Below are 56,248 nucleotides of genomic sequence, written 5' to 3' on the forward strand. Positions count from 1 at the left end.
CCTTCGTCACAGTCCGGCGCGGCTTGGTCTCGATCGAACTGCAACACCGAGGTGACCAGATCCGCGCCGGTATGCGTCAACGCGCCGGATACCGACGCCGCAGACGCAGAGCGAACCTTCGCTACCGGGCACCACGGTCGGACAACCGTGCTCGCCGGTCGGGCTGGCTGCCACCCTCCCTACGCCATCGCGTGGATACGACCTTCTCGCTGGCCGACCGGCTGTGCCGCTGGGCGCCCGTGACAGAGATCCATGTGGAACGCGTCGCTTTCGACACCCACTCGCTGAGCGCGGGCAGGCTCCTTCATGGAACCGAACACCAGCGCGGCCCCCTGGCTGGAACCACCGTCCGCGAACATCTGCGAGCCACGTGGAACGCTGCATGTGCTTACTGCGGTGTCTCTGGTGTGCCCTTGAACGTCGACCATCTCAGGCCCCGCAGCCGAGGGGGCTCACACCGCATCTCCAACCTCGTACTGGCCTGCGCTCCGTGCAACAAGGCCAAAGGCAGCAAGCCGGTCGGGACCTTCCTGGCTCACCGTCCCGGCCGTCTTGCGACGGTCCTTCCCCAGGTCAGGGCGCCCCTCGATGACGCCGCCGCCATGAACGCCACCAGCTGGCAACTCACGGCTGTGCCGGCCACCCTCGGCAGACCGGTGCAGGCCTGGCCTGGCCGACTCACCAAGGCAAACCGCCTAGCCGTGGGCCTGATCAAGACACACACCCTGGATGCCCTGTGCATCGGACCTCTTGATCATGAGACTGGCGACCAGATCGTGAGGTTCCCCCACTATGTGCTGACGGCCAAGGCCACCGGACGTGGCTCCTACGCCCGTACCACCCCAGACCGGTACGGGTTCCGGCGCCTTCTGCGCCCGCGTGCCAAACAGCACCACGGATACGTGACCGGAGACCTCGTACGCGCCGTCGTGACCGCAGGTAAGTGGGCAGGAACTTGGACTGGGCGCGTTTCTGTCCGCAGCAGCGGGCAGCACAGATTGGCCACGGCTTCATGCCGATTCGACTGCTCCCACCGAAACCTGCGGCTCCTCCAACGAGGCGACGGATACGCCTACAGCAGTCGGCGGGAGTCGGCGGTATCAACCTCTCGGAAAAACAGTTGAGCGGCCGAGAGCGGCTGCCTAGGGTAGCTACCACTTCAGAAGGGAGGTGGTTCGGCAGATGTATGCATACCGGACGGAAGAGGTGGCTGCGGGCTAGCAGCCCGTCACCACACACAGTGCGGTGCCGGACCAGCACGTGAGCGAAGCGTGCAGCCGGCCCAATCTCCAGCAGTCACCCGACCCGCGAGCCGCCGGTACGTCCGGCCGGCCCTCCTCTGGAGGACCAGGCTCGCGGGTCGTCTGCGTTTCGGGAGGGGGCGACGGTGGTGGGCGAGTGGCGCGACGATCGGATCGGCAGCGCTCTGCGGGGCGAGAATCCGGCCGTGATGCGGAGGCTGGACGCCGGGTTCGCGGTGATCGGCGACGTGCAGTTTCTGCCCGGCTACTCGGTGCTGCTGAGCGATGATCCCTCGGTGGAGCGGCTGTCTGAGCTGCCGCGGAGCAGGCGGCTGGCGTTCCTGGGGGACATGGAGCGGCTGGGGGAAGCCGTCGAGCGGGCCTGTCGGCGCGTGGAGTCGGGGTTTCGGCGGGTCAATCTGGAGATTCTCGGGAACGCCGACGGGTTCCTGCACGCGCATGTGTGGCCGCGGTACGACTGGGAGCCCGAGGATCTCGTGCGGCGGCCCGTGTGGCTGTATCCGCGGGAGCTGTGGGGCGAGGAGCGGTATGCGCTCGGGGCGCGGCACGCACCGATGCGGGAGGCGATCGGCGAGGAGCTGGACCGGCTCGGGGGGTGAGACGTGCGGACGGCCTCACCCGGAGCCGGGTGAGGCCGTGCGGGAGAGGGGTCAGCGGGCGATGCCCTCGTAGCCCTCGATCTCGCGCGGGTCGCGGGAGCCGGGGCCGGTGTAGCGGGCCGAGGGGCGGACCAGGCGGCCCGTGCGCTTCTGTTCGAGGATGTGGGCGGACCAGCCGGCCGTGCGGGCGCAGGTGAACATGGACGTGAACATGTGGGCCGGGACCTCGGCGAAGTCCAGGACGATGGCTGCCCAGAACTCGACGTTGGTGGCCAGGACCCGGTCGGGGCGGCGGGCGTGGAGTTCCGCCAGGGCCGCCTTCTCCAGGGCCTCGGCGACCTCGAAGCGGGGGGCGCCCAGTTCGCGGGCCGTGCGGCGCAGCACCCTCGCCCTGGGGTCCTCGGCGCGGTAGACGCGGTGGCCGAAGCCCATGAGGCGTTCGCCCTTGTCGAGCGCGTTCTTGACGTAGGCCTCGGCGTCTCCCGTGCGTTCGATCTCCTCGATCATGCCGAGGACCCGGGAGGGGGCGCCGCCGTGGAGGGGGCCCGACATCGCGCCGACCGCTCCTGACAGGGCCGCCGCGACGTCCGCGCCGGTCGACGCGATGACCCTCGCCGTGAACGTGGACGCGTTCATGCCGTGTTCCGCGGCGCTCGTCCAGTACGCGTCCACCGCTGCCACGTGCTTGGGGTCCGGCTCGCCGCGCCAGCGGATCATGAAGCGTTCGACGACGGAGTGGGCCTTGTCGATCTCGCGCTGCGGGACCATCGGCAGGCCCTGGCCGCGGGCCGACTGGGCGACGTAGGACAGGGCCATGACGGCCGCCCGGGCCAGGTCCTCGCGGGCCTCTTCGGCGTCGATGTCCAGGAGGGGTTTCAGGCCCCAGACGGGCGCGAGCATGGCCAGGGCCGACTGGACGTCGACGCGGATGTCGCCGGAGTGGACGGGGATGGGGAACGGCTCGGCGGGCGGCAGGCCCGGGTTGAAGGCGCCGTCGACGAGCAGGCCCCAGACGTTGCCGAAGGAGACGTGCCCGACGAGATCCTCGATGTCGACGCCCCGATAACGCAGGGCGCCGCCCTCCTTGTCCGGTTCGGCGATCTCCGTCTCGAACGCGACGACTCCCTCGAGCCCGGGTACGAAGTCGGACATCAGGCGGCTCCTCGTGATGTAAGCGACAGATGGTGTGATGTGGGGTGGGTCGAACGAACCATGTGTCAGTCAGCTTGCGAAGCGGGCGGCCGCCCGGTGGATCCACGGTCGTGTGCGGCGACTCGCGGTCCCGGACGGTCTCCCCTGTGATGCCCCGTGCGGCTGGCGGTCACCCAACCGGAACGGCACGGAAACGATATCCCCGAGTGCCACCGTTGGGGAGGGCTCACGGCACTCAGTGCCAGTCAGTGACGAAGGACACCGTCCGTACGGCAAGATGACCGGGTGACCGACCGCGACGACGTCCCCTTCGATCTGGCCTCGATGCGCAAGCAGTACCGGGCGGAGGGGCTCTCCGAGAACGAGCTGGCCGCCACGCCCGTCGAGCAGTTCGCGCGCTGGTTCATGCAGGCCGCGACGGACGGCGGGCTGTTCGAGCCGAACGCCATGGTCGTCTCGACGGCCGACGCCGAGGGGCGGCCCAGCGCCCGCACGGTGCTGCTGAAGCACTTCGACGAGCAGGGCTTCGTCTTCTACACGAACTACGACTCCCGCAAGGCACGTGACCTGGCGGAGAACCCGTACGTCTCGCTGCTGTTCCCCTGGCATCCGATGGCCCGGCAGGTCATCGTGACCGGGGTCGCGCGGCGTACCGGGCGGGACGAGACGGCGGCGTACTTCCGCACCCGTCCGCACGGCTCGCAGCTGGGTGCCTGGGCCAGTGCGCAGTCCTCGGTGATCGCCACCCGCGCGGACGTCGACGGGGCGTACGCCGAACTGGCCGCCCGCTATCCCGAGGGCGAGCAGGTGCCGGTGCCGCCGAACTGGGGCGGTTTCCGGGTGGCCCCGCAGACGGTGGAGTTCTGGCAGGGCCGCGAGAACCGGCTGCACGACCGGTTGCGGTACGTGGAGCGGGCCGACGGGAGCTGGCGCGTGGAGCGGCTCAGTCCCTGACGCCGCCCAGCGCCTGGTCCAGCAGCCCCGCCCACTGCTCGACCACCCGTTCCCGGCGTGCCGCGTCGTCGGTGAGGAGGTTGGCCAGGCCCAGGCCCCGGGCCATGTCGAGGAGGCCCTGGACGGTTTCGCGGGCGCCGGGGACGGATTCGTCGGCGGCCAGGAGGTCGACGGCTATGCGGTGGGTCTCGCGGCCCACGCGGGATTCGAGTTCGGTGACGCGGGGCCGGAGCTGGTCCTCGTTGGAGGCGGCCACCCAGAGGTGGAGGGCCGCGCGGAACAGCGGTCCGGTGTAGAGGTCGACCAAGGCCGCGACGACCGCGTGGCGGTCGCCGGCCGCGCCCTCCGGGAAGAGGGCGCGCAGGGCCGTGGAGCGTTCCTCGGCGACGTACTCGACGGCCGCGGTGAAGAGGTCCTCGCGGGTCGGGAAGTGGTGCTGGGCGGCGCCGCGGGAGACGCCGGCGCGTTCGGCGACGACGGAGACCGTGGAACCGGCCCAGCCGTGTTCGGCGAGGCAGGCCACGGCGGCTTCCAGGAGCCGCTGCCGGGTGGCCCGGCTGCGGTCCTGTTTGGGGACTCGCTCCGCGCGGTCTCTCTCCGCGCGGTCGACCGTGCTCACACCGCCCATGTCCTCACACCACCCATGCCGGATCCCGTCGTTCGAGGAAGGCCGTCATCCCCTCGCGGGCCTGCGGGGAGGAGAACAGCCGGGCCGAGAGCGCGGTCAGGCCGTCCGCGTCCCGGTCGAAGGCTTCCAGCACCCTAGTCGTGAGCAGCCGTTTCGTCTCGGTCAGGGCGTCGGGGGCTGATTTGCGCAGGCCGTCCAGGATGGGGGCCAGTGCGGTGTCGACGTCGTCGGCGTGGGTGGTGAGCAGGCCCGTGCGGGCTGCCTCCGCCGCGTCGAACCGCTCTCCCGTGAGGTAGTAGCGGGCCAGCGCGCGCGGGTCCGTGCGCGGGAGGAGGGGCAGGGAGATGACCGCGGGGGCGACGCCGATGCGGACCTCGGTGAAGGCGAAGGTGGCCTCGGTGGAGGCGGCCGCGATGTCGCAGGCGGCCAGCAGGCCGAGGCCGCCCGCGCGGACGTGGCCGGTGACCCGTGCGACGACCGGCTTGGGCAGTTCGACGATCTGCCGCAGCAGGCCGACCAGGGCTTCCGGGGGCGGGGGGTCGCGGAGGTCGGCGCCCGCGCTGAAGGTGGTGCCGGTGTGGGTGAGGACGACCGCGCGGACCTCTGCGTCCTGGTCGGCGTCCGCGAGCGCCTCGGCCAGTTCGCCCACGAGGGCGGCCGACAGGGCGTTGCGGTTGTGGGGTGAGTCGAGGGTGAGGGTCTCGACGGCACGCGCGCGTGCCCGGAGGACCAGGGTCATGCGCGCTCCCTGAGCTGTCGGCGGAGGATCTTGCCGGAGGCCGCCCGGGGGACGCCGTCGATGAAGGTGACGTGCCGGATCCGCTTGTAGGGGGCCACGCGCTCGGCGACGTACATCATGATCTCCGCCTCGGAGAGGTCGGTGCGGGCCGGCTGGCGGACCACGTACGCGTGCGGGATCTCGTTGCCGTCGTCGTCGTACGTGCCGATGACGGCGGCGTCGGCGATGCCCGGGTGGGTGAGCAGCAGCGCCTCCAGCTCGGCGGGGGCCACCTGGAAGCCCTTGTACTTGATGAGTTCCTTGACGCGGTCGACGACGAACAGCCAGCCTCCCCCACTCTCGGCTTCGCTCGAGCGGGAGGTGCCCCCACCGTCCACGTGCCCGACATCGCCGGTGTGCAGCCAGCCGTCGGCGTCGATCATGGCGGTGGTGGCGTCGGGGCGGCCGAGGTAGCCCTTCATGACCTGGGGGCCGCGAATGAGGATCTCGCCGGACTCGCCGGCGGGGAGGTCCTTGCCGGGGTCGTCGAGGGAGACGATGCGCATCTCGGTGCCGGCGATGAGCTTGCCGACGGTTCCGGGCGGCGCGTCGTTCATCGCGTCCAGCGGGACGACGTGCGTGCCGGGCGACAGTTCCGTCATGCCGTAGGCCTGGCCGACGGGCGGCAGTCCGAGCCGCTGGGAGCAGGCGACGGCCAGGCGCGCGTCCAGGGGTGCGGCGGCGCTGACGATGTACTTCAGGGACGACAGGTCGTACTGCGCGACGGCCGGGTGTTTGGCGAGGGCGAGCACGATCGGCGGGGCCACGTACAGGCCGGTGATGCGGTGGTTCTGGATGGCGGCGAGGAACTGTTCCAGGTCGAAGCGGGGCAGGACGACGACGGTGGCGCCCTGCCTGAGGGGCGCGTTCATCAGGGCCGTGAGGCCGTATATGTGGAAGAAGGGAAGTACCGCCAGAATGCGGTCTCCGGGGCCGGCGGGTATCGCCGGGTGGAGCTGGGCGAGGTTGGTGGCGATCTGCCGGTGGGTGAGCATGACGCCCTTGGGCGTGCCGGTGGTTCCGGAGGAGTACGGCAGGGCCGCCACGTCCTCCACGGGGTCGATGGCGACCTGCGGCTCGGGGGCGGCGGAGGCCAGCATGTCGATCAGGGAGCGGTGTCCGGTCGCGCTGTCGCACACGAAGATCTCGCTTACGCCGCCCGCGAGTTCGGCGGCCCGGCGCGCGATGTCCAGCAGGGGTGAGACGGTGATGATCCAGCGGGCCGCGCAGTCCGTCAGCTGCTTGGCGAACTCCTGGGCGGTGGCGAGCGGGTGCACGGTGGTGACGGTGGCGCCCGCGCGCGTGGCGGCGTAGAAGGCGGTCGGGAAGGCGATGGTGTTGGGGCTGTGCAGGGCGAGGACGTCGCCCTTGCGCACCCCGGCCTCGGCGAGGGCGGCGGCGACGCGCCGGTGGAACCGGTCCACCTGCTCGTACGAGAGGGTGGTGCCGTCGGTGCCGTCGATCAGCGCCGGGATGTCGCCGAACTCCGCGGCCCGGGCCAGGACGGCGTCGTGGATGGGCAGTTCGACGGGCGGGACGTCTGCGTACTCGCTGCGGAACATGGTTCCTCCTCGCGCGCGGGTCGTCTCAGTACGACTTGGGCAGGCCCAGGGTCTGGTGGGAGACGTAGTTGAGAATCATCTCCCGGCTCACCGGGGCGATACGAGCCACGCGCGCGGCCGTTATCAGCGAGGCGAGACCGAACTCGCGGGTGAGTCCGTTGCCGCCGAGGGTGTGCACGGCCTGGTCCACGGCCTTCACGCAGGCCTCCCCCGCCGCGTACTTCGCCATGTTGGCGGCCTCGCCCGCGCCCATGTCGTCGCCGGCGTCGTACAGCCGGGCCGCCTTCTGCATCATCAGGCGCGCGAGTTCGAGGTCGATGTGCGCCTGGGCCAGGGGGTGGGCGATGGCCTGGTGGGCGCCGATGGGGGTGTCCCAGACCTGCCGGTCGCGGGCGTACTCGACGGCTTTCGCGAGGGCGTAGCGGCCCATGCCGATCGCGAAGGCGGCCGTCATGATGCGTTCGGGGTTGAGACCGGCGAAGAGCTGGAGGAGCCCTGCGTCCTCGTCGCCGACGAGGGCGTCGGCGGGCAGCCGTACGTCGTCCAGTGTCAGCTCGAACTGCTTCTCGGCGGCGTTGAGTTCCATGTCGATGGGCTGCCGGGTGAAGCCGGGTGCGTCGCGCGGGACGATGAAGAGGCAGGGCTTGAGGCGGCCGGTGCGGGCGTCCTCCGTGCGGCCGACGATGAGGGTCGCGTCCGCGAGGTCGACGCCGGAGATGAAGACCTTGCGGCCCTTGAGGATCCAGTCTCCGGTGTCCTCGTCGCGGCGGGCGGTGGTCGTGATGCGGTGGCTGTTGGAGCCGGCGTCCGGTTCCGTGATGCCGAAGGCCATCAGGCGGGAGCCGTCGGCCAGGGCGGGGAGCCAGTGTTGTTTCTGGGCGTTAGTGCCGAAGCGGGCTATCACCGTGCCGCAGATGGCTGGTGAGACGACCAGCATGAGGAGGGGGCAGCCGGCCGCGCCGAGTTCTTCGAGGACGATGGAGAGCTCGGAGATGCCTCCGCCGCCGCCTCCGTACTCCTCGGGGAGGTTGACGCCGAGGTAGCCGAGTTTGCCCGCCTCGGACCAGAGTTGGGTGGGGTCGCATCCGCGGCCGTGGCGTTTGCCCAGGGCTGAGACGGCTTCTCGGAGGGCCTTGTGGTCTTCGGTGTCCATGGGGAGTCCTTTCGGGTGCGAGCCGTATGTGGCTGGTCGCGCTCACGCGGCGGAGCCGCATATCAATGCAGCCCCGCGCCCCTAAGAGGTTTCTGTCACCACCGCCAGTAGTGCGCCCGGCTCTACCTGTTGTCCGGGTGCGACACACAGCTCACTCAGCGTTCCTGTGACGGGTGCCGTGATCTTGTGCTGCATCTTCATCGCCTCCAGCCAGAGGAGGGGGGCCCCGGCCTTGACGGGCGTGCCCGCGGTGACGCCGTCGGCCACTCGGACGACCGTGCCCGGCATGGGGGCCAGGAGGGAGCCGGGGGCGTGCTGGGTCGTCGGGTCGGGGAAGCGGGGCAGGATCGTCAGCGCGGTGGAGTTGACGTAGACCTGGTCGCCGTAGCGCGCCACCTCGAACTTGCGCCGCACTCCGCCCGCTTCGAGGACCACGAGGTGCGCGTCGGCGTGCACCACCCGTACGCCGTCCGCCTCCAGGCCCGTGCGCGTGTGCCGGTAGTGGACCTCGTGTTCCTCCCCTGCCATCGCGTAGCGCTTGGTCTGCGGCTGTGAGGGGACGTTGCGCCAGCCGCCGAAGCGGGAGCGGCCGTGGGCGTCGGCGAGGGCGGCTGCCAGGGGGGCGTGCGGGTCGGGGGACGGCTCGGTCAGGTGCGGCAGGTGGCGGTCGTAGAAGCCCGTGTCCATGCTGGCCGCGGTGAACTCCGGGTGGCGCAGGGAGCGGACCAGGAGATCGCGGTTGGTGACGGGGCCGTGGATCACGGCTCGTTCCAGGGCGGAGGCCAGCTTGCGGACGGCCTCCGTGCGTGTGGGCGCGTGGGCCACCACCTTGGCGAGCATGGGGTCGTAGTGGACGCCGATGTCGTCGCCGTCGGAGTAGCCGGTGTCGAGGCGGACGCCTTCGGGTACGGACAGGCGGTGCAGGCGGCCGGTCTGCGGTGACCAGTCGCGGGACGGGTCCTCGGCGTAGAGGCGGGCCTCCACGGCGTGGCCACGCGCGCGGGGAGGCGTGTTCTCGAGGGGGTGGCCCTCGGCGACGCGGATCTGTCCGGCGACCAGGTCGAGGCCGAACACGGCCTCCGTCACGGGGTGTTCGACCTGGAGGCGGGTGTTCATCTCCAGGAAGTGGGCCCTGCCGTCGGCGACGAGGAACTCGACCGTGCCGGCGCCCACGTAGTCGACGGCTCGGGCGGCCCGTACGGCGAGGGCGCTCACCTCCTCCTGGAGTTCCTCGGAGAGTCCGGGTGCCGGGGCCTCCTCGACGACCTTCTGGTGGCGGCGCTGGAGGGAGCAGTCGCGGGTGCCGAGCGGCCAGACGGTGCCGTGGGTGTCAGCGAGGATCTGCACCTCGACGTGGCGGCCGTTCTCGACGTACGGCTCGACGAAGACCTCGCCGTCGCCGAAGGCACTCGCCGCTTCGGCGCGTGCGGCGGCCAGTTCGGCGTCCAGGTCCGCCAGGTGCCGTACGACGCGCATGCCGCGGCCGCCGCCGCCCGCCGCCGCCTTCACCAGGACGGGCAGGTCGGCCTCGGTGACCTTGGTGAGGGGCTCGATGCCCATGAGCTGCTTGGCGCGCGTCTTGGACGCCATCGCCTCGATGGCGTCCGGGGACGGACCGATCCAGAGCAGGCCCGCGTCCAGCACGGCCCGGGCGAAGCCGGCGTTCTCGGAGAGGAAGCCGTAGCCGGGGTGCACGGCGTCCGCGCCGGACGCGACGGCGGCCTTCACGATCAGGTCGCCGCGCAGGTAGGTGTCGGCGGGCGCGACCCCCGGTAGCCGTACGGCTGTGTCGGCCACGCGCGCGTGGAGGGCGTTCTCGTCGGCGTCCGAGTGCACGGCGACCGTGCGGATGCCCAGCTCGCGGCAGGTGCGGAAGACGCGGCAGGCGATCTCGCCCCGGTTGGCGACCAGCAGGGTGGAAATCATCTGTTCCCTCACATCCGGAAGACGCCGAAGCCGCCGCGCGCGCCCTCGTAAGGGGCGGTGTGGATGGCGGAGAGGCACAGGCCGAGAACGGTGCGGGTGTCGCGCGGGTCGATGACACCGTCGTCGTACAGCCGCCCGGACAGGAACATCGGCAGCGACTCGGACTCGATCTGCTGCTCGACCATGGCGCGCAGAGCGGCATCCGCCTCCTCGTCGTACGGCTGCCCCTTCGCGGCGGCCGACTGGCGGGCGACGATCGACAGCACACCCGCGAGCTGCTGCGGGCCCATGACGGCCGACTTGGCGCTGGGCCAGGCGAAGAGGAAGCGCGGGTCGTAGGCCCGGCCGCACATGCCGTAGTGGCCTGCGCCGTAGGAGGCGCCCATGAGGACGGAGAGGTGCGGGACGCGGCTGTTGCTGACCGCGTTGATCATCATGGCGCCGTGTTTGATGATGCCGCCCTGCTCGTACTCCTTGCCGACCATGTAGCCGGTGGTGTTGTGCAGGAAGAGCAGCGGGATGTCGCGCTGGTTGGCGAGCTGGATGAACTGGGCTGCCTTCTGGGACTCCTCGCTGAAGAGGACGCCCTGGGCATTGGCCAGAATGCCGATCGGATAGCCGTGGAGCGCGGCCCAGCCGGTGGTCAGGCTCGTCCCGTACAGCGGTTTGAACTCGTCGAAGTCGGAGGCGTCGACGACGCGGGCGATGACCTCGCGCGGGTCGAAGGGGCTCTTGAGGTCGCCGGGGACGATGCCGAGGAGTTCCTCGGCGTCGTACTTGGGGGGCTCGGCCGGGCCCGGGTCGCCGTACGCCTTGCGGTGGTTGAGGCGGGCGACCACGCGGCGGGCCTGCCGGAGCGCGTCGTGCTCGTCGACGGCGAAGTGGTCGGCGAGGCCCGACACGCGCGCGTGCATCTCGGCGCCGCCCAGGGACTCGTCGTCGCTCTCCTCACCCGTGGCCATCTTCACCAGCGGCGGACCGCCGAGGAACACCTTCGCCCGCTCCTTGACCATGATCACGTGGTCGGACATGCCGGGGATGTAGGCGCCTCCGGCGGTGGAGTTGCCGAAGACGACCGCGAGGGTGGGGATGCCGGCGGCGGACAACCGGGTCAGATCCCGGAAGATGGCGCCCCCGGGGATGAAGATCTCCTTCTGGGACGGCAGGTCGGCGCCGCCGGACTCCACCAGGCTGATGCAGGGCAGCCGGTTGGCGAGGGCGATGTCGTTGGCGCGCAGGGCCTTCTTCAGCGACCAGGGGTTGCTCGCTCCGCCGCGCACGGTCGGGTCGTTGGCGGTGATCAGGCACTCCACTCCCTCGACGACACCGATGCCGGTGATGAGGGAGGCGCCGACGGTGTGGTCGCTGCCCCAGGCGGCCAGCGGGGACAGCTCCAGGAAGGGCGTGTCGGGGTCGAGGAGCAGCTCGATCCGCTCGCGGGCGAGGAGTTTGCCGCGCCGCCGGTGCCGCTCGACGTACTTCTCGCCGCCGCCCGCGAGGGCCTTGGCGTGCTCGGCGTCGAGTTCGGTGAGCCTGGCGAGCATGGCCTCGCGGTTGGCCCGGTACTCGGGGCCGCTCGGGTCGAGCGCGGAGGTCAGGACGGTCACAGCAGGGCCTCCGGTATGTCCAGGTGGCGGGAGCGCAGCCATTCGCCGAGGGCCTTGGCCTGCGGGTCGAAGCGGTGCCGGTCGGCGACGCCCGCGCCGAGGATGCCCTCGACGACGAAGTTGAGGGCGCGGAGGTCGGGCAGGACGTGCCGGGTGACCTTCAGCGGCCGGCTCTCGGGGATCAACTCCCGGAACCGGTCGGCCGTCAGCTCGTGCGCGAGCCACCGCCAGGCGTCGTCCGTGCGGGCCCACACACCGACGTTGGCGTTGCCGCCCTTGTCGCCGCTGCGGGCGCCCGCGACGAGGCCGAGGGGGGCGTGCCGGGTGGGCCCGGGCGGCAGCGGCTCCGGCAGGGGCGGTTCCGGCACCTCGTCGAGTACGGCGGTGTCGGGGGCCGGCGGCACGGGGATCCGGCGCCCGTCATGGAGGACGGCCACATGGTCGACGGCACCATGGGGGACGTACACATCCTCGAAGACCCCATAAGGCGAGCCTTTTCCGGGTGGCGCCAGCACATGGAAGCCGGGGTAACTGGCGAGCGCCAGCTCCACGGCCGCCCCGCTCAGGGCCCGCCCGACCACCTCCTGGTCGGGGTCCCGTACGACGAGCCGCAGCAGCGCGCTCGCCGTCTCCTCGCTCGGGGCGTCGGGCCGGTCGGTGCGGGCCAGCTCCCAGCGCACGTCGGCGGCCTTGCCGAGGGCCGGTTCCATCTGCTCGCGCACCAGGGCGGCCTTGGCCTCGATGTCGAGGCCGGTGAGGACGAAGACGACCTCGTTGCGGAAGCCGCCGAGCTTGTTGAGCCCGACCTTGAGGGTGGGCGGCGGCGCCTCCCCTCGCACACCTTCGATCCGCACCCGGTCGGGCCCGTCCTGGGCGAGCCGCACGGTGTCGAGCCGGGCGGTGACGTCCGGCCCCGCGTACCGGGCGCCGGCCGTCTCGTACAGCAACTGGGCCGTGACCGTGCCGACGTCGACGAAGCCGCCGGTGCCGGGGTGCTTGGTGATGACCGAGCTGCCGTCGTCGTGGAGCTCGGCGAGCGGGAAGCCGGGCCGTCGGACGTCGCCGTCCCGGAAGAAGGCGTAGTTGCCGCCGGTGGCCTGCGCCCCGCACTCCAGCACGTGCCCGGCGACGACGGCCCCCGCGAGCCGGTCGTACTCCGTTTCCTTCCACCCGAAGTGGGCGGCGGCCGGCCCGGTGACGAGTGCCGCGTCCGTCACCCGTCCGGTGACGACGACGTCGGCGCCCGCCCGCAGACAGGCCGCGATCCCGAAGCCGCCGAGGTAGGCGTGGGCGGCGAGGCTGTGGGGGTGGGCGGCGGTGAGGTCGTCGCCCTCGACATGTGCGACACGCACGGGGATGCCGAGCCGGTCCGCCAACGCCCGTACGGCGTCGGCGAGTCCGGCCGGGTTGAGCCCGCCCGCGTTGGTGACGATCTTCACGCCCCGCTCGTGGGCGAGCCCCAGGCAGTCCTCCAACTGCCGCAGGAAGGTACGGGCGTACCCGGCGGCCGGGTCCTTCAGCCGGTCGCGCCCCAGGATGAGCATCGTCAGCTCGGCGAGGTAGTCGCCGGTGAGGACGTCCAGGTCACCGCCGGTGAGCATGTCGCGCATGGCGTCGAAGCGGTCGCCGTAGAAGCCGGAGGCGTTGCCGATGCGGAGGGTCACCGCGCCTCCCCCTTCGGGGTGCGGCCGGTGCCGGGCGGGCCCGCGAAGGCCTGGGCGATGTCCAGCCAGCGGTCGGCGTCGGGACCGTCGGCGCGCAGGGCGAGGTCGGCGCGGTGGGCGCGCTGGGTGACCAGGAGGCAGAAGTCGAGGGCGGGCCCGGTGACGCGTTGCGGGGCGTCCTCGGGGCCGTACGTCCACGAGTCGCCGGAGGGGGCCTGGAGTTCGACGCGGAAGGGATCGGCCGGCGGAGTCAGTCCGTGCACGCCGTAGGCGAAGTCGCGGGTCCGCACCCCGAGCCAGGCCACATGCCGCAGCCGGTCGGTGGGTGGGCGCACCACACCGAGGGCGTCGGCCACATCCTGCCCATGGGCCCAGGTCTCCATGAGACGGGCCGTCGCCATGGAGGCGGCCGACATGGGCGGGCCGTACCAGGGGAAGCGCGCCCCGGGCGGGGCGGCCCGCAGCGCCTCGTCCAGCGCCGTACGGCCCTCGCGCCACCGCCCGAGCAGGTCGGCGGGCGGACGTCCGGCGTCCTCCTCGGCGCCCTCGTCGACGAAGGAGGCCGGCGCGGCGAGGGCCTTCTCGACCAGGGCGCGGAATCCGTCGGCGTCCGTGACGGCGAGCAGGGCCGAACGGTCCGTCCAGGCGAGGTGGGCGATCTGGTGGGCGACGGTCCAGCCGGGCGCGGGGGTGGCGAGCGCCCAGCTCGGTGCACTCAACCCGGCGACGAGGCGGTCGAGTGCCTCGCTCTCCTCGCGCAGGTCGTCGATCACGGACGTCGTCGGATCGGACACGGGCGCTCCCTCGGGGCACGGCGGCGTGCGGGGTGGTGCGGCGTGCTGAGGAGCATGGCAGTGCCGCCAGAAACAATCAAGCGTGCTTGCATGAAAAACAGAGGATCCCGAACTGCTCGCCCGCTACCTCATGACCGTGGCCGACGGCATCGCCGTCCAAGCCGCCGGCGGCGCCACCCGCGAGGACCTCCCGCGGGTGGCCGGCCTGGCCCTGCGGGGCCGGCCGCCTGCCTGACTACCGCACGCGGGACTGCCGCGGAGTGTGCGCCCGCAGAGCTTCTGTGAGCCACGTGAACACCGGTGCCAGGCTGGGCGGGACGGGCCATCCGTTGATGACGGCCAGCAGGTGCCAGTAGCGCTCCGCGCGGGGGTCGCCGGCGATCTCCAGGCGTGTCAGCAGCCAGTGACGCAAGTCGGCGTCGTCGGGGCGGCTGAAGGTCTGCGCGTAACGGGCGGTGAGGGCGTCGACGACGGGTGCGGCCGCTGCCGAGGCCGGGGCGGTGCCGGCATCGAGTGCGCGGCCGACGCTGTCGCGGACGGTCTCGGTGAGGTCGTGGTGCAGGCCGGTGACGTCGCCCTGGGCGCGCTCGGCTGCCTGGTACTCGGCCATGCGGCGTAGGGCTGAGCGGAAGCCGGGGTCCTCGGTGAGTTCGGCGAGTTCCACCCAGGCGTCGACCTGACGGGGTTCGGGGTCGTCCGGCAGTTCGGGCATGGCCGAGCGGATCATGTCGACGAAGTCGGGGTTGGCGTCGAACCCGCCGAAGGTGTCGTCGATGAAGTCGGTGATGCGGCGTCGGCGCTCGTCGTCGGAGAGCTTGGCAAGCTTGTGCATGAGGTCCATTCATCCTCGGCAGTGGAGCCTCGTTCGGCCACCGCTCGCAGCACCGCGCGCCGCAGTCGGAGGGTGCGGATCTGCACGTCCAGGGCGTCGGCGTGTGCGGCCGCGATCTCGGGCACCGAGACCTCCCGGTCCAGCATCTGCCGGATGACAGCAAGGTCGAGCCCCAGGTCACGCAGGGTGCGCACCAGATCCAGACGCGCCAGTGCGCCGATGTCGTAGAGACGGTAGCCGGCCGGGCTGCGGTCCGTCGGCGGCACGATTCCGGTGTCGGAGTAGAACCGGATGGTCTTGACCGTCAGCCCGGTCCGCCGGGCCAGGGCCCCGATCGTGAAGAGCGTGTCGCCGTCCATGCCTGCACCTTCGCGCCTCCCCCTACGGGAGACTCAAGCCCGCTCTTCCCGCAGACCTCAGCCGTCGACGTCGAGCGCCGTCCCGTACAGCCGGTCCACGTGCAACCGGACGACCACCCGCCGTTCGGCCACCAACTGCTCCAGGAACGCGTCTTCGTCCTGCGGCCTGGCCTCCTCCGGGATGATCCCGAGCAGCTCCCGCCCGACCTCGTCGCCGGGAACCGTCGTGACGTCGGAAACCTCCGCCTCGCCCTCCGCGACGGCGAACGACCACACGTCACCGCCCTGCACATGCAGCGCGGCGCGCGGATTGTGCCGCAGCTGCCTGACCTTGACGCGGTCGGCCGTCGTCGAGAACCGCACGATCCGGGCCTGCGGGTCCCAGCCGTAGACCATGGTGGTCAGATGAGGCCGGCCGTTGCGCTTGACGGTGGCGAGCGTGCCGAACTGCTGCTTGCCGAGCAGGTCGGAGAGGGCTTCGTCGGACAGCGGGCGGGGTGCGGGGCCTTGAGTCATGACCAGGTCAACTCCGGTACCCGCGCGGAAATTTCACGACGGCGAGCGCACCGGCGTTAGTATGGCTCGGCATGGGGGCGCGGCGTGAACATGGATAACGGGATGGTGGCCGTCCCGCCAGGGCGGGTGACGCTGTCCGACCGGCGGACGCAGCGGAGTTGGGCCGTCGAGGTCGCTCCCTTCCGCATGTCGGCGTTCCCGGTCACCCAGGCCTGGTACGCCCAGGTCACCGGTGAGCGGCCGAGTGCCGTTCGCGGTGAGCGGCTGCCCGTCGAGGGCGTGTCGTGGTGGGACGCCGTCCGGTTCTGCAACGCGCTGTCCAGGGCGGAAGGGCTGACGCCCGTGTATCGCCTGTGCGGTGAGTCCGAGACGGTCGTCGACTGTGACGTCTCCGCCGAGGGGTACCGGCTGCCGAGCGAGGCCGAGTGGGAGCACGCCTGCCGGGCCGGGAGCGGTGGGCCGCGGTACGGGCGGCTCGACGAGATCGCCTGGTACCGCGGCAACTCGGAGGAGCGGATCCGTCCCGTGGGCGGCAGGCAGCCCAACGCGTGGGGGCTCTACGACATGCTGGGCAATGTCTGGGAGTGGTGCTGGGACGTCTATGACGCCCAGGTCTACGGCACCTACCGGGTGCTGCGGGGCGGCGGCTGGGCCGACGAGCACTGGAGTTGCCGCGCCTCCGTACGGCGCCGCAGTCATCCGACGTTCCGGATCGACGACGTGGGGTTTCGCGTGGCGCGGGCACACCGGCCGCAGTGAACGCGTCCCGGTCGCTCTAGCCCTCCAGCCCCGCACCCTCCAGCGCCGCCGTCTTCCGGCGGCCGCGGCCCCGGCCGACCTGGGTGCGTACCGCTCCCATGCTCGCCGCGATGACGAGGGCGATCGCGGCGGCCTGCAGGGCGGTGAGGGCCTGGTCGAGGAGGAGGAAGCCGGCCGCCGCGGCGATGGCCGGTTCCAGGCTCATGAGGATCGCGAAGGCCGAGGCGGGCAGGCGGCGCAGGGCGAGCAGTTCGAGGGTGTAGGGCAGGACCGAGGAGAGCAGGGCCACCGCCGCGCCCAGGCCCAGCGTCACCGGGTCGAGCAGCTTCGTGCCCGACTCGGCGATGCCCAGCGGCAGGAACAGCACCGCCCCCACCGCCATCGCCAGTGCCAGTCCGTCCGCCTGCGGGAAGCGGCGGCCCGTACGCGCGCTGAAGATGATGTAGGACGCCCACATGGCGCCGGCACCCAGGGCGAAGGCCACTCCTGTGGGGTCGAGGCCGCTGAAGCCTCCCCCGCCGAGGAGGAAGACGCCGGCGAGGGCGAGTGCCGCCCAGACGACGTTGATCGCGCGGCGGGACGCCAGGACCGAGAGGGCGAGTGGGCCGAGGACCTCCAGGGTGACCGCGGGGCCCAGTGGGATGCGGGCGACCGCCTGGTAGAAGAGGCCGTTCATGGCGGCCATGGTGATGCCGAAGACGACGACCGTGCCCCAGTCGGTGCGCGAGTGTCCGCGCAGCCGCGGGCGGCAGACCAGCAGCAGGACGACCGCCGCCACGAGCAGCCGCAGCGCCACCACCCCGAGGGCGCCCGCCCTCGGCATCAGCATCACGGCCAGCGCGCCGCCGAACTGCACGGAGATCCCGCCCGCGAGCACCAGGCCCACCGGTCCGAGGGAGCCCAGCCGGCCCGGCCCGGCGGCCGGTGCGGCGGCAGCGGCGGTTGTCGCGGGCTGGGGCGTGGTGACGCTGTCGGGGGTGGTCACGGGCGGTCCTGTGCTCGGCTCGGCTGCGTACTCGGGCTGCGTACGTACACCGTCTTGCACACTCATATGCAACACGCTGTACTTTCCAGTCCAGAGTAATGGACTCCGTCAGGCGCGTAAACCGCTTATGCCACTGTCTCGAAATGCGGGCTCTCAGCGGCGGGCGAGGTACAGGTTGAGCGCCTTGTACAGCAGCCGGTTGAGCGGGAAGTCCCACTCGCCGAGGTACTCGACGGCCTCGCCGCCGGTGCCCACCTTGAACCGGAGCAGGCCCAGCAGATGGCTGGACTCCTCCAAGGTGTCGGTGATGCCGCGCAGGTCGTAGACGGCGGCGCCCAGTTCATGCGCGTCCGTCATCATGCGCCACTGCACGGCACTGCTCGGCTGGACCTCGCGCCGCCGGCTGGTGGAGGCGCCGTAGGAGTACCAGACGTGGTCGCCGACGGTCAGCATCGTCGCGGCGGCCAGCACCTCGCCGTCGTGGTAGGCGAGGTAGAGCCGCATCCGGTCCGGGTGCTCGGCGGTGAGCGCGCTCCACATGCGCTGGAAGTAGGGCAGCGGGCGCGGGAGGAAGCGGTCCCGCTCAGCGGTCTCGGAGTACAGCTCGTGGAAGGCCGGCAGATCCTCGTAGCCGCCGCGCACGACCTTCACGCCGGCCTTCTCCGCCTTGGTGATGTTGCGCCGCCACTGCTGGTTCAGGCCGCCGCGGATGTCGTCCAGCGACCGTCCGGCGAACGGCACCTGGAAGACGTACCGGGGCTGTCCCGCGGCGAAGCCGTCCTCGCCGCCGGGTTCGGTCTGCCGCCAGCCCATACGGCGAAGGGTGTCCGCGACCTGGCCGGCACGCGGTTCGAACGACGTCGCCCGCACGTCGCGCAGCCGCCGAGCGGCCGGGTCCGCGATCGCCGCCTTCACCGCCTCGGCGCTCCAGCGGCGCGCCACCACCGGCGGGCCCATCCGCACCGCGAAGGCGCCGCGTCGCCCGAGATGGGCGACCATCGGCTCCAGCAGGCGTTCGAGACCGGGCTCGTGCCAGTCGATGAGCGGGCCCTCGGGCAGGTACGCCAGGTACCGGGGCAGTCCGGGCAGCTTCGGCCCGGGCAGCGGGCGCAGCAGTACCAGTCCGGCGCCGACGAGCTGCCCGGCCCCGTCGAACCAGCCGAGGCTCTCCGCCCGCCAGTCGGACTTCACCTCTCCCCAGGACGGGAGCTGCGTGTGACTGGCGGAGGGGCGGGCCGCGACGAACGCGAGGTGCTCGTCACGGGTGATCGGCTGGACGCGGACGCTCATGCGCGGGCTCCTTCGAGTGGCTGGTGCCGTGACTCTAGGAGCGGCTCAGCCCCTCCCCGCGCTCAGACACTCGGGTCCGCCGTCCCGTGGCCCGAACGCCTCAAGCGCGTCCACGTCGCTCGCGCGGGCGTTGAGGTACTGGTCGGCCCAGGCGGCGATGTGCGGGTACGCGCACTCGGCGACCAGCCGCGCGGTCGCGGCCGGAACGTCGTACGGCGTGACGCGCAGATCGGTGCCCGGGCCCAGCAGGCACCAGTGCGCGCCGGGGCGGCCGTACGGCATGCCGACGCTGCCCGGGTTGACCACGAGGCGGCCGTGGGCCAGACGGGCGTAGGGCATGTGTCGGACAGTACGGCCACTCGCCCCGCTTCAGCGCTCGCCCCCCGGGTCGTTGCCTGCTCCTTCCTCCAGTGCCGCTGCGAGCACCTCCGCCAGGTGCCTCCCCCGCACGCCCGCCAGCTGCTCGAGCTGCGTGCGGCAGGAGAAGCCGTCCGCCAGGACCACCGTGCCGTCCGGGGCGTCCCGTACCGACGGCAGGAGCTGTTCCTCCGCGCACGCGGTGGACACCTCGTAGTGGCCCTTCTCGAAGCCGAAGTTTCCCGCGAGACCGCAGCAGCCGCCGCTCAGTTCGCCGGAGAGCAGAGCGGCCCGACGCAGCCGGCGGTCGGCGGCGTCGCCCAGTACCGCGTGCTGGTGGCAGTGGGTCTGGCCGGCCACCGGGCGGTCCACGCGCGGCGGTGTCCAGTCGGGGGCGTGGCGTTCGAGCGTCTCAGCGAAGGTGAGGACCCTGGCGGCGAGGCGGGCCGCGCGCGGGTCGTCGTGCAGCAGCTCGGGGACGTCCGTGCGGAGCGCCGCGGCGCAGCTCGGCTCCAGGACCACGACCGGGGCGTCGGTCTCCAGCACCGGCTCCATCAGGTCGAGCGTGCGGCGCATGACCGCTCGGGCGCGGTCCAGCTGCCCCGTCGACACGTACGTCAGCCCGCAGCAGACACGGCCCCGGCCCCGCAGCAGGGACAGCGGGTCGAGCGCGACCGTCCTCCCGTCGCCCACCGGCGGTTTCACCAGACGCACGGTCGGCGGCAGCGCCACCCGCAGCCCGGCCGCCTCCAGCACGCGGACGGCGGCCTGTCCGACGGCCGGTGAGAGGTGCTCGGTGAAGGTGTCGGGCCACAGCACCACGAGATCCCCGCGCCCGGTGGCGTCCCTCTCCTCCCGCCGCCGCTCCCACCACCGGCTGAACGTCCGTGTCGCCAGCCGCGGGATCTCCCGCTCCGGGGCGATCCCGCCGAGCCGTTTCGCCGCCCGGGCGAGCGGCCGTACCGCGGTCAGGGCGTTGACCAGCGCCGCCGTACGCGTGCGTGCCACCACGCGCAGCCACTCGGGGAGGCGGCCCATGCTGTGGTGCGCGGCCGGGCGGCGCCGTCCCTCGTAGTGGTGGTGGAGGAACTCCGCCTTGTACGTGGCCATGTCGACCTCCACCGGGCAGTCCGACCGGCAGCCCTTGCAGGACAGGCACAGATCCAGCGCGTCCCGCACCTCCGTGGAGCGCCAGCCGTCGGTCACCACCTCACCCGCGAGCATCTCGTGCAGCAGCCGGGCCCGCCCGCGCGTGGAGTGCTCCTCCGCGCCGGTCGCCCGGAAGGACGGGCACATGACGGCGGAGCCGGACACCGATGCCGTACGGCACTTGGCGACGCCCACGCAGCGCCGTACCGCCGCCGAGAAGTCACCGCCGTCGGCGGGGTAGCCGAAGGCGACGTCGACGGGCTCACGGGGGAGCACGGAGAAGCGCAGGTCGGCGTCGAGGGGCGCGGGGCGGACCAGCATGCCGGGGTTGAGGAGGTCGTCGGGGTCCCACACCCCTTTCACCCGCTCGAACAGGCCCACCATCTCGCGCCCGTACATCTTCGGCAGCAGCTCCGCCCGCGCCTGCCCGTCCCCGTGCTCCCCGGACAGCGACCCGCCGTGCGCCACCACCAGTTCCGCGAGCTCCTCCGAGAAGCGCCGGAAACGGGCGATGCCGGGCTCCGTCAGCAGGTCGAAGTCGATCCGGACGTGGATGCAGCCGTCCCCGAAGTGCCCGTACGGCGTGCCGCGCAGCCCGTGCGCGCCGAGCAGCGCGCGGAAGTCCCGCAGATACGCCCCGAGCCGGGCGGGCGGCACCGCGCAGTCCTCCCACCCCGGCCAGGCCTCTCCCCCACTCTCGGCTCCGCTCGAGCGGGAGGTGCCCCCACCGTCCGGCATCCGGGTCGCCGTACCGCTCGCGTCCTCCCGGATCCGCCACAGCGCGCGCTGCCCCGCCGGGTCGGTGACCACCAGGGCGTCCACGACGTCGGCCGCCCGCACGATCGCCTCCGCACGCGCGCGTGCCTCCTCGGCCGACTCCCCGCCGGTCTCCACGAACAGCCAGGCCCTGCCCCGCGGCAGCGCGGCCGCGGACGGCACCAGGTCCGCCGCCATGCCCTCCACCGTCAGCGGGCCGTACGGCAGCAGCCCGGCGGCCGCCTCCGCCGCCCCGCTCTCGTCGGCGTAGCCCAGGACGGCCAGCGCACGCGCGCGTGGTGCCTCGACCAGGCGTACGACCGCCTCCGTCAGCACGCCCAGCGTGCCCTCCGAACCGCAGAAGGAGCGGGCCACGTCGGCGCCCCGCTCGGGCAGCAGGGCGTCCAGCGCGTACCCGGAGATGCGGCGGGGCAGCTCCGGGAAGCCCGTGCGCAACCGGGCCAGTTCGCCGTCCATCAGCTCCCGCAGGCCGTCCGGAGCGCCGGCCCAGTCCTGCCCGAGCCGCAGCCGCCGCCCGCGCGCGGTGACCACGTCCAGCTCGCGCACGCTGTCCGCGGTCGTCCCCCACGCCACGGAGTGCGAGCCGCAGGAGTTGTTGCCGATCATGCCGCCGAGCGTGCACCGGCTGTGCGTGGACGGATCCGGCCCGAACCGCAGCCCGTGCGCAGCGGCCGCCTCCTGGAGCCGGTCGAGCACCAGCCCCGGCTGCACGACGGCCGTACGCGCCTCGGGATCCAGGCTGACCAGCCGGTTCATGTGCCGGGTGAAGTCCAGGACGACACCGGTGCCGGTGGCCTGCCCGGCGATGGACGTGCCCCCGCCGCGGGCGACGACGGGCACGCCGTGCTCCCGGCAGACGGCCAGCACGGCGGCCACGTCGTCGGGGTCCACGGGCGCGACGACCCCACGAGGGACCCTCCGGTAGTTGGACGCGTCCATGGTGACCAGCGCCCGGGAGGTGACATCGAACCCGACCTCGCCCCGGACGGCCCTGCGAAGCTCCGCCTCAAGATTCGCCATGGCACCTACTCAACACCGTCTCACCCGACGGACGACGTTTCGCCCGTGTTTCCGTGAACGGCTACGCTCCCCTTCGTGGCTGAGATCCGGATTCCCTCTGACATCAAGCCCGCGGACGGTCGTTTCGGCGCGGGCCCCTCCAAGGTGCGGACGGAGGCGCTGGACGCCCTCGCCGCCAGTGGCACCTCCCTCATGGGCACCTCCCACCGCCAGGCTCCGGTCAAGAACCTGGTCGGCAAGGTGCGTGAGGGCATCCGCGAGCTGTTCCAGCTCCCCGACGGGTACGAGGTGATCCTCGGCAACGGCGGCTCCACCGCGTTCTGGGACATCGCGACGCACGGTCTGATCGAGAACAAGTCGCAGCACCTCAGCTTCGGCGAGTTCTCCTCCAAGTTCGCCAAGGCCGCGAAGCTCGCCCCCTGGCTGGCCGAGCCGGACGTCATCTCCTCCGACCCCGGCACGCACCCCGAGCCGGTCGCCGAGGCGGGCGTGGACGTCTACGCCTTCACCCACAACGAGACCTCGACCGGTGTCGCCATGCCGATCAAGCGCGTGGCCGGCGCCGACGAGGGCGCCCTGGTCCTCGTGGACGCCACCTCCGGCGCCGGCGGCCTCCCCGTCGACATCGCCGAGACGGACGTCTACTACTTCGCCCCGCAGAAGTCCTTCGCCTCCGACGGCGGCCTGTGGATCGGCGTCTTCTCCCCGGCCGCGATCGAGCGCGCGGAGCGCGTCCACGCCTCCGGCCGGCACGTCCCCGAGTTCTTCTCGCTGCCGACGGCGATCGACAACTCCCGCAAGAACCAGACGTACAACACTCCGGCCCTCGCCACCCTGTTCCTCCTCAACGAGCAGCTCGAGTGGATCAACGGCCAGGGCGGCCTGGACTGGTCGGTCCGCCGCACCGCCACCTCCGCACGGACGCTGTACGGCTGGGCCGAGGACGTCAAGTTCGCGAACCCGTTCGTCACCGACCCGGCCAAGCGCTCCCAGGTCATCGGCACGATCGACTTCACGGACGAGGTCGACGCCGCCGCCGTCGCCAAGGTCCTGCGCGCCAACGGCATCGTCGACACCGAGCCCTACCGCAAGCTCGGCCGCAACCAGCTGCGCGTCGCGATGTTCCCGGCGATCGACCCGGCGGACGTCGAGGCCCTCACGAAGTGCGTCGACTACGTGATCGAGAAGCTCTGATCCCTCTCGCTCAAGAGACCGAGGGCGTCCCGCCGGTGCGGGGCGCCCTCTCGCGTACAGCCGCGAGCTACCCGGCGGTGCCGACGCGGCGATCCCCGCCCGTGTCCGGTGCGGAACGGACGGCCCGCAATCCCGTGGAGCGCGTGTCGTGGTGCCCCGAGTGGCTACCGGTCGACCCAAGTCGCGGGCGGCGTGGAGACGTTGCAAGTATCAAATGGACACCCCAAGGAGGACCTGTCATGATCCTTTGGCTCTGGGCACGTGCCTGGGGCTGCAACAGGTGAAGTCCTGGGGGAGTCGATCCTCCGGGGGAGGGACGGAACGGATGAAGAGCGGAATAATTGGCAGATCTGGGCGCCTCGCCATCACGGTGGCCGGCGCCACTCTCGCCCTCGGGCTGAGCATCGGCAGCGCTCCGGCATGGGCCTACATCCAAGCCTGGCAGGGTGACGACACCGCCAAGGGTTACGACAGTGATCGCCGTCTCCGAGTCTGTGACATGGAGGCCGACACGAACGCGGTGGAGGGCGAGTACTTCCGCGTCTACGACGGCAGTTCGAGTCACCTCTGGGACAAGAACGGCGCTGGTCCGGACAACTGCGTAGGCAGCGGCGAGGGTGCCGTCCTCAACAAGGTCCGCGTCTGTGAGCAGCAATTCGCCAAGCCGGATGCGTGCGGTTCCTGGGCATACCGGATCTAGAGCGACTGCGGTGCGCCCGTTGCCGTCGAGGTGACGGGCGCGTTCTCGTGTTCAACCACTGCCTTCCTCGCAAGGGACTTTTGGTGCGGAATCCCGTCCTCCAACTGCATGACGTCCGGCTCCAGCTGGCTGACCGTGTGCTCCTCAACGGCGTAGATCTCACTGTCGCGGAGGGCGAGTCCGTCGCGTTGATGGGACCCAGTGGCAGCGGAAAGAGCTCGCTGCTCTCGTGTGTCCTGGGGCTCATGAGCCCAGACAGCGGCACCATCGAGGTGGCAGGTGCGAACGTCGCGTCACTACGGGCCGGCGCGAGGGCACGACACCGGTCACGCCATATCGGCATGGTCTTCCAGTTCGGTGAACTGCTCCCAGAGCTGACAGCTCTGGAGAACGTGATGCTCGCTGCCATGCTGGGCGGTGTGCGACGCTCCCGCGGACGGAGCGCTGCTGAAGAACTTCTTCGCGACCTCGGTATCTCCGATACCTCGGTGACGACGGGATCGCTGTCCGGTGGGGAGCGCCAGCGGGTGGCGATCGCTCGGGCACTGGTCAACAGGCCGTCATTGATTCTTGCCGACGAACCTACCGGCGCACTCGATGACGACAACCGCGATCGCGTCAGTCAACTGTTGTATTCGCTGCCCTCCCGATGGGGCTGTGGGCTTCTGCTCGTCACGCATGATCAGGACGTGGCAGTCGGCGCTGAGCGCGTCGCAAGGATCACGGATGGGCAGATCAGCATGGGGGCTCAGACGTGGGGCGTCTGAGCGGGCGCGGTTTGACGCGGCAGCTGATGGCCATGGGCCTACGGGCCTCCAAGGGCGGCCCAGGACACCGACTGCGGAGTCTCGCGCTCGCACTGGCCACCGCGTTCCTCTGCTGTGCCGCCGGCACAGTGATCATCACCGCGGCGGCAGACAGTGCGCAGCAGAGTCACGCCCAGGCAAGAGCACCCCGATTCACCGGCAAGTTCCCAGGAGAGCGTGCTGTCGCCCACTGGCGGGAGAGCGGTGACACGGTCGGCGGACTTCAGCACAGTGTCATCTTCATCGAGCCGCTGACTCCCAGCGCCTCGCCGCCCCCCGGCCTGACCGAATGGCCACGGCCGGGGGAGGCCGTACTCTCTCCAGCGCTTGCGGCGGCAGGGCAGCGGGAGGGGATTTCGGACCGTTACGGACGGGACGCGGGGAGGATTTCCGCTGAAGGTCTCACGTCTCCCTCGGAGCGGTTGGTCTATGTCAGACCGACGGCCACCAAGTCCCCTGAGTGGGATGAGACGATGCGGATCTCTGGCTTCGGCGACCCTGATCCCACGCCGTTCGGGGACTCGATCAGCGTGGTCGATATTGACGCGTTCATGGCGGCCGTGATCGGCTTTCTGGGCCTTCCGGCCGCTGTCCTGACCGTGGTGGCCTTGCGCTGCGGTTCGGCCGCACGGGACCGTCGTACGGCGTTGCTCGACGCACTCGGCGCCACTTGGCGGCACCGGGCCCTTGTATGCATGGGCGAGGCACTGTGGCCGGTAGGGGCAGGCGCCTTGATCGGCACGGTGCCGCTGCTGGCGGCGGCGTATACCGACGTCGCCATTCCGCTCACCGACTACACGCTCTCGGCAGCGGCCGTTCGCGCCTGGCTGCCGGCCGTCCTCCTCGGCGCGGCCGGTGCGGCCGCTGGAGTGCTTGTCTCCTCTGTGCTGCTGCACGGGAAGAAGGGAGACGGTCGTTCCCCGCGCACGCTGACCAGGGGCCGGGTGAAGCGACGTTACGCGCTGTTGTGCGCGCTGGGCCTCGTGATGGCCATGCCGGTCGATCTCGGGCCGCTGGCTCCGGACTACCGCGTCAGCATCGTGCAGTACGCGATCGGCATCGTTCTGACACTCGCGACCCTGCCCACGCTGATCGCCTGGGCTATGACGGCCCTCGGGCGACGGCTGGCCGGTCGGTCCATCACGAAGCATTATGCGGGCGGACTCATCGCCGGCCGTTGGCTGCACGCGTATCCGGGAGTCATCGCGCGTCTCGTCGTGGCAGTCGTGGTGGGCCTGGGGCTGGTCAGTCAGGTGCAGCTGTGGGTGAGCCGAACCACGGTAGCGGCTACCGAGGCCAGACAGACGTTCGATGCCCTGGGGGACAGCGTCCTGACCATCAGAAGCCGTGTCCAGCCGACCTCGCAGATCAAGGCGTTCGAAGAGGATCTGGGACAGGGACGCGCTGTGTTCGCCCTGATCCAAGATCGGCAGGAGCCGGCCGTACTCACAGGTCCCTGCGCGAGCTGGAAGGCTGTTCAACTACCCTGCCCACCCGCTCGGTCCACCGTCCTTCGCGAGGGCGATCGGCGGTTGGGCGAACTGGCGCGCTGGGAAACAGGGACACCGGACCTGCGCATCGCTACCGGCGACATACCCACAACAGGGAAGCGCGGTGGTGTCGCAGAGATCAAACTCGTCGTGGTTTCCGACCCTGGTGACGCGTCAGCCGGTGGCACGGTCCGGGAAGCCGCGTATCGCCATTTGGGTACGGCGCCCTTGGTCAACGTCCTCGCAGGCATGCAGCTGGGTGGCGCCTTGCTGGACGAGACCATTGCGCACTGGGTGACTCTGCTCGGGCTGGGGGGCATGCTCATGGCTGCACTTGCTGCCGCCTTCAGCGCCTTGGCGGAGTTCCAGGTCTTCGGGAGCCGACTCGCTCCCATAGGCGTCCTGGCGGGAGACACACACGTGTTCCGGTCCACCGCACTGTGGTACTTGTCCGTCCCGATCGGCGTGGCCGGTTTTGCGGGCGCCGTCGTATCCACCGTCCTGGGATACCCCATGGTGACCACTGGCGGGGCCCGCTGGGCTCCGGAGCTCACTGCGGTGACAGTGGTGGGCAGCACGGTGCTGGCGATCTGTGTCGGACTCGTGGGAGGCCAGGGAGTAATCGCCCGGGCCAGAAACTGGAGACCGGGCGCTGACTGATCAGCCTCCTGGGCGCATGAGGCTCCATGCGCCCATGACGGCCGCCAGGACCCGTCCTTCACTGTGTCCACGGTCTGCCAATCGTGCGGAACATGGGCTGCATCCTCTCGGGGGGGGGGCGCGGCCCCGGAACCGGACGGGAGCACTCCCCTATGCGCCGCGCGCCTCCCAGGAAACTGACGCACCATGAGCACGTCAGCTCTCCGGGAGGTGCGCGTTCCGCTCGCAAGCGGCTCAGCTTCCTGAACCGCCGCACGGCCAGCGTAAGGATCACCGGCCACCGGTGCCGGCGGCCTGCCTGTCGACATCGCCGAGACGGACGTCTACTACTTCGCCCCGCAGAAGTCCTTCGCCTCCGACGGCGGCCTGTGGATCGGCGTCTTCTCCCCGGCCGCGATCGAGCGCGCGGAGCGCGTCCACGCCTCCGGCCGGCACGTCCCCGAGTTCTTCTCGCTGCCGACGGCGATCGACAACTCCCGCAAGAACCAGACGTACAACACCCCGGCCCTCGCCACCCTGTTCCTCCTCAACGAGCAGCTCGAGTGGATCAACGGCCAGGGCGGCCTGGACTGGTCGGTCCGCCGCACCGCCACCTCCGCGCGCACGCTGTACGGCTGGGCCGAGGACGTCAAGTTGAACCCGCTTCCACTCAGGCAGCCGCGCCCCTCCCGAACACCTCGACCAGCCGGGTCAGGCTGTCCTCCGCGTAGCCTTCCGCCGACGCGCGCCGGAACGCCTCCAGCACCGCGGCGGGCAGCTCCTGGTCCACGCCCGCGTCCCGCGCCGTGTGCACGACGTGTTCCATGCTCGCCACGGCCATCGAGATCCGCTCGACGTCGCCCGAGTGCCGCCCCGCCTCGATCCGCGGCGTGTAGAAGTCGAGGAACTGGCCCATCCCGCCGAGCGTCTGTGCCGCGTACGGTCCGATCTCCGAGGCGCTGATGCCGTTCGCGCCCGCCAGCGCCAGGGTGTGCAGCCAGGCGGTCAGGGTGGTCCAGAAGAGGTCCATCTGGAGCTGGTAGTAGAGCGCGGCCAGGCCCGGGTCCTCTCCGCGGTAGTCGGTGCCCGTGATGACCTTCAGAACGTCCTCGTACCGCTCGAAGAGGTCCCGCGGGCCGCTGTAGAAGGTGTCGAACTCCGGCGAGCCGATGCCGGACGGCGGTGTCTGGACTCCGCCGGTGAGGTGACGCGCCCCGTGCTCGACCGCCCAGGCCGCCCCCTCGCGGGCCCTCTCCGGGGTGTCCGAACTCAGGTTGACCAGGACCCGACCCGCCAGCGCCGCAGCGGCGGGCTCCAGAATGGCGTACATCGCGGCGTAGTCGGTGAGGCTGAGCACCACCACCTCCCCTGCCGCCAGCGCCTCCTCGACCGTGGCGGCGCGCAGCGCGCCCCTGGCCACCAGTTCGTCGGCGCGGCTCGCGGTGCGGTTCCAGACGGTGACGTCGTAGCCGGCGTCCAGGTAGGCACCGGCCATCGCGCGGCCCATGGGGCCGAGACCGATGACGGTGACGGTCGAGACGCCGGACGAGGGCTGGACGCTAGAGGTACTCACAGCGGACGGACTCACAGAAATCTCCCCGGGATCACTGAAACGGCGACTAGAACGAACGCTCTATCCAGAGAGGAACCTAGCACGACGACTAGAGCGATCGCTCTAATTCGGTAGAGTGGCGTCGTGAAGACCAAGGCCCCGCACGACCTCGAGACCGCCGGCACCCGCGAGCGGATCGTCCGTACGGCCTCACGGCTGATGCAGCGCCAGGGCTACGAGGGCACCGGTATCAAGCAGATCTCCCGCGAGGCCGGGGCGACGCTCGGCTCGGTCTACCACTTCTTCCCCGGCGGCAAGCAGGAGCTCGGCACGGCCGCGGTACGGCTCGGCGACGAGGAGTTCACCGAGCTGCTGCGCGAGTCGCTCGACGCGGAGCCGGACCCGGCCAAGGCCCTCGTCGCGCTCACCGCCTCCCTCGCCCAGGGCCTGCGCGAGTCCGACTGGCTCGACGGCTGCCCGGTCACCTCGACCGTCGTCGGCACGGCGGCCGGCGCGCCCGGAATCCAGCAGGCGGCGGCCGAGGCGTTCGCCCGCTGGCGGGCCGTGGTCGCCGAGAAGCTGGTCGTCGCGGGGATCGCCGAAGCGGACGCGGAGGATCTGGCCCACACGGTGATCGCCACGCTGGAGGGAGCCGAACTGGCGTCCCAGGTCGCCCGCAGCGAGACCCCGCTGGAGGCGGCGGGGCGGCATCTGGCCCGTTTGATCGCGACGTACGGAGGCAGCGTCCGCACGTGACGACGCAAGGGGCGCCCGGCGGGTACCGGGCGCCCCTCATGTCAGGTCAGGCGGTGCTCACACAGGCACGATCAGACCACGGACCCCAGGATCCCGCGCAGGGTGTCGCCGACCGTCGCGGCCGACTGGGGCGCGCTCGGCGTCTTCTGCGCCGAGGCCTGCGGCTTCGGGTCGGGCAGCTTCTTGCAGACCGCGTCGGCCACGCCGCTGCCCTGCGGCACCTTGCCGCTGGTGAGGTACGTCGCCAGGTGCTTGTCGAGGCAGGCGTTGCCGCTCAGCGAGATGCCGTGGTTGCCGCCGCCCTGCTCCACGACCAGGCTGGAGTTCTTCAGCAGCCGGTGCATGGTGACACCGCCCTGGTACGGGGTGGCCGCGTCGTCCGTCGCCTGGAACAGCAGCACCGGCGGGAGCTTGGCGTTGGAGACGTTCACCGGCTTCAGCGACTTCGTCGGCCAGAACGCGCACGGCGCGTTGTACCAGGCGTTGTTCCAGGCCATGAACGGCGCCTTCTCGTACACCGCCCAGTTGTCCTTGCGCCACTGCTTCCAGTCGCGCGGCCAGGACGCGTCACGGCACTGCACCGCGGCGTAGACGCTGTAGCCGTTGTCGCCGGCGGCGTCGATGGCGGCGATGTTGTCGTACGCCTTGACCAGCGCAGCGGTGTCCTTCTTGTTGACGTACGCCGCGAACGTCTGGGCGAGGGTGGGCCAGTAGGCGTTGTTGTAGCCGCCGGGTATGAAGATGTCCTCCAGCTCGGAGGCGCCCACCTTGCCGCCCGCCGGCTTCTTGGCCAGGGTCGCCCGCATGGCGTACCACTTGGCCTCGATCTTCGCCGGGTCGGTGCCGAGCTTGTACGTGGAGTCGTACTTCGCGATCCACGCCATCAGCGCCTTGTGGCGCTTGTCGAAGGCGTAGTCCTGCTTGATGTTGGCGTCGTACCAGACCCCGGTCGGGTCGACGATCGAGTCCAGCACCAGGCGCCGCACCCGCTCGGGGAACAGCTTGGCGTAGACCGCGCCGAGGTAGGTGCCGTACGAGTAGCCGAAGTAGTTGATCTTCTTGGCGCCGAGGGCCTTGCGGATCGAGTCCATGTCCTTCACGGCGCTGACCGTGTTGATGTACGGCAGGACGTCGGCGTACTTCTTGCCGCAGGCCTGGGCGAAGGACTTGGCCCGGTCGAGGTTGGCCTTCTCGATCGCCGGGGTGCTGGGTACGGAGTCGGGGCGCACCGGGTTGAAGTGGCCCGGCTTGCAGTCCAGCGCGGGCTGGCTCTTGCCCACCCCGCGCGGGTCAAACCCGACGACGTCGTACTGGGCGGCGACCTCCTTGGGCAGGGAGGACGCGACGAAACCGGCCAGCGTCAGGCCGCTGCCGCCGGGGCCGCCGGGGTTGACCAGCAGCGGGCCCTGGTACTTCTTCGCGGTGTGCGGCACGCGGGACAACGCCAGCGTGATCTTCTTCCCCTGCGGCTTCGCGTAGTCGAGCGGCACCTTCACCGACGCGCACTGGAGCGTCGGGTAGTCCTCCGTGCCGCACTTCTTCCAAGTGACCTTCGCGGCGGCGGTGTTCGCGGAGTGCGACGCGCTGGCGTTGGCGGGGACGGCGGTGAGTGTCCCGGCCAGTACGACAGTCGCGCCGCACAGGACGGCTGCGCTTCTTCTCATGGAGCTCTCTCAGAACGGTGAGGGGGGTCAGGACCGCGTGTCACACGGTCCGTGCCGCATCGTTTCGGAAGAGCACGCCATGCACGTACGTATTCGACCAAGACTTGACCGAATCGAGTCATCTCCTGCGACCAAACCCTCCGAAAAGAGGGGTAGTTGGACTACCGCGAACAACGCAGGAGAAGCGCGGGAACGCGCGAGAGGGGCGCCCGGAAACCCAAGCGCCCCCAGGGGGTCAGAGGCCCGCGAGGGGCGGGAGGAGGCCTGTGCTCTGGTCCTGCCCTCCCTTCGCCGCCTCGCCGTCGCACCGGGACTCCGTCGTGGTGTTCTGGGGCCCGAACAGAACAGTCCAGACGAGCCCTTCGACCCCATGCCGCTCAGTGCGGGACGTGTGGCACGAGGAACTCTGGCCCTCGCCACGGTCCGGCGGCGGAGCGGAGTGGGCCGCTACGGGTGCGGCGGAGGTCAGGGCTGCCGCGAGGACGATGACAGCCGCACCAGCCGAGTGCGCGAGGGATCGGGGCATACGGTGCAATCGTGGAGTTTTCATGATCACACCTTGAGTGGGAAAGCGCCCGGGAGGAAGGCTGACGGCCCCTCAACCGAACAACTCAACCCGATTGTGCGATGCACCGAGGAGGCCCGAGCAGGCGGGCGCGGGAAAGAGCCACGTCAGAACGCGTCGGGGCCTCGGTGAACCGGATGAGCCATCCGGCGTAGAGGACCTGCATCAGCGCCGCACGCCGCCGGGGCCCGCTCACGTCCGGCGGGTGGAGGGCTGGGGAGGCAGCATCACGTCTCCACTGCGTTTGAGCCGCTGCCAGGGCAGTCGGTAGCCGTTGACCGCGGTCAGGCAGGCCTGGGTGAGGACCAGGTACATCACCTGGCGGTAGACCACCTGCTGGAGAGGAAGCGCCCACAGGGGCCGGAGCCTCTCGCCGTCGAGATGGAAGGCGTACACGGCGCAGACGGCCTGCACCGCCAGCACACCGCACCAGGCCAGCACAGTGGTGCGCGGGTTCCCGAACACCACACCGTAGAGGGCCAGTATGTCGATCAGCGGGGCGAGCAACGGGGTGAAGATCTGGAAGACGGCCAGCAAGGGCAGACCGAGGCGGCCGAAGTGACCCGCGGGACCTCGCTCGAGCAGCGCGTGACGGTGCTTCCACGTGGCCTGCATCGTGCCGTAGCTCCATCGGTAGCGCTGGCGCCACAGTTCCCGCAACGAGGACGGCGCCTCGGTCCAGGCCAGTGCGTCCGGCTCGTAGCGGACCTCCCACCCGGCCCGGTGCAGGGCCATGGTGATGTCGGTGTCCTCGGCGAGGGTGTCGGCACTCATCATCCCGGCGTCCCGCAGGGCCTCGGCGCGGAATGCCCCCACCGCACCGGGAATGGTGGGCATGCAGCGCAGCAGGTCGTACATGCGGCGGTCGAGGTTGAAGCCCATGACGTACTCGATGTGCTGCCACCGGCCGAGCAGCCGCCGGCGGTTGCCGACCTTGGCGTTGCCCGCGACGGCGCCGACGCGGGGGTCGGCGAACGGCTGGACGAGGCGGCCGACGGTCGAGGGGGCGAAGACGGTGTCGGCGTCCAGCATGATGACGAGGTCGTGGGAGGCGCGCAGGACGCCGGTGTTGAGGGCGGAGGGTTTGCCGCCGTTGGACCGGCGGATGACCGTGACGTTCGCCAGGGCGAGTGACTGTGCGATGCCGGCGGTGCCGTCACGGGATCCGTCGTCCACGACGATGATCTCGACGGGGTGATCGCTCGCGGCGAGGGAGCGGAGCGTCTTGGCGATGCACAGCTCCTCGTTGTAGGCGGGTATGACGACGCTGACGGGCTGGGTGACGGGCTCGTGCCGGCCGCTGCGGGGGCGCCGTTGACGGCGGGCGTGCTCGCGGGCCAGGACGAGCAGGAGCACACAGCGTGCGAGGACGAGCGAACCGACCACCAGCAGCAGCACGCTGACGGCCGACACCGCTGTCCCCGACACGGTCACAGCGGCCACGAAGATGCGGCCACTCCACCGGTCCGCCGTGTCGACGGGGCTGGTGAAACTCTCGGTGCCGACGAGATCGGCGAGGGTGGTGAAGCGATAGCCCTGTGCCTTCAGCCGGGGGATCAGGGTCTTGAGGGCTTCGACAGTCTGTGATCTGTCCCCTCCCGCGTCGTGCAGGAGGACGACCGCACCCCTGCCCGCCGCGCTCGGTGTGGCGGCGTCGGCGATCGCCCGGGCGCCCGGCCGCCGCCAGTCGTTGGTGTCCTGGTCGATGAACGCCAGGACGTAGCCCTTCTCGCCCAGGCGCTGGGCCACGGACCACGCCCTGACGTCGAGGGCGGACGGCGTCGAGGAGTAGGGCATCCGCATCAGTGACGTGTTGATGCCCGCGGCGCCTGCGAGGGCGAGTTGGGTCAGCGCCAGCTCACGGTCGACGGCGCTCGCGGACTGGGTGGTCAGGTCCCGGTGGGAGAAGGTGTGCACGCCGATCTCGTGTCCGGAGCGGACCACACTGCGCAGGACTCCCGGGTGCCGGCTGGTCTGTTGCCCGGTGACGAAGAAGGTGCCGGGCGTGCGGTGGTGGTCGAGAACGGCCCTTATGCGGGGCGTCCAGGTGGGGTCGGGGCCGTCGTCGAAGGTCAGGACGACGGTCTTGTCCGGTGTGCGATACGTCCGCAGGTGATCGTTTGTGGTGTCGACGACCGGGCCGCCGTCGGCGATCCTGCGGGGGACGCCGGTGGCCGGTCCTCCGCCGCGCCCTTCCTGGTCACCGGCGAAACCCCTGGTGGTGTACCCCTCCACCAGGAGGACCGAGGCGACGAAAGCCAGCAGGACGAGGGGAACGACGATACGGAAGCGGTGCCGCGGCGACAGGGGCGTTCGCGTCCGCCGCGGGCCGGGCGACCTCGGTGAGCGGCCGGGTGACCGGTCAGGACGCCGCCGCATCAGGGGGCCTCGGCCACCGATGGGTCGGGGGGCGGGGGTTCGGCCACGGGCGGTGCCGCGGGACTGGTCGCCGGCCCCGTGGGCTGAGGGGCGGGTGGTGGCTCTGGTGCCGGAGGCTCAGGTGCCGGTGGGGCCGGTGGCGGCGTCGGCGCCGGAGGCTCAGGTGCCGGTGGCGGCGTCGGCGCCGGAGGCTCAGGTGCCGGTGGGGCCGGTGGCGGCGTCGGCGCCGGGGGCTCAGGCGCCGGCGGGGGCGAGACGGGAGGGCTGCCCGTGCCGGGGGCGGGAGCGGGAGGGGCATCGGTGCCCGTGGGCTGCTCCGGTACGAGTGGCGCTTGTGTCGTTGGTGCCTGTGGTCCTGGCGTGTCAGGAGGTGCCGGTGCGCTGCTCGGCGGGTTCCCGGGCAGAAGGGGCGGAGCAAGGGGAGGGCCGGGCGCCGTGAGCTGCGGAACGATCAAGTCGCTCGGGCCGGCCGCGACCGGAGGGCCGCCCGGCGGCGTCAGGGGCGTCCGGTCCGGAGCGCGGGGTCCCGGTGCGGCAGGCGCCGCTATGTCACCGGGCAGGATCGCCCCCGGCGCGAAGGGCGTCGCTCCCATCAGGCTCATCCCCAGCACCACCATGTACGTGGCTGCGCAGGCGGCCAGCCCGTAACCGGTGCGCCGCAGATTCCGCGCACGCCGACCGGAGGCGTCGACGAACACAGGGAGGCTCGGATCGCTCGACGATTCCTGTCCCGTATGTTCAGTATTGGCACGATTAAGCACCATACGTTTCAGAGTACGCCCGCTGCGGGACGGGCCGGCATGGAGTCCTCCGCATCAGCGGAAGGGCACTCCCGGCGAGCATCCTGGTCAGGTACATGGCCACACGTAGGTGGTTCCGGGGACGCCCGGCGAGCACCGGGCGCCCCCGTCACACCGACGTCATACCGCCGTGCACGTCACACTCGGCGCGGCCCCGCCCCCGGGAGTACCTCCGAGGCCGAAGCTCGCCGAACCCCCCGCCGGCACGCTCCCGTTGTGCGCGGCGTTCACGGCGGTCACGCTCGTCCCGCTCTGCGTGTACGACGCGTTCCACATGCTGGTGATCTTCTGGGCACCACTCCACGCCCACGTGACCTTCCAGGACTTCAGCGGCGTAGTGCCCGTGTTGGTCACCTTCACCTCGGCGTTGAAGCCGCCGCCCCAGTCGCTGCTCACCGCGTAGGCGGCGGTGCAGGCAGGCGTGCCACCGGGGTCACCCGGACCGCCGGGATCCGGCCCGGAACCGCCCCCCTCGAACCCCGGCGCCTTGATCGCCGCGAGGTACCCGTCCTTCGCGGTGTCCACCGTCTGCCAGTCGTCCTTGAGGATGCCCCCGGTGTCACCCGAGTTGGGGTTCCAGGACCAGAACGTCCAGTGGAAGCTGTCGGCGCCGTGCGCCGACGTCGACCGCAGGTACGTGACCAGCGCGGACAGCCACTTCTGGTCCACCGCCGGCTGGAGCGTCGTACCGAACTCGCCGAGCCACACCGGCGCGATGTTCTGCTTGAAGATGTAGCCCCAGTACCGGTCCCAGACCTCCGGCATGTTGGCGGGGAACGACGGGTCGCCGAACCACGGCTGCTGGGCCACCGACGTGGCGTAGTCGTGGGCCGAGTAGACCAGCCGGTCCGGGACGTCCAGCTGGACCGGGTGCTGGGCGACGCCCATGAGGTTGCCGCCCCACCAGCCGTTGGCGCCGTTGTACGACTGCACGCCCTCGACCATGATCAGCAGCTCGGGGTTGACCGACAGGACCGCGTTGCCCGCGCGCTGGGCGGCCAGGCGCCAGTCCCGGGCCGTGTCACCGCAGCCCCAGCAGGCGGGGTCGCGGGGCTCGTTGTGCAGGTCGATGCCGATCACGGTGGAGTTGCCCTTGTAGCGGGCCGCCAGGGACTTGAGGTTGGCGATCCAGGTCGACTCGGGGACCGACGCCGTGTACCAGAGCGCCGACTGGCCCGCCGCGTCCGGGCGGTGCCGGTCGAGGACGATCTTGAGGCCGGCCTGCCCGGCGTACGCCACGATCCGGTCCAGGACCTGCAAGGACGTCAGCCCGCGCAGGTCGGTGTTCTTGCCGTCGTGGCTGATGCTGTCGGGCATGGTGCCGGGCTTGAGGATGTCGTCGCTGTAGGGCATCCGGATGGTGTTGTAGCCCAGCGACTTCATCTGGTCGATCATGCTCTTGTAGTCGCGGGCCCACAGGCCGTGGACGACGTGGTTCGAGGTCTCGAAGCCGAACCAGTTGACGCCGGCGATACGGACCGGCTGCCCGGCCGCGTCCAGGATCTGCCGGCCGCTGGTGTGCCAGTAGCCGGCGCCGGCCCGCGCGCCGACATCGGCGTGTGCCGACGACTGCGTACCGGCCAGGGGTAACAGGAGCGCCGCGGCGACGCACAGCGCTCTTCGCAGAGTGCGGAACATGGCTGCTTCCTCTCGGGGAGGCGCGGCCCCGGAACAAGGATGGGAGCGCTCCCATGTGCGCCGCGCACCTCCCAGGAAACTGACGCCGCATGAGCACGTCAAGCCTCTGGGGGGTGCGCGTTCCGCTCGGTAGGCCTGTCATCGGGAATGTGACGACAGGGCCTACCGGCTCAGCTTCTTGAACCGCCGTACCGCCAGCGGCAGGAAGACGAGCGTCAGGATCACCGGCCACACCCCCGCCATCAGCAGCGCGTGCTGCTCCACCCAGGTGTCACCGCCGACCGGCGTGCCGAACAGCTCGCGGGTCGCCGCCGCCGTGGAGGAGATCGGGTTCCACATCGCCACCCAGCCCAGCCAGTCGGGCATGAGCTGCGGGGCGACCATGATGCTGGAGATCATGGTCAGCGGGAAGGCGACCGCGAACAGGCCGCCCGCCGCCTCCGGGTTGGGCACGAGCAGACCGAGCCACACACCGATCCAGATCAGCGCGAACCGCAGCCACAGCAGCAGCCCGAACGCGCCGAGGAAGCCGAGGCCCCCGTCCGGCCGCCAGCCCATGGCGAACGCGGTGAGCATCATGATCGCCAACTCGGCGCAGGCGGCGATCAGATCGGTGACCCCGCGCCCGGCCACCACCGCGGAGGAGGCCATCGGCATGGAGCGGAAGCGGTCGATGACGCCCTTGGTGGAGTCGTAGACCACGAGGGTCGCCGTGTTGATGAAGCCGAACGCCATGGTCATCACGAACATGCCCGGCATCAGGAAGTCCTTGTAGTCCCCGCCGCCCGGCACCTTCATGGCGCTGCCGAAGACATAGCCGTAGAGCAGCACGGACAGGATCGGAAAGCCGAGCTGCCAGGCGATGTTGACGGGCTGGCGCTGGTAGTGGGTCAGACCGCGGCGGACGATGTTCCAGCAGTCGGCGAGCAGCCAGTACACGCGGCCGCGGTCGCTGCGCGCGGTCAGGTCGAGGGTGGTCACGCCGCCGCCTCCTTGGCTTCCGTGCTTTCCGTGCGGTGTCCGGTCAGGCGCAGGAACACGTCGTCGAGGCTGGGCCTGCGCAGCCCGATGTCCTCGACGCGGACGCCCTCGTCCTGGAGGGTCCGCGCCACCTCGGTGAGCGCCGTGACCCGGTCGGTGACCGGGGCGTGCACCCGCGACTCGGCCTCGTCCGCCTCGGGTTCGCCGTCCGCGACCCGGGCGACCACCTTCACCACCCGGGGCATCTCGGCCCGCTCGGCGACCACGACCTCGATGCGGTCGCCGCCGACCAGGTTCTTCAGCCCGTCCGGGGTGTCGTCGGCGATGGCCCGCCCCTGGTCGATGACGGTGATGCGGGAGGCGAGCTTGTCGGCCTCCTCCAGGTACTGCGTGGTCAGCAGCACGGTCGTGCCGCCCGCCACCAACGCCCGTACGGACTCCCAGACCTCCCCGCGGCTACGGGGGTCGAGACCGGTCGTCGGCTCGTCGAGGAAGAGGACGGCCGGGGCGAGGATCATCGACGCGGCGAGGTCGAGCCGGCGCCGCATGCCGCCGCTGTACTTGCCGACGCCCCGGTCGCCGGCGTCGGTCAGGTCGAACTGCTCCAGCAGCTCGGTCGCCCGGAGCCTGGCCCGCCTGCCGCCCAGGTGGAACAGCCGGCCGAACATCTCCAGGTTCTGCCGGCCGGTGAGCACCTCGTCCACCGCCGCGTACTGCCCCGTGAGTCCGATCCGGGCCCGCACCTCGCGCGGCTGCCGGGCCACGTCCAGCCCGGCGACCGTCGCCCTGCCCCCGTCCAGCCGGACCAGCGTGGACAGGATGCGGACGGCGGTGGTCTTGCCCGCCCCGTTCGGCCCGAGCAGGCCGTGCACCGTGCCCTCGCGTACTGCCAGGTCGAAGCCGTCGAGGGCGCGTTTCTCGCCGTACCGCTTCTCCAGCGCCTCGGCCCGCACCGCGTATCCATCCATGCCGCCCCTCCCGTGTGCTCGTGCCCTGCGTCCGACACCGAACTGAGTACAGCGTACCCGATTACGCGTACGCCGTACCCAGTTTTTCTTCGGGGACCTAAGCTGGGCTCCATGGAGAGCGGCACGAGCAGGACGAGCGGCACGGGCGGTACGGGCAATGCGGGCAGCACCGAGACCAGCGGCAGCGGTGATATCGCCCGCACCCTCGAACTGCTGTGGGACACCGGCCGGCGTCCCAGTCGCGGCCCCAAGCCGACCCTGACCCTCGACCGGATCGTGGAAGCGGCCGTCCAGGTCGCGGACACGGAAGGTCTGGAGGGGCTCTCCATGCGCCGCGTCGCCGCCGAACTCGGGACCGGCACCATGTCGCTCTACCGGTACGTCCCCGGCAAGGGCGAGCTGCTCGACCTGATGCTGGACCGGGTCCAGCGCCCCTCGGAGAACCCGGCCGACCTGGGCGACGGCGGCTGGCGCGCCGCCCTGGAGGCCATGGCCCGCGAGACCCTCGCCCTCTACCGCCGCCATCCCTGGCTGCTCCAGGTCAACCAGTCCCGCCCGATCCTCGGTCCGAGCGCCCTGGACGGCATGGAGAAGGTCCTCACCCTGATCCGCCCGATGGGGCTGACCGACCCCGAACTGGTCTCCGCGATCATCATGATCGACGGGTACGTCGTCGGGGCCGCGCGCTCGCAGCTCTACCAGCAGGAGGCGGAGCGCCGGACGGGCCTGACGGACGCGGAGTTCTGGCAGGCACAGGTGCCTGCCCTGGAGAAGGCCATGGCATCGGGCCGCTACCCGGTGACGGCATCACTCTCCGAGGACGCCTTCGGCTCCGACTTCGACCACTTCGGGTTCGGACTCCAGCGGATCCTGGACGGGCTGGAGGTCCTCGTGGCGCAACGCCGGGGCGAGTCGGCTCCGTAAGCCGTCACCTCCGGCTGCTGCGTGCGCCGCCTCCCGCCTGCTACCGGAATTCATTCGCAGCGCATCGGCCTTCAGGCCGGTGGTGAAGAGAATCTGGTGGTGGCGACGCGGAGCGTCGCGGAGCGTCGCGGATTCAGGTCCGGCGGAGCCGGACACCGCAGTTCTTTGCCTGCGGCGCGGGGTGCAGGGAGGGTTTGTCCCGGCGGAGCCGGGTGGTGCTCACACGGGCCGGTTCTGCTGTTCGATGTACTGCCGGATCACGGAGAGCGGGGCGCCGCCGACAGTTCCGGCGAAGTAGGACCCGGACCAGAGCTTGTTGGCCCGCCAGTAGTGGCGTACCAGGTCGGGGAACTCCTGACGGAGGCGGCGGGAGGAGACGCCTTTGAGGGAGTTGACCAGCTTGGTCACGGCGACCTTGGGCGGGAAGTTCACCAGCAGGTGGACGTGGTTGTCCTCGCCGTTGAATTCCACCAGGTCGCACTCGAAGTCCGTACAAACCGACCGCATGATCTCCTCCATCCGCCTCAAGTGGGCATCGGTGAACACCTTGTGCCGGAACTTGGTCACGAAGACCAAGTGCACATGCATCATGAAAGCACAGTGCCGACCAGTTCTGATCTCCTGCATCTCGCTCATAACCCAAGTATGTAGCGTGACGGTCATGCAGCTCAGGTACAGCTTCCGCCTGTACCCGGACACCGGCCAGCAGACGGCGTTGGCGAAGGCGTTCGGGTGCGCCCGCGTCGTGTTCAACGACGCGGTTCGCGCCCGCGAGGACGCACGTAAGGCCGAGCAGCCGTTCCCGACGGCCGGTCAGTTGTCCACGCGCCTGATCACCGAGGCCAAGCGGACAGCGCAACGGTCCTGGCTGGGTGAGGTCTCCGCGGTGGTGCTCCAGCAGTCCCTGCGGGACGCCGAGACCGCGTACCGCAGCTTCTTCGCCTCCCTCAAGGGCACCCGCAAAGGCCCCAGGATGGGCCCGCCCCGTTTCAAGTCCCGTAAGGACGCCCGGCAGTCGATCCGGTTCACCGCCAACGCCCGCTGGAGCATCCTCGGCAGCGGCCGTCTGAACCTGCCGAAGATCGGCGCGGTGAAGGTGAAGTGGTCCCGCATGCTGCCCGCCACTCCCACCTCCGTCACCGTCATCAAGGACGCCGCGGGCAGGTTCTTCGCCTCCTTTGTCCTTGACACCGACCCCGCCGCCGATCAGGCCCGGATGCCCGACACCGACCGCACCGTGGGCATCGATCTCGGTCTGACACACTTCGCAGTCCTCTCCGACGGCACGAAGATCGACTCCCCGCGCTTTCTGCGGCGCGCGGAGAAGAAACTGAAGAAGGCCCAGCAGGAGCTCTCCCGCAAGCAGAAGGGATCAAAGAACCGGGCCAAGGCCCGTCTCAAGGTCGCCCGCGCCCACGCCAAAGTTGCTGACGCGCGCCGTGAGTTCCACCACCAGCTCTCAACGAAACTGATTGCCGAGAACCAAGGGATCGCCGTGGAGGGCCTGTCGGTGGCGGGACTGGCGCGCACGAAACTGGCCAAGTCCGTGCACGATGCCGGATGGGCATCGTTCATCAGCATGCTGGCGTACAAAGCGGAACGGTACGGCCGCACCCTGGTGAAGATCGGCCGGTTCGAGCCGACCTCCCAGACCTGCTCCACCTGCGGCGCCGTGGACGGACCCAAACCCCTGAACGTCCGGGAATGGACCTGTACCGCCTGCGGTACCGTCCACGACCGGGACACCAACGCCGCGATCAACGTGAAAACGGCCGCCGGACTGGCGGTTTCGGCCTGCGGAGCGCCGGTAAGACCAGGAGCAATCCCGGCACAGCGCGAAGAAACAGGAAGCCACGGATTCCCGACCCAACCCCGTGCCGCGTAGCGGCACAGCAACAAGTCGAGAAGGCCAGAATCCTCGCCCTTCAGGGCGAGGAGCAAGTCAACTCCGCCGCCTCAGCCCGCGCAGACCGAGCAGGGCTGCGCAGGCCACGGCCACGGCGATGGCGCCGGTCTTGAGGTTGCCGCCGAGCCCGTCGCCGCTGTCGCCTTTGCCCTCCGCCGCCGGACTCCCGCTGCCGGAGGAGCCGGAGCCCCCGGGCGCGTCCTGTCCCTCCACCGAGCTGTCGGCCCCCTCTGCGCCGTACATGAGCCGCGTCCCGTCGGCGGTGTACGTGACGGACTCGCCCTGCCCGAGGAACGGCACGCCGAGCCGCTGCTTCCGCTTGATCTTCCCGCCGTTCCAGTCGTACGCGATCGCCCCGAAGTAGCTGCGGACGACGAGGCGTTCGCCGTCCGGGGAGAGCGTGGCGTCGGTGGCCTCCAGGTCGGGCACGTCAGCGACGGGCCGGAAGACGTTCGTGCCCGAGGCGGAGAGCTCGGCGGGCCCCTCGTACAGGTGCCCGCCCTGCTCGTTCTTGTCGACGATGTAGACGCGGCCGGTCTTGGGGTGCACGACGAGGGACTCGGCGTCGCGGGCCCCGTCGGAGTACTTCACGACGTACTGGGTGGCCCGGATCGTCTGGTCCTTCAGCGTCTTCGGCTCGGGCAGCTCGTAGATCCACACGTGGGGCCAGCCGCCGCCGAGGTTGTCGCCGATGTCGCCGACGTAGATCCGGTTGTCCGGGCCGACGGAGATGGCCTCGACGTCCCGGGGCGTGCCGACGCCGGTGAGGGTGAGGCGGGCGACGGTCTCGCCCGTCCTGCTGTCGACGGCGTAGATGTAGGGGCCGTCGTCGCTGTCGTTGTGCGTCCAGTAGATGCCGGGGTGGAGGCGGGAGGCGGCCAGACCGCTGGACTCGGTGATGCGTGGGTCCTTGATCGTGAAGTCCTCGTCGCCGTCGGCGGCGGAGGCGGGCACGGCGAGGGCGCCCACGAGGAGGGCCGCGGCGAGAATGACGAACGGTCGGCGCATGCCCTTAAGCCTGCCATCCCGGGTGTGAGTAGTCGGTCCGTCGCAGCACCGGGCGTGATCCGTCAGCCACCTCGGCGGGCGTTGAGCCGGGCGGCCTGGCGCGTCAGGTGACCGCGCTCGGCGAGGTTGGGTGCCTTCTGGGCCGCCTCGGCGTACAGCCGTGCCGCCGTCGCCAGGTCGCCGTCGCGCTCGTGGAGGTATGCCGCCACCGCGGTGTGGCGGGGCAGTGAGTCGTCCAGCGCCGCGAGCGCCGCCAGGCCGGCGCGCGGTCCGTCGGCCTCACCGACGGCGACCGCGCGGTTGAGCCGGACGACCGGGCTGTCGGTCAGGCGCGTGAGCTCGTCGTACCACTCGACGATCTGCACCCAGTCGGTCTCCTCGGCGGCGGGCGCGTCGGCGTGGAGGGCCGCGATGGCAGCCTGGGCCTGGAACTCCCCCAGCCGGTCGCGGGCGAGGGCCGCCTGGAGGATCCCGACGCCCTCGGCGATCAGCGCGGTGTCCCACCGGCCGCGGTCCTGCTCGGCGAGCGGCACCAGGCTGCCGTCGGGCGCGGTCCGGGCGGCACGCCGGGCGTGGTGGAGCAGCATGAGAGCGAGCAGCCCCGCCACCTCGGGGTGGTCGATCGCGGCCGCGAGCTGCCGGGTGAGCCGGATGGCCTCGGCGGCGAGGTCGACGTCGCCGGAGTAGCCCTCGTTGAAGACCAGGTAGAGGACGCGCAGCACGGTGGCGACATCGCCGGGCTGGTCCAACCGCACGTCGGAGACGGTGCGCTTGGCCCGGCTGATGCGCTGCGCCATGGTCGCCTCGGGCACCAGGTAGGCCTGGGCGATCTGGCGGGTGGTCAGCCCGCCGACGGCGCGCAGCGTGAGCGCGACGGCGGACGACGGCGTCAGCGACGGGTGGGCGCACAGGAAGTAGAGCTGGAGCGTGTCGTCCGCCCCGGGCGCCGGCCCGGGCGGCGGCTCCTCGTCGACGCGGTCCTCACGCCGGCGGCGGGCGGCGTCGGCGCGCGTCGCGTCGAGGAACTTGCGCCAGGCCACGGTCACCAGCCAGCCCTTGGTATCCCGCGGAGGGTCGGCGGGCCAGACCCGGAGCGCCTCGACGAGCGCGTCCTGCACGGCGTCCTCGGCCGCCGCGAAGTCGGCTCCGCGGCGGACGAGGATGGCGAGCACGCTGGGCGTGAGGCTCCGGAGCAGGGCCTCGTTCATCAGAGTCGTCACTCGGTGATGGTGGGGGTCACGCCGTAGAACGGGCGCAGTTCCAGCCACTCGTGGATCGGCTTGCCGCCCGCACCGGGGGCGGCCGACAGCTCCCCGGCCAGCTCGACGGCGCGCTCGTAGCTGTCGACGTCGATGATCATCCAGCCGGCGATGAGGTCCTTGGTCTCCGCGAACGGGCCGTCGGTGACCGGCGGGCGCCCCTCACCGTCGTAGCGGACCCATGCTCCCTCGGGGGCGAGGGCCTGACCGTCGACGAACTCGCCGGTCTTCTCCAGCCGGGCCGCGAAGTCGTTCATGTACTGCATGTGCGCCGAGATCTCCTCCGGGCTCCACTGGTCCATCGGCACGTTGTTGACCGGTGCCGGGGCGCCGCGGTAGTGCTTCAGCAGCAGGTACTTGGCCATGGTGTTCTCCTCGGAGCTGGTGCGACCCATTGTGGTCGCCTTCACCCCGGGGACGGAGCCGGACGCGGGTTCTCGACATCACCGGCCGATTTTTTTTCCGGGCTCTGTGCGTGGTCCGACTCACACCCCGTCAGGCGGCTGGATCGTTCATGATGAGCGGATGCTCAGGTTCATGCCCGTCGGTGACTCCATGACGATCGGGAGCGCGGGCGATCACACGTGGCGCTACCGGATGTGGCAGCACCTGTGCCGGTCCCACGGCGGCCCCTTCACCCTCGTCGGCCCGCGCGAGACGCTCCACGACAAGCTCGCCGACGCCCCGACGTCATACGCGTACGCCGACCCGGACTTCCCCCGTGCCCACCTGGCCGGCTGGGGCGAGGGCTGGCTGCACATGGCGCCGCTGATCGGCGAGGCGGTGCGCTCGTGCCGCGCGGACGTGCTCCTGGTCTCCCTCGGCCTCATCGACCTGGGCTTCTACACGAACGCCGGGCAGACCGCCGAGAACGTCCGGGCCTTCGCGGCCGAGGCACGGGCGGCGAACCGGCGGGTGCGGATGGTGTGGCTGCCGGTGACCCCGAACGTCCGGGCCGAGTCCGACCCGGCCTTCGCCACCGAGGTCGCCCGCTTCAACGAACTGCTGGCGAAGACGGCCGCGGACCTCGACGAGCCCGGCTCGCCCGTCCTCCTGGCCTCGACCCCGCCCTCCTACGACATCCACGCCGACACCTACGACGGCACCCACCCCAACGCGAGCGGCGAGCACAAGATCGCGGCGGCCTTCGCGGAAGCGATGTACCAGGCCTGGGACCTGGGCGGGCCCTACGAGCAGTAACTCCCGGTGATCATCCGGCCCAGGAACTCCGCACAGGGCCCGGGCGCCAGGTCGTCCCAGCGCTCCGCCTCCTGCCCCAGGTAGACGGCCCGGGCGCGGGCGAGGACGGGCCGGTGCCCGGCGGGCAGCCGGTCGAGCGCCCACTCGGCCGCCGCGTCCTTCGAGCGGATGGTCCCGGTCGTGAGGGTGGCCCAGATCCGGGCGAGGGTGAGCAGCACGTTACGGGTGTCGGAGTCCAGCTCCGCCATCAGCTCCGGCACGCCGGCGACGATGGCGCGCCTGAGGTCGTCGTGCGGGACGGGGTCGAGGAGCGCGGCGGGCGGCGGGCCGTGGAGCGGGGCGTCGGCGTTCAGGACCATGGTGAGGAGCGGCGCGAGGTCGGGGCTGGGCTCGGGGCCCGGGGTCACTCCGCGCTCGTAGTCCTCACGCAGCCAGTCGCCGTAGAGGAAGTCGCAGGTCGGCGGGTGGCGCCAGGGCCGTACGTCGTCCTGTACGACGACGATCAGCTCGACGTGCCGCCGCCCGTCCACGCCGGACACCTTGAGCAACTCCTCCACCAGGGCCCGGCGTTGGGCGCGCGTCGTGCGGTCCCGTACGACGGCCAGGACGTCGATGTCGCTGTGCGGCCGGAGGCCGCCGAGGGTGGCGGAGCCGTGCAGGTAGATGCCGAGGACGGAGTCGCCGAGGGTGGTGCGGAGGAGCTGGACGAGGTGGTCGGTGCCGGGCTGCTCTGGCATGGCGCTGTTCCTCGTGTCGTGGTCACCGTGCGTATGGTTGTACTGCGCGGCTGCCCGCGTCCATGGGGCGACCGACGAGTTCCCCCGCGACTGGCGACGCCCCGTCAGAGCCCCGCGTCCGCATGCCGATAGCCCGGCGAGGTCGACACGTGCTTGCTTGGAGCGCACTTCAAGACGTTGGCTTGGGCGGCATGAAGTACACGCAGCTCGGACGCACGGGACTCAAGGTCAGCCGACTCGTCCTCGGCACCATGAACTTCGGACCGCAGACCGACGAGGCCGACAGCCACGCCATCATGGACGCGGCGCTGGACGCGGGCATCAACTTCTTCGACACCGCCAACGTCTACGGCTGGGGCGAGAACAAGGGCCGCACCGAAAGCATCATCGGCACCTGGTTCGCCAAGGGCGAGGGGCGGCGCGACAAGGTCGTCCTCGCCACCAAGGTCTACGGCAACATGGGCGCCGACGGCCCGGCCTGGCCCAACCACGACAAGCTCTCCGCCCTCAACATCCGGCGTGCCGTGGACGCCAGCCTCAAGCGGCTCCAGACGGACTACATCGACGTCTACCAGTTCCACCACATCGACCGGGACACGCCTTTCGAGGAGATCTGGCAGGCGATCGACGTCCTGGTCCAGCAGGGCAAGATCCTCTACGTCGGGTCGTCGAACTTCCCGGGCTACAAGATCGCCCAGGCCAACGAGAGCGCCGCCCGGCGGGGCGGGACCATAGGGCTGGTCAGCGAGCAGTGCCTGTACAACCTCGCCGAGCGGCGTGCCGAGATGGAGGTCATCCCGGCCGCTCAGGACTACGGCCTCGGCGTGATCCCCTGGTCGCCGCTGCACGGCGGTCTGCTGGGCGGTGTGCTCAAGAAGGAGGCCCAGGGCGGTCGCCGCACCTCCGGCCGCGCGGCCGACGCGCTCGCCGACCCCGCCACCCGCGCGCAGATCCAGTCCTACGAGGACCTGCTCGACAAGCACGGCATCGAGCCCGGCGAGGCCGCCCTGGCCTGGCTGCTCACCCGCCCCGGCGTGACCGGCCCGATCGTCGGCCCGCGCACGGCCGAGCAGCTCGCCTCCGCGGTCCGCGCGGCCGAGCTGGAGCTGTCCGAGGAGCTCCTGACCGGCCTGGACGAGATCTTCCCCGGCCCGGGCCCCTCGCCGGAGGCCTTCGCCTGGTGATGTCGTGAGGGCAGCTGCCCCGTCAGGGGCGCGGGGAACTGCGCGACCGGCCACCACCGGCCCGCAGCCGGAACGCAGCCGTCCGCGGTTCCCCCACCGCCCTACCTCCCCAGCACGGAAGCCAGGGCGACGACGAGAAACATCAGCACGAGCACACCGGCCATGATCCGGTTCCGGGTCTTCGGGTCCACGCCCCGAGCCTAACCGGCGCCGCCGAGGGGCCAGCGGGCGACCGCCTCGTAGCGGGGCTGCTCGCCCGCGACCCCCGAGGTCGGCAGATTGCTCCGCACCAGCGTGAGGTCCTCCACCGTCCAGGGGCGGCTCGCGAACGCGTCCAGGGCCTCGACGCAGGCCCGGACGTCGACGGCGTCCCGGCTGCGCGCCAGCGTGAGGTGGGGCTTGTAGCGGCGGTGCTCCCCCATCGGCAGGCCCGCCCGGCGCGCCGCCGCCTCCGCCCGCTCGGCCAGCAGCCGCAGGGTCGCCAGGTCGCCCTCCGCCCCGGCCCACAGGGCACGGCCGTGCCCGAACTGACCGCCGCCGCGCACGGCGAGCGGAAAGGGACCGGTACGGCGGGCCGCCCGCTCCAGCCGGGCCGACAGCTCCGGAAGGAGCTCGTCGTCGACCTCCCCGTAGAAGGCAAGCGTGAAGTGCCACCCGGCCCGACCGGTCCACCGCAGCCCGTCCGCCCCGGGCAGCTCGTGCAAGGCGTCCACGGCGGCACCGAGTTCACGACACACCTCGTCAGGGGGCAGCACGGCCGCGAAGAGTCTCATGGCGCCAGTCTGCCCGCCCCGCCCGGAGATCCGGGCGTGTCCTGGTCACCGTGCGTATCGTTGTACTGCGCGGCCGGATCCATCCACGGGTGCGGCCGGGGAGGAGCGCCACGATGACCGTCCTTGACGACAGGATCGAGATGGCCGACAGCAGCGGCGAACTCACCCTCGACATGATGTTCGAGTGGGTGGAGACGATGCCCGTCCCCGAGGGTTACAAGGTCGAGATCGTCGGGGGGAACATCTTCATGGCGCCTCAGCGGGACACCCACTGGGACATCATCGCGGACATCTATGACCAGCTGCGCGCCAAGTACCCGCGCAAGCGCGTGAAGTCCGACGTCCGCGTCGACTACCCGGGCCATCTCAACGGCTTCGCCTCCGACGTGACCGTGATGGCGGAGGGCGCGGCGAAGAACGCCAAGGGGCTGTGGCGCTACCAGGACGTCGAGTTCGTCGCCGAGGTGATCTCCAGGAAGACCGCGGCGAACGACTACGGCCCCAAGAAGGACGCCTACGCCGCGGCCGAGGTGCCGGTGTACCTGATCGTGGATCCGTACACCGGCCGCTGGCATCTGCACACCAAGCCCAAGGACGGCGAGTACCGGGGCGAGTTGAGTCTCGACTTCGGGGACGACGTGGACCTGACCGGCACCGTCGTCGGCCTCGTCCTCGGGACCGGCGAGTTCCCCCGCGACTGACGCCCGCCTCACGCCGCCGGGGCCAGCTCCTCCCGGTGCTCCCGGGGCACGAACCGCACCCTCGGGTGCCCCCGGTGCCAGCCCACCGACAGCCGGAGGTTGCCCACCCGGGCCAGGACCAGGCCGATCACCGCAGCGGCAAGCGCCGCGACCGCACCGCCGGCCGCGAGGCCGACCCGGGCGCCGTACGTGTCGGTGATCCAGCCGACGATCGGCGCGCCGACCGGGGAGCCGCCGAGGAAGACCATCATGTAGAGGGCCATGACACGGCCGCGCATGGCCGGGTCCGTGGACATCTGGATGCTGGTGTTCGTCGTGACGTTGACCGTCATGCCGAACAGGCCCAGCGGGACCATGAGCAGGGCGAACATCCACAACGTCGGTGTCGTGGCCGCCACGATCTCCAGCGCGCCGAAGACCAGGGCCGCCGCGATCAGCAGCCGCAGCCGGGCCGTGCCGCGCCGGGCGGCGAGCAGGGCGCCCGCGACCGAGCCGACCGCCATCAGCGTGTTGAACATGCTGTAGGCGCCCGCGCCCGCGTGGAACACGTCGTCCGCGAAGGCCGAGAGGTAGACGGGGAAGTTGAAGGCGAACGTGCCGACGAATCCGACCAGGACGATCGGCCAGATCAGCTCCGGGCGGCCGGTGACATAGCGCACGCCTTCGCGAAGCTGCCCCTTGCCGCGCGGGGCGCGCTCGATGACGTGCAGTTCGCGGGCGCGCATCAGCAGCAGGCCGGTGAGCGGCGCGATGAAGGACAGGCCGTTGAAGAGGAACGCGTAGCCGGTGCCGACGCCGGTGATCAGTATGCCCGCGACGGCGGGGCCGACCAGGCGGGCGGACTGGAAGTTCGCCGAGTTCAGGCTGACCGCGTTCTGCAACTGCCGCGGGCCGACCAGCTCGGAGACGAAGGACTGCCGGGCCGGGTTGTCGACCACCGTGGCGAGACCGACCGCGAAGGCGGCGACGTACACGTGCCACACCTGGACGTGACCGGTGAGGACGGCGACGGCGAGGGCGAGGGCGGTGAGGGCCATCGCCGACTGTGTGACGAGCAGGGTGGGCCGCTTGCGCAGCCGGTCGACGAGGACACCGCCGTAGAGGCCGAAGAGCAGCATCGGCAGGAACTGGAGCGCCGTCGTTATGCCGACGGCCGCGGAGGAGCCGGTGAGGCTGAGGACCAGCCAGTCCTGGGCGATGCGCTGCATCCAGGTGCCGATGTTGGAGACGACCTGTCCCATGAAGAACAGGCGGTAGTTCCTCACCTTCAGGGAGGAGAACATCGAGGACTTGCGCGGGCGGGTGTCGGAGGTGGGCGGGGAGTCGTGGGGATCAGGTGCGGGGACGGAAGCTGCTCCGGGTCCCGAACTCAAAGGGTTCGCCTCCTTGCGACGTACGGCTTACAGATGCGCGAGTTTCTCCAGCACGGGGGCGGCGGCGCGCAGTTTCGCCCACTCGTCCTCGTCGAGGTTTTCCACCAATGTGGCCAGGAACGCGTTGCGCTTGCGGCGGCTCTCCTCGAGCATCGCCTCTGCCTGCTCGGTGCGCGTCACGACCTTCTGGCGCCGGTCCTCGGGGTGCGGCTCCAGACGGACCAGTCCCTTGGACTCCAGCAGCGCCACGATGCGGGTCATCGAGGGCGGCTGGACGTGCTCCTTGCGGGCGAGCTCGCCCGGGGTGGCCCTGCCGCACAGGGACAGGGTGCCGAGCACCGACATCTCGGTGGGGCTGAGCGACTCGTCGACCCGCTGGTGCTTGAGCCGACGGGAGAGCCGCATCACGGCGGAGCGGAGGGAGTTCACGGCGGCTACGTCGTCGCCATGGCTGAGGTCCGGCATGTTCTTTAGCGTAACTCATTACTCTCGCTAAAGACCAGCGGTAACACGCAGGACCGTCCGTGACGCCCGCCACTGAACCGTGACATCACTCATATGGGTGACACGGCGGCGGAACGCGCCCCGCCGTACCGATCGGTGCCGCGACCCTCATGGTCATGGGGACCAGTGTGCTCAGCCTGCGAATAGACCACGACCTGCTCGAACGGCTCCGGCACCAGGCCGCGAAACGGGGAATGAGCGTCCAGGACTATGTCGTCCGGACGCTCATTCGGGATGACTTCGACCAGCGGTTCCAGACCGCCGTCGAGGAGACGGAGAGGTTCTACGGATCACCCGACTCCGGCGACGGGGATCAGGTCAGGCCCAGCGCCGGCATCAGGTAGTAGAACGCGAACACCGCCGCCACCGCGTACATCGCCGTCGGCACCTCCCGGCCCCGCCCGGCCGCCAGGCGCAGCACCACGAAGGTGACGAAGCCCATGCCGATGCCGTTGGTGATCGAGTACGTGAACGGCATCATCACCATCGTCACGAAGGCCGGGATGGCGATCGTGTGGTCCGCCCAGTCGATCTCCTTGACCGAGCCGGCCAGGATCAGGAAGCCGACCGCGAGCAGGGCCGGGGTGGCCGCCTGGGACGGCACCATCGTGGCGACCGGCGTCAGGAAGAGGGCGGCGGCGAAGAGGCCGCCGGTGACGACGTTCGCGAGGCCGGTACGGGCGCCCTCGCCGACACCGGCCGTGGACTCGACGAAGGCGGTGGTCGCCGAGGAGGAGCTGGCGCCGCCGGCGGCGACCGCGAGGCCGTCGACGAACAGCACCTTGTTGATGCCGGGCATCTGCCCCTGGGCGTCGGTCAGCTTCGCCTCGTCGGAGACGCCCATGATGGTGCCCATCGCGTCGAAGAAGCACGACAGCAGCACGGTGAAGACGAACAGCACACCGGTCAGCAGGCCGACCTTCTCGAAGCCGCCGAACAGGCTGACCTGCCCGACCAGCCCGAAGTCGGGGGCGGCGACCGGGTTGCCGGGCCACTTGGGTGTGGTCAGGCCCCAGCTCGGCACCTTGGCCACGGCCTCGATGACCACGGCCACGACGGTCATGGCGACGATCGAGATCAGGATCGCGCCGGAGACCTTGCGCACGATCAGGGCGAGCGTGAGCAGCACGCCCAGGACGAAGACCAGGACCGGCCAGCCGTCGAGGTGGCCGTCGCCGCCGAGCTGGAGCGGGACGGTGGTCCGGGCGGCGTCCGGGATGCGGGAGACGAAGCCGGCGTCGACGAGCCCGATCAGCATGATGAACAGGCCGATACCGATGGAGATGGCCTTGCGCAGCCCGTAGGGGACGGCGTTCATCACGCGCTCGCGCAGCCCCGTGGCGACCAGCAGCATGACCACGAACCCGGCGAGGACCACCATGCCCATCGCGTCCGGCCAGGACATGCGCGGGGCGAGCTGGAGGGCGACGACGGAGTTCACACCCAGGCCGGCGGCGAGCGCGATCGGCACGTTGCCGATGACGCCCATGAGGAGGGTGGTGAGCGCGGCCGTGAGGGCCGTCGCGGTGACCAGCTGTCCGTTGTCGAGCTGGTGACCGTACATGTCCTTGGCGCTGCCGAGGATGATCGGGTTCAGCACGATGATGTAGGCCATCGCGAAGAAGGTGGCGAGGCCGCCCCGGACCTCGCGGGACAGCGTGCTGCCCCGCTCGGAGATCCGGAAGAAGCGGTCGAGTGCGCCGTACGTGGGCCCGGCTCCCGGCTGTTCAGGGGCGGGGACCTTGGCGGGAGCCGAGGAGGACATATGTTTGGTGTTTCCTACGAAGAGAAGTGGTCAGACACAAACCGTTTCAGTATGAACATATAAGGCCGCGATCGCACATCTGCGCGCGTAGACCTGATCGCCTCGTAAGCTGTCCCCATGGCGAAATGGACCCCCAGACACGAGGCGCCGGAGCCCCTGGAGGGCCCCGTGGTCGCCACCGTCACCGGCGGCACGATCCTTTGGTTCGTCCTCTTCCTGGTCCAGCTCCCCTTCTACGGCTGGTTCGACGACCGCGGCCACACCTGGTGGGTGTGGACCTGCCTGGCCGGCGCCGGTCTGGGGCTGATCGGCATCTGGTACGTCCGCAAGCGTGATGCCGCGATCAAGCGGGCCGCGGCCCAGCAGGACGTGACGGCGACTCCGTCGGCCGAGTAGGCGCGTTCACGCCCGCTTCCGGCGAGACACACCTCCGTCCCCTCCCTACTCTCGGAGGAGGGGGCGAATCGCCCGAAACCGTCGCGGCCGCCGCCCACCGGTGAGGAGCGCTGCCATGACGACGCAGAACAGTTCGGCCGAGGCCGACCGGGCTCTGAAGGCCAAGCACCGGGCGATGTGGGCGCAGGGCGACTACCCGTCCCTGGCCGCCGAGGTCATCCCCGGTCTCGGGGCGGTCCTGGTCGAGGCGTGCGGGGTGCGCTCCGGTCAGCGGGTGCTGGACGTGGCCGCCGGCACCGGCAACGCCGCGATCCCGGCGGCCCTGGCCGGCGCGGACGTGGTCGCCTCGGACCTGGCTCCGGAACTGTTCGAGGCCGGCCGGCGGGTGGCCGAGAAGCAGGGCGCCCACCTCACCTGGCAGGAGGCCGACGCCGAGGCCCTGCCCTTCGGCGACGCGGAGTTCGACACCGTGCTCTCCTGCGTCGGGGTGATGTTCGCACCGCACCACCAGCAGACCGCCGACGAACTCGTCCGGGTCTGCCGTCCCGGCGGCACCATCGGCCTGCTGAGCTGGACGCCGCAGGGCTTCATCGGCCGGATGTTCGCCACCATGAAGCCGTACGCGCCGCCGCCCCCGCCGGGTGCGCAGCCGCCCCCGCTGTGGGGGGACGAGGACCATGTGCGAGCCCTCCTCGGCGACCGGGTCACGGACGTGCGCGCCGAGCGGCGGACCGTCCGGGTCGACCGCTTCGAGACGCCCGAGGCGTTCCGCGACTACTTCAAGGAGCGCTACGGCCCCACGATCACCGTCTACAAGAACATCGCCGGCGACCCCGAGCGCACCGCCGCCCTGGACCGCGACCTGGCGGACCTCGCCCGCGACGGCGACCTGGGGACGGGCGGGGGCGGGACCGCCCTGGAGTGGGAGTACCTGCTGCTCACCGCGCGCCGGGCGGGCTGACCGCGCGGGTGGCACCGAGGGTCCGACGGTGCTCCGAGGGCGTACAACTGCCGTACGACCAGGGCAGGACGTCCGTCCTTCCCAGGTCGGATCTTCCCCGCATTCGGCAGGTGAAGCGGCAAATCCGCACGTACCGTCGAATGCATGACGCATCTCGACGCGGGTGCCCGGACCGACTCCACGCGGCCGGCGACGGTCACCTCACGCGAGACCGGCCTGACCACGGCTCAGGTCGCCGAGCGGGTCGAGCGCGGCCAGGTCAACGACGTGCCGGTGCGCAGCAGCCGCTCCACCGTCGACATCGTCCGCGCGAACGTCTTCACCCGCTTCAACGCGATCATCGGCGTGCTCTGGCTGATCATGCTGGTCGTCGCGCCGATCCAGGACAGCCTGTTCGGCTTCGTGATCCTCGCCAACACCGGGATCGGGATCGTCCAGGAGTGGCGGGCGAAGAAGACGCTGGACTCGCTCGCGCTGATCGGCGAGGTGCGTCCCACCGTCCGCCGGGACGGGGCCTCCGGCGAGGTCAGCACCTCCGAGATCGTCCTCGACGACCTGATCGAGATCGGGCCCGGCGACAAGGTCGTCGTCGACGGTGTCTGCGTCGAGGCCGACGGGCTGGAGATCGACGAGTCGCTGCTCACCGGCGAGGCGGACCCGGTCGTCAAGCGCCCCGGAGACCAGGTGATGTCGGGCAGCTTCGTGGTCGCGGGCGGCGGGGCCTTCCAGGCCACGAAGGTCGGGCGGGAGGCGTACGCCGCGCAGCTCGCCGAGGAGGCGTCCCGGTTCACCCTCGTCCACTCCGAGCTGCGCTCCGGCATCTCCACGATCCTCAAGTACGTCACGTGGATGATGGTGCCGACCGCGATCGGCCTGATCATCAGCCAGCTGTTCGTGAAGGACAACGCCTTCAAGGACTCCGTCGCCCGCACGGTCGGCGGCATCGTCCCGATGGTCCCCGAGGGGCTGGTCCTGCTCACCTCGGTCGCCTTCGCCATCGGCGTCATCCGCCTGGGCCGCAAGCAGTGCCTCGTCCAGGAGCTGCCCGCGATCGAGGGGCTGGCCCGGGTCGACACCGTCTGCCTCGACAAGACCGGCACCCTCACCGAGGGCGGCATGGACGTCACCGGGCTGCGGCCCCTCCAGGGCTCCGACGAGACGTACGTACGCCGGGTGCTCGGCGCCCTCGGCGAGTCCGACCCCCGGCCGAACGCCTCGCTCAAGGCGATCATCGACGCTTACCCGGCCGCCGAGGACTGGCGCTGCACCCAGGCGCTGCCGTTCTCCTCCGCCCGCAAGTACAGCGGCGCCGCGTTCGCCGAGGCCGACGGGGAGACCAGCACCTGGCTGCTGGGGGCGCCGGACGTGCTGCTCCCCGAGGACGATCCGGCCCTCGCCGAGACCGAGCGGCTGAACGAGCGGGGCCTGCGGGTGCTGCTGCTCGCCCGGGTCGACCGCGACCTCGACGACCCGGAGGTGTCCGAGGGAGCGAAGCCCACCGCGCTGGTGGTCCTGGACCAGCGGCTGCGGCCGGACGCGGCCGACACGCTGCGCTACTTCGCCGAGCAGAACGTGGCCGCCAAGGTCATCTCCGGCGACAACGCGGTGTCGGTGGGCGCGGTCGCCTCCAAGCTGGGGCTGTCCGGCACCACCGTGGACGCGCGCCGGCTGCCCGCCGAGCAGGAGGGAATGGCCGAGGCCCTCGACGACGGCACGGTCTTCGGGCGGGTCACCCCGCAGCAGAAGCGGACCATGGTGGGCGCGTTGCAGTCCCGCGGGCACACGGTCGCGATGACGGGCGACGGGGTGAACGACGTGCTCGCCCTGAAGGACGCCGACATCGGCGTCGCGATGGGCTCCGGCTCGGAGGCGACCCGGGCGGTCGCGCAGATCGTGCTGCTGAACAACAGCTTCGCGACGCTGCCGTCGGTGGTGGCGGAGGGCCGCCGGGTGATCGGCAACATCACGCGGGTCGCGACCCTGTTCCTCGTCAAGACGGTCTACTCGGTGCTGCTGGCGATCCTGGTGGTCTGCTCGCAGGTCGAGTACCCGTTCCTGCCACGCCACCTGACCTTGCTCTCGACCCTGACGATCGGCGTCCCGGCCTTCTTCCTCGCGCTCGCGCCCAACAAGGAACGCGCGAAGCCGAACTTCGTGCGGCGGGTGATGCGGTACGCGATCCCGGGCGGGGCGGTGGCCGCGATGGCGACCTTCGCGACCTACCTGCTCGCCCGGCGGCACTACACGGGCGCGGGCGCCCTGGACGCGGAGACCAGCGCCGCGACGCTCACGCTGTTCCTCATCTCGATGTGGGTCCTGGCGATCATCGCCCGCCCCTACACCTGGTGGCGTATCGCCCTGGTGGCGACGATGGCCGGGGCCTTCCTGCTGGTCCTCGTCGTGCCGTGGCTCCAGGACTTCTTCGCGCTGAAGCTGGTCGGCGTGACGATGCCGTGGCTGGCGGTCGGGATCGCGGCGGTGGCGGCGGCCACCCTGGAGCTCACCTGGAGATGGGTGGACCGCCGCTTCCCGGCGTAGCCCGGGTTACTTCACGTCGACGAAGTCACCCGTGGCGTTGACCGCCGGCGTGGTCGTCGTGCCCGCGAAGGAGTAGCGGAAGTAGCCGTCGGTGGAGGCCTTGACGGTGGTCTTCAGCTCGCCCGTGGAGTTGGACTTGATGGTCTTCAGCGTGGTGTAGGTGTCCGAGCCCTTCTTGCGGAACTGGAGCTTCACCGGCTGGTTGGTGTAGCCGTGGTACTTGTTGTCGTCCCAGTTGGCACGCGAGAGCTTGCCGGTGACCGTGATGGTCTTGCCCTTCGTCACGGGCTCCGGGGAGGCGTTGACCGTCAGCTTCGAGTAGCGCTGGAGCTTGAAGGAGTTGGTCGGGTCCGTCACCGCGACACCGACGTTGTCCAGGTTCGGGTTCTCCGGGTCCTCGCCGTTGAAGGCGACCGCGAAGCCCGCGGCCTTCCAGGAGCCGGCGTCCTCGTTCAGCAGCGCGAACGGGTCGATCTGGACGGTGGCCTTGCAGTTGGCGACGGTCGCGGAGGAGTCCGTGCAGCTCGCGTCGTTGCTGTCGAAGAAGAAGACCGACTCGTCGAACGAGGCGCCGCGGTACAGCTCGATGCCCGCGAAGAAGTCGGCCGCGTGGATGTCGACGTCCGCGCCGTGCGTCAGCTTGAAGGTGACGGGCACCTTCACCACGTTGGTGGTGCCGACGGCGATGTTCTTGCCGTTGTTGACCTTGACGGAGGAGAAGGTCGCGTTCATGGCGTACGGCGTGCCGTCCTCGGCGGCGGCGA

General features: G+C 70.9%; 47 protein-coding genes and 4 pseudogenes (2 of these 51 only partly in view). 20 read left to right on the top strand and 31 right to left on the bottom strand.

Annotated features, from left to right (window positions below):
- Both iscB and ABFX81_RS25020 read left to right on the top strand, forming a co-directional pair.
- Nucleotides 1-1,124, top strand: partial view of an RNA-guided endonuclease IscB gene (gene iscB / locus ABFX81_RS25015; protein ID WP_086849523.1) — the 3' portion only. Its footprint begins 544 nt before the window's first position; only the last 1,124 of its 1,668 coding nucleotides appear in the window; its start codon lies off the left edge, out of view; it ends in the stop codon at nucleotides 1,122-1,124.
- Between the two features lie 263 nt (nucleotides 1,125-1,387).
- Nucleotides 1,388-1,861: an HIT family protein gene (locus ABFX81_RS25020; RefSeq protein WP_086849525.1), complete on the top strand. Its 474-nt coding sequence runs from the start codon at nucleotides 1,388-1,390 to the stop codon at nucleotides 1,859-1,861.
- A 51-nt stretch (nucleotides 1,862-1,912) separates the two neighbouring features.
- Here ABFX81_RS25020 and ABFX81_RS25025 read toward each other — a convergent pair whose 3' ends face one another.
- Nucleotides 1,913-3,013 (bottom strand): citrate synthase, encoded by a 1,101-nt coding sequence (locus ABFX81_RS25025; RefSeq protein ID WP_086849527.1) that lies wholly within the window; start codon nucleotides 3,011-3,013, stop codon nucleotides 1,913-1,915.
- A gap of 285 nt (nucleotides 3,014-3,298) precedes the next feature.
- On the opposite strand from ABFX81_RS25025, the gene pdxH reads away from it, so the two are divergent.
- Nucleotides 3,299-3,967: a pyridoxamine 5'-phosphate oxidase gene (pdxH, locus tag ABFX81_RS25030; protein ID WP_086849529.1), complete on the top strand. Its 669-nt coding sequence runs from the start codon at nucleotides 3,299-3,301 to the stop codon at nucleotides 3,965-3,967.
- On the opposite strand, the gene ABFX81_RS25035 is transcribed toward pdxH, so the two are convergent.
- From ABFX81_RS25035 to ABFX81_RS25070, 8 genes are all read right to left on the bottom strand, one after another.
- Entirely contained in the window at nucleotides 3,957-4,595 is a 639-nt protein-coding gene (locus ABFX81_RS25035; protein ID WP_086849532.1) for a TetR family transcriptional regulator, read from the bottom strand. The genes pdxH and ABFX81_RS25035 overlap by 11 nt on opposite strands.
- A gap of 4 nt (nucleotides 4,596-4,599) precedes the next feature.
- Entirely contained in the window at nucleotides 4,600-5,334 is a 735-nt protein-coding gene (locus ABFX81_RS25040) for an enoyl-CoA hydratase family protein (RefSeq protein ID WP_346138689.1), read from the bottom strand.
- Nucleotides 5,331-6,935 (bottom strand): AMP-binding protein, encoded by a 1,605-nt coding sequence (locus ABFX81_RS25045; protein ID WP_086850697.1) that lies wholly within the window; start codon nucleotides 6,933-6,935, stop codon nucleotides 5,331-5,333. The genes ABFX81_RS25040 and ABFX81_RS25045 overlap by 4 nt, the downstream gene beginning before the upstream one ends.
- A gap of 25 nt (nucleotides 6,936-6,960) precedes the next feature.
- On the bottom strand, nucleotides 6,961-8,088 hold the full coding sequence (locus tag ABFX81_RS25050; protein WP_086850695.1) for an acyl-CoA dehydrogenase family protein: 1,128 nt from the start codon (nucleotides 8,086-8,088) through the stop codon (nucleotides 6,961-6,963).
- Nucleotides 8,089-8,169: 81 nt separating this feature from the next.
- Nucleotides 8,170-10,014, bottom strand: a complete 1,845-nt coding sequence (locus tag ABFX81_RS25055; protein WP_086850693.1) for an ATP-binding protein — start codon at nucleotides 10,012-10,014, stop codon at nucleotides 8,170-8,172.
- An 8-nt stretch (nucleotides 10,015-10,022) separates the two neighbouring features.
- The gene (locus tag ABFX81_RS25060) at nucleotides 10,023-11,621 is read right to left on the bottom strand and encodes a carboxyl transferase domain-containing protein (protein WP_086850691.1); all 1,599 of its coding nucleotides are present in this window, start codon (nucleotides 11,619-11,621) and stop codon (nucleotides 10,023-10,025) included.
- Entirely contained in the window at nucleotides 11,618-13,285 is a 1,668-nt protein-coding gene (locus ABFX81_RS25065; protein ID WP_086850689.1) for an acyclic terpene utilization AtuA family protein, read from the bottom strand. The genes ABFX81_RS25060 and ABFX81_RS25065 overlap by 4 nt, the downstream gene beginning before the upstream one ends.
- Nucleotides 13,282-14,079, bottom strand: a complete 798-nt coding sequence (locus tag ABFX81_RS25070) for a TIGR03084 family metal-binding protein (RefSeq protein WP_086850687.1) — start codon at nucleotides 14,077-14,079, stop codon at nucleotides 13,282-13,284. The genes ABFX81_RS25065 and ABFX81_RS25070 overlap by 4 nt, the downstream gene beginning before the upstream one ends.
- A 103-nt stretch (nucleotides 14,080-14,182) precedes the next feature.
- Here ABFX81_RS25070 and ABFX81_RS25075 point away from each other — a divergent pair.
- Nucleotides 14,183-14,314 (top strand): annotated as a pseudogene (locus ABFX81_RS25075) (TetR/AcrR family transcriptional regulator); the annotation flags it as partial.
- Here ABFX81_RS25075 and ABFX81_RS25080 read toward each other — a convergent pair.
- A pseudogene (locus tag ABFX81_RS25080) lies at nucleotides 14,315-15,270 on the bottom strand (MerR family transcriptional regulator).
- 57 nt (nucleotides 15,271-15,327) lie between these two features.
- A complete protein-coding gene (locus ABFX81_RS25085; protein ID WP_086850685.1) occupies nucleotides 15,328-15,786 on the bottom strand; it encodes a TIGR03618 family F420-dependent PPOX class oxidoreductase in 459 nt (152 codons plus the stop codon).
- A 90-nt stretch (nucleotides 15,787-15,876) separates the two neighbouring features.
- Between ABFX81_RS25085 and ABFX81_RS25090 the strand changes: the two genes are divergently transcribed.
- On the top strand, nucleotides 15,877-16,545 hold the full coding sequence (locus tag ABFX81_RS25090) for a formylglycine-generating enzyme family protein (protein ID WP_346138755.1): 669 nt from the start codon (nucleotides 15,877-15,879) through the stop codon (nucleotides 16,543-16,545).
- Nucleotides 16,546-16,561: 16 nt separating this feature from the next.
- Here ABFX81_RS25090 and ABFX81_RS25095 read toward each other — a convergent pair whose 3' ends face one another.
- The 4 genes and pseudogenes from ABFX81_RS25095 to ABFX81_RS25110 form a co-directional block, all read right to left on the bottom strand.
- A complete protein-coding gene (locus ABFX81_RS25095; RefSeq protein WP_086850681.1) occupies nucleotides 16,562-17,530 on the bottom strand; it encodes an EamA family transporter in 969 nt (322 codons plus the stop codon).
- 153 nt (nucleotides 17,531-17,683) lie between these two features.
- Complete coding sequence (locus tag ABFX81_RS25100; protein WP_086850680.1) at nucleotides 17,684-18,820, bottom strand: peptidoglycan bridge formation glycyltransferase FemA/FemB family protein; 1,137 nt, start codon at nucleotides 18,818-18,820, stop codon at nucleotides 17,684-17,686.
- A 45-nt stretch (nucleotides 18,821-18,865) separates the two neighbouring features.
- Nucleotides 18,866-19,162: pseudogene (locus ABFX81_RS25105) on the bottom strand (hypothetical protein); the annotation flags it as partial.
- A 27-nt stretch (nucleotides 19,163-19,189) separates the two neighbouring features.
- The gene (locus ABFX81_RS25110; RefSeq protein ID WP_086850678.1) at nucleotides 19,190-22,123 is read right to left on the bottom strand and encodes an FAD-linked oxidase C-terminal domain-containing protein; all 2,934 of its coding nucleotides are present in this window, start codon (nucleotides 22,121-22,123) and stop codon (nucleotides 19,190-19,192) included.
- Between the two features lie 75 nt (nucleotides 22,124-22,198).
- Here ABFX81_RS25110 and serC point away from each other — a divergent pair, with 75 nt between their 5' ends.
- The 5 genes and pseudogenes from serC to ABFX81_RS25135 all read left to right on the top strand — a co-directional run.
- Nucleotides 22,199-23,317 (top strand): phosphoserine transaminase, encoded by a 1,119-nt coding sequence (serC, locus tag ABFX81_RS25115; RefSeq protein ID WP_086850676.1) that lies wholly within the window; start codon nucleotides 22,199-22,201, stop codon nucleotides 23,315-23,317.
- A gap of 325 nt (nucleotides 23,318-23,642) precedes the next feature.
- On the top strand, nucleotides 23,643-24,017 hold the full coding sequence (locus ABFX81_RS25120; RefSeq protein WP_346138690.1) for a hypothetical protein: 375 nt from the start codon (nucleotides 23,643-23,645) through the stop codon (nucleotides 24,015-24,017).
- Between the two features lie 137 nt (nucleotides 24,018-24,154).
- Nucleotides 24,155-24,784: an ABC transporter ATP-binding protein gene (locus ABFX81_RS25125; RefSeq protein WP_346138756.1), complete on the top strand. Its 630-nt coding sequence runs from the start codon at nucleotides 24,155-24,157 to the stop codon at nucleotides 24,782-24,784.
- A 512-nt stretch (nucleotides 24,785-25,296) separates the two neighbouring features.
- Entirely contained in the window at nucleotides 25,297-26,973 is a 1,677-nt protein-coding gene (locus tag ABFX81_RS25130; RefSeq protein ID WP_086850671.1) for a hypothetical protein, read from the top strand.
- 279 nt (nucleotides 26,974-27,252) lie between these two features.
- A pseudogene (locus ABFX81_RS25135) lies at nucleotides 27,253-27,606 on the top strand (phosphoserine transaminase); the annotation flags it as partial.
- A gap of 16 nt (nucleotides 27,607-27,622) precedes the next feature.
- Here the strand turns inward: ABFX81_RS25135 and ABFX81_RS25140 are convergent.
- Complete coding sequence (locus tag ABFX81_RS25140) at nucleotides 27,623-28,525, bottom strand: NAD(P)-dependent oxidoreductase (protein ID WP_346138691.1); 903 nt, start codon at nucleotides 28,523-28,525, stop codon at nucleotides 27,623-27,625.
- A gap of 123 nt (nucleotides 28,526-28,648) precedes the next feature.
- Between ABFX81_RS25140 and ABFX81_RS25145 the strand changes: the two genes are divergently transcribed.
- The gene (locus ABFX81_RS25145) at nucleotides 28,649-29,260 is read left to right on the top strand and encodes an LmrA/YxaF family transcription factor (RefSeq protein WP_086850669.1); all 612 of its coding nucleotides are present in this window, start codon (nucleotides 28,649-28,651) and stop codon (nucleotides 29,258-29,260) included.
- A gap of 71 nt (nucleotides 29,261-29,331) precedes the next feature.
- On the opposite strand, the gene ABFX81_RS25150 is transcribed toward ABFX81_RS25145, so the two are convergent.
- From ABFX81_RS25150 to ABFX81_RS25170, 5 genes are all read right to left on the bottom strand, one after another.
- The gene (locus tag ABFX81_RS25150; protein ID WP_086850667.1) at nucleotides 29,332-30,924 is read right to left on the bottom strand and encodes an alpha/beta fold hydrolase; all 1,593 of its coding nucleotides are present in this window, start codon (nucleotides 30,922-30,924) and stop codon (nucleotides 29,332-29,334) included.
- A gap of 757 nt (nucleotides 30,925-31,681) precedes the next feature.
- Nucleotides 31,682-33,868 carry a bifunctional polysaccharide deacetylase/glycosyltransferase family 2 protein gene (locus ABFX81_RS25155; protein ID WP_346138692.1) on the bottom strand — a complete coding sequence of 729 codons (2,187 nt, stop codon included), beginning with the start codon at nucleotides 33,866-33,868 and terminating at the stop codon, nucleotides 31,682-31,684.
- A gap of 920 nt (nucleotides 33,869-34,788) precedes the next feature.
- Nucleotides 34,789-36,306, bottom strand: a complete 1,518-nt coding sequence (locus tag ABFX81_RS25160; RefSeq protein WP_086844438.1) for a cellulase family glycosylhydrolase — start codon at nucleotides 36,304-36,306, stop codon at nucleotides 34,789-34,791.
- 162 nt (nucleotides 36,307-36,468) lie between these two features.
- On the bottom strand, nucleotides 36,469-37,287 hold the full coding sequence (locus ABFX81_RS25165; RefSeq protein ID WP_086844436.1) for an ABC transporter permease: 819 nt from the start codon (nucleotides 37,285-37,287) through the stop codon (nucleotides 36,469-36,471).
- Complete coding sequence (locus ABFX81_RS25170; RefSeq protein ID WP_086844433.1) at nucleotides 37,284-38,255, bottom strand: ATP-binding cassette domain-containing protein; 972 nt, start codon at nucleotides 38,253-38,255, stop codon at nucleotides 37,284-37,286. Before ABFX81_RS25170 ends, ABFX81_RS25165 begins: the two co-directional genes overlap by 4 nt.
- Before the next feature lie 111 nt (nucleotides 38,256-38,366).
- On the opposite strand from ABFX81_RS25170, the gene ABFX81_RS25175 reads away from it, so the two are divergent.
- Nucleotides 38,367-39,179: a TetR/AcrR family transcriptional regulator C-terminal domain-containing protein gene (locus ABFX81_RS25175; protein ID WP_086844430.1), complete on the top strand. Its 813-nt coding sequence runs from the start codon at nucleotides 38,367-38,369 to the stop codon at nucleotides 39,177-39,179.
- Between the two features lie 219 nt (nucleotides 39,180-39,398).
- Here ABFX81_RS25175 and tnpA read toward each other — a convergent pair whose 3' ends face one another.
- Complete coding sequence (tnpA, locus tag ABFX81_RS25180) at nucleotides 39,399-39,815, bottom strand: IS200/IS605 family transposase (RefSeq protein ID WP_086844427.1); 417 nt, start codon at nucleotides 39,813-39,815, stop codon at nucleotides 39,399-39,401.
- Between the two features lie 25 nt (nucleotides 39,816-39,840).
- Between tnpA and ABFX81_RS25185 the strand changes: the two genes are divergently transcribed.
- Nucleotides 39,841-41,064: an RNA-guided endonuclease TnpB family protein gene (locus ABFX81_RS25185; RefSeq protein WP_086844442.1), complete on the top strand. Its 1,224-nt coding sequence runs from the start codon at nucleotides 39,841-39,843 to the stop codon at nucleotides 41,062-41,064.
- Nucleotides 41,065-41,121: 57 nt separating this feature from the next.
- On the opposite strand, the gene ABFX81_RS25190 is transcribed toward ABFX81_RS25185, so the two are convergent.
- The 3 genes from ABFX81_RS25190 to ABFX81_RS25200 form a co-directional block, all read right to left on the bottom strand.
- Nucleotides 41,122-42,093: a hypothetical protein gene (locus ABFX81_RS25190; RefSeq protein WP_086844425.1), complete on the bottom strand. Its 972-nt coding sequence runs from the start codon at nucleotides 42,091-42,093 to the stop codon at nucleotides 41,122-41,124.
- 62 nt (nucleotides 42,094-42,155) lie between these two features.
- The gene (locus tag ABFX81_RS25195) at nucleotides 42,156-43,301 is read right to left on the bottom strand and encodes a DUF6596 domain-containing protein (protein ID WP_086844423.1); all 1,146 of its coding nucleotides are present in this window, start codon (nucleotides 43,299-43,301) and stop codon (nucleotides 42,156-42,158) included.
- Nucleotides 43,302-43,309: 8 nt separating this feature from the next.
- A complete protein-coding gene (locus ABFX81_RS25200; RefSeq protein ID WP_086844440.1) occupies nucleotides 43,310-43,717 on the bottom strand; it encodes a YciI family protein in 408 nt (135 codons plus the stop codon).
- Between the two features lie 160 nt (nucleotides 43,718-43,877).
- On the opposite strand from ABFX81_RS25200, the gene ABFX81_RS25205 reads away from it, so the two are divergent.
- Nucleotides 43,878-44,552 (top strand): GDSL-type esterase/lipase family protein, encoded by a 675-nt coding sequence (locus ABFX81_RS25205; RefSeq protein ID WP_086844421.1) that lies wholly within the window; start codon nucleotides 43,878-43,880, stop codon nucleotides 44,550-44,552.
- Here ABFX81_RS25205 and ABFX81_RS25210 read toward each other — a convergent pair.
- A complete protein-coding gene (locus tag ABFX81_RS25210) occupies nucleotides 44,540-45,289 on the bottom strand; it encodes an aminoglycoside adenylyltransferase family protein (protein ID WP_086844419.1) in 750 nt (249 codons plus the stop codon). The genes ABFX81_RS25205 and ABFX81_RS25210 overlap by 13 nt on opposite strands.
- A 191-nt stretch (nucleotides 45,290-45,480) precedes the next feature.
- Here ABFX81_RS25210 and ABFX81_RS25215 point away from each other — a divergent pair, with 191 nt between their 5' ends.
- A complete protein-coding gene (locus ABFX81_RS25215; RefSeq protein ID WP_086844417.1) occupies nucleotides 45,481-46,473 on the top strand; it encodes an aldo/keto reductase in 993 nt (330 codons plus the stop codon).
- Nucleotides 46,474-46,673: 200 nt separating this feature from the next.
- Here ABFX81_RS25215 and thpR read toward each other — a convergent pair whose 3' ends face one another.
- Entirely contained in the window at nucleotides 46,674-47,246 is a 573-nt protein-coding gene (gene thpR / locus ABFX81_RS25220; protein ID WP_086844415.1) for an RNA 2',3'-cyclic phosphodiesterase, read from the bottom strand.
- Between the two features lie 113 nt (nucleotides 47,247-47,359).
- On the opposite strand from thpR, the gene ABFX81_RS25225 reads away from it, so the two are divergent.
- Nucleotides 47,360-47,947 (top strand): Uma2 family endonuclease, encoded by a 588-nt coding sequence (locus ABFX81_RS25225; protein WP_086844411.1) that lies wholly within the window; start codon nucleotides 47,360-47,362, stop codon nucleotides 47,945-47,947.
- An 8-nt stretch (nucleotides 47,948-47,955) separates the two neighbouring features.
- On the opposite strand, the gene ABFX81_RS25230 is transcribed toward ABFX81_RS25225, so the two are convergent.
- Nucleotides 47,956-49,320 carry an MFS transporter gene (locus tag ABFX81_RS25230; protein WP_086844409.1) on the bottom strand — a complete coding sequence of 455 codons (1,365 nt, stop codon included), beginning with the start codon at nucleotides 49,318-49,320 and terminating at the stop codon, nucleotides 47,956-47,958.
- Nucleotides 49,321-49,347: 27 nt separating this feature from the next.
- Nucleotides 49,348-49,785, bottom strand: coding sequence for a MarR family winged helix-turn-helix transcriptional regulator (locus ABFX81_RS25235; RefSeq protein WP_020273509.1), 438 nt, complete (start codon nucleotides 49,783-49,785; stop codon nucleotides 49,348-49,350).
- A 149-nt stretch (nucleotides 49,786-49,934) separates the two neighbouring features.
- Here ABFX81_RS25235 and ABFX81_RS25240 point away from each other — a divergent pair, with 149 nt between their 5' ends.
- A complete protein-coding gene (locus ABFX81_RS25240; RefSeq protein WP_086844407.1) occupies nucleotides 49,935-50,168 on the top strand; it encodes a CopG family antitoxin in 234 nt (77 codons plus the stop codon).
- Here ABFX81_RS25240 and ABFX81_RS25245 read toward each other — a convergent pair.
- Entirely contained in the window at nucleotides 50,138-51,589 is a 1,452-nt protein-coding gene (locus ABFX81_RS25245) for a solute carrier family 23 protein (RefSeq protein ID WP_086844405.1), read from the bottom strand. The genes ABFX81_RS25240 and ABFX81_RS25245 overlap by 31 nt on opposite strands.
- Nucleotides 51,590-51,706: 117 nt before the next feature.
- Between ABFX81_RS25245 and ABFX81_RS25250 the strand changes: the two genes are divergently transcribed.
- The 3 genes from ABFX81_RS25250 to ABFX81_RS25260 all read left to right on the top strand — a co-directional run bounded on the left by ABFX81_RS25250 (nucleotide 51,707) and on the right by ABFX81_RS25260 (nucleotide 55,484).
- Nucleotides 51,707-51,985: a DUF2530 domain-containing protein gene (locus ABFX81_RS25250; protein WP_086844404.1), complete on the top strand. Its 279-nt coding sequence runs from the start codon at nucleotides 51,707-51,709 to the stop codon at nucleotides 51,983-51,985.
- A gap of 115 nt (nucleotides 51,986-52,100) precedes the next feature.
- A complete protein-coding gene (locus ABFX81_RS25255) occupies nucleotides 52,101-52,946 on the top strand; it encodes a methyltransferase domain-containing protein (protein ID WP_086844402.1) in 846 nt (281 codons plus the stop codon).
- Nucleotides 52,947-53,090: 144 nt separating this feature from the next.
- On the top strand, nucleotides 53,091-55,484 hold the full coding sequence (locus ABFX81_RS25260; protein WP_086844400.1) for an HAD-IC family P-type ATPase: 2,394 nt from the start codon (nucleotides 53,091-53,093) through the stop codon (nucleotides 55,482-55,484).
- 6 nt (nucleotides 55,485-55,490) lie between these two features.
- Here the strand turns inward: ABFX81_RS25260 and ABFX81_RS25265 are convergent, their stop codons facing one another.
- A protein-coding gene (locus tag ABFX81_RS25265) for a hypothetical protein (RefSeq protein ID WP_086844398.1) crosses the window boundary here: on the bottom strand, nucleotides 55,491-56,248 show its 3' portion. The gene runs 151 nt beyond the window's last position; 758 of the gene's 909 nt are visible here — the last part of the coding sequence; its start codon lies off the right edge, out of view — the gene reads right to left on this strand; its stop codon occupies nucleotides 55,491-55,493.

Source organism: Streptomyces coeruleofuscus (assembly GCF_039532725.1).
GTDB lineage: Bacteria > Actinomycetota > Actinomycetes > Streptomycetales > Streptomycetaceae > Streptomyces > Streptomyces coeruleofuscus.

Bases quoted from the DNA above. Each gene is read 5' to 3' on its own strand.
- thpR (WP_086844415.1), bottom strand. From the start codon at position 47,246: ATGAGACTCTTCGCGGCCGTGCTGCCCCCTGACGAGGTGTGTCGTGAA.
- ABFX81_RS25225 (WP_086844411.1), top strand. From the start codon at position 47,360: ATGACCGTCCTTGACGACAGGATCGAGATGGCCGACAGCAGCGGCGAA.
- ABFX81_RS25050 (WP_086850695.1), bottom strand. From the start codon at position 8,088: ATGGACACCGAAGACCACAAGGCCCTCCGAGAAGCCGTCTCAGCCCTG.
- ABFX81_RS25120 (WP_346138690.1), top strand. From the start codon at position 23,643: ATGAAGAGCGGAATAATTGGCAGATCTGGGCGCCTCGCCATCACGGTG.
- ABFX81_RS25235 (WP_020273509.1), bottom strand. From the start codon at position 49,785: ATGCCGGACCTCAGCCATGGCGACGACGTAGCCGCCGTGAACTCCCTC.
- ABFX81_RS25260 (WP_086844400.1), top strand. From the start codon at position 53,091: ATGACGCATCTCGACGCGGGTGCCCGGACCGACTCCACGCGGCCGGCG.
- ABFX81_RS25110 (WP_086850678.1), bottom strand. From the start codon at position 22,123: ATGGCGAATCTTGAGGCGGAGCTTCGCAGGGCCGTCCGGGGCGAGGTC.
- ABFX81_RS25100 (WP_086850680.1), bottom strand. From the start codon at position 18,820: ATGAGCGTCCGCGTCCAGCCGATCACCCGTGACGAGCACCTCGCGTTC.
- ABFX81_RS25185 (WP_086844442.1), top strand. From the start codon at position 39,841: ATGCAGCTCAGGTACAGCTTCCGCCTGTACCCGGACACCGGCCAGCAG.
- ABFX81_RS25175 (WP_086844430.1), top strand. From the start codon at position 38,367: ATGGAGAGCGGCACGAGCAGGACGAGCGGCACGGGCGGTACGGGCAAT.
- ABFX81_RS25160 (WP_086844438.1), bottom strand. From the start codon at position 36,306: ATGTTCCGCACTCTGCGAAGAGCGCTGTGCGTCGCCGCGGCGCTCCTG.
- ABFX81_RS25200 (WP_086844440.1), bottom strand. From the start codon at position 43,717: ATGGCCAAGTACCTGCTGCTGAAGCACTACCGCGGCGCCCCGGCACCG.
- ABFX81_RS25055 (WP_086850693.1), bottom strand. From the start codon at position 10,014: ATGATTTCCACCCTGCTGGTCGCCAACCGGGGCGAGATCGCCTGCCGC.
- ABFX81_RS25190 (WP_086844425.1), bottom strand. From the start codon at position 42,093: ATGCGCCGACCGTTCGTCATTCTCGCCGCGGCCCTCCTCGTGGGCGCC.
- ABFX81_RS25250 (WP_086844404.1), top strand. From the start codon at position 51,707: ATGGCGAAATGGACCCCCAGACACGAGGCGCCGGAGCCCCTGGAGGGC.
- ABFX81_RS25025 (WP_086849527.1), bottom strand. From the start codon at position 3,013: ATGTCCGACTTCGTACCCGGGCTCGAGGGAGTCGTCGCGTTCGAGACG.
- ABFX81_RS25035 (WP_086849532.1), bottom strand. From the start codon at position 4,595: ATGGGCGGTGTGAGCACGGTCGACCGCGCGGAGAGAGACCGCGCGGAG.
- ABFX81_RS25085 (WP_086850685.1), bottom strand. From the start codon at position 15,786: ATGACTCAAGGCCCCGCACCCCGCCCGCTGTCCGACGAAGCCCTCTCC.
- ABFX81_RS25040 (WP_346138689.1), bottom strand. From the start codon at position 5,334: ATGACCCTGGTCCTCCGGGCACGCGCGCGTGCCGTCGAGACCCTCACC.
- ABFX81_RS25130 (WP_086850671.1), top strand. From the start codon at position 25,297: ATGCGGATCTCTGGCTTCGGCGACCCTGATCCCACGCCGTTCGGGGAC.
- ABFX81_RS25240 (WP_086844407.1), top strand. From the start codon at position 49,935: ATGGTCATGGGGACCAGTGTGCTCAGCCTGCGAATAGACCACGACCTG.
- ABFX81_RS25215 (WP_086844417.1), top strand. From the start codon at position 45,481: ATGAAGTACACGCAGCTCGGACGCACGGGACTCAAGGTCAGCCGACTC.
- ABFX81_RS25195 (WP_086844423.1), bottom strand. From the start codon at position 43,301: ATGAACGAGGCCCTGCTCCGGAGCCTCACGCCCAGCGTGCTCGCCATC.
- ABFX81_RS25210 (WP_086844419.1), bottom strand. From the start codon at position 45,289: ATGCCAGAGCAGCCCGGCACCGACCACCTCGTCCAGCTCCTCCGCACC.
- ABFX81_RS25150 (WP_086850667.1), bottom strand. From the start codon at position 30,924: ATGAGAAGAAGCGCAGCCGTCCTGTGCGGCGCGACTGTCGTACTGGCC.
- ABFX81_RS25205 (WP_086844421.1), top strand. From the start codon at position 43,878: ATGCTCAGGTTCATGCCCGTCGGTGACTCCATGACGATCGGGAGCGCG.
- ABFX81_RS25255 (WP_086844402.1), top strand. From the start codon at position 52,101: ATGACGACGCAGAACAGTTCGGCCGAGGCCGACCGGGCTCTGAAGGCC.
- ABFX81_RS25170 (WP_086844433.1), bottom strand. From the start codon at position 38,255: ATGGATGGATACGCGGTGCGGGCCGAGGCGCTGGAGAAGCGGTACGGC.
- ABFX81_RS25090 (WP_346138755.1), top strand. From the start codon at position 15,877: ATGGATAACGGGATGGTGGCCGTCCCGCCAGGGCGGGTGACGCTGTCC.
- tnpA (WP_086844427.1), bottom strand. From the start codon at position 39,815: ATGAGCGAGATGCAGGAGATCAGAACTGGTCGGCACTGTGCTTTCATG.
- ABFX81_RS25245 (WP_086844405.1), bottom strand. From the start codon at position 51,589: ATGTCCTCCTCGGCTCCCGCCAAGGTCCCCGCCCCTGAACAGCCGGGA.
- ABFX81_RS25045 (WP_086850697.1), bottom strand. From the start codon at position 6,935: ATGTTCCGCAGCGAGTACGCAGACGTCCCGCCCGTCGAACTGCCCATC.
- ABFX81_RS25155 (WP_346138692.1), bottom strand. From the start codon at position 33,868: ATGCGGCGGCGTCCTGACCGGTCACCCGGCCGCTCACCGAGGTCGCCC.